Origin of the sequence: Accumulibacter sp. (genome assembly GCF_029255125.1) — a bacterium.
Classification (GTDB): Bacteria; Pseudomonadota; Gammaproteobacteria; order Burkholderiales; family Rhodocyclaceae; genus Accumulibacter.
The window spans coordinates 1-54671 of sequence record NZ_JAPUVR010000128.1; the positions used below are offsets into that span (position 1 = coordinate 1).

Genomic DNA, 54671 nt, shown 5'->3' on the forward strand with positions numbered 1-54671 from the left:
ACCGACGTGACCGGAGCGATCGCGATGCCGGAAGGCGTCGAAATGGTGATGCCGGGCGACAACGTGCAGATGACGGTCAAGCTGATTTCGCCGATCGCCATGGAAGAAGGTCTGCGTTTCGCGATTCGCGAAGGCGGCCGCACGGTCGGCGCCGGCGTCGTCGCCAAGATCATCGAGTAGTTACTGCCGAACAACCCGGGGTAATGGCGCGGCCTTACCCCATCGCTCTTTGGAAATCGACATGCAAAGCCAGAAAATCCGCATCCGTCTGAAGGCGTTCGACTATCGTTTGATCGATCAGTCGGCGCAGGAAATCGTTGACACTGCGAAGCGCACGGGGGCGGTCGTGCGCGGACCGGTACCATTGCCGACGCGCGTCCAGCGTTTCGACATCCTGCGTTCGCCGCACGTCGACAAGACGTCACGCGATCAGTTCGAGATGCGGACGCATTTGCGCCTGATGGACATCATCGATCCCACCGACAAAACCGTCGACGCGCTGATGAAGCTCGACCTGCCGGCCGGAGTTGACGTCGAAATTAAGTTGCAGTAAGGGTTTTCTTACGGCTATAATCGCCGGCTTTCGTCGGGCAGCACCTTGTTCGCAGGCTGCCCGTTCTTGTACTTGGCGCTCGCCGGCCAATCGTAGCCGGTCAGAGGAGAATAAACATGAGTCTAGGCCTTGTGGGGCGCAAGGTCGGCATGACGCGCATCTTTACCGACGAAGGCGTAAGCGTGCCGGTAACTGTGCTCGACGTGTCGAACAATCGCGTCACTCAAATCAAGACGCCTGAACGCGACGGCTATTCCGTCGTTCAGGTGACTTTCGGCAAGCGCCGTCCGTCGCGCGTCAACAAGCCGCTGGCCGGTCATCTGGCCAAGGCTGGGGTCGAGGCAGGGCACGTCCTGAAAGAGTTTCCGGTCTCTGCCGAGGAACTTGCCAGCTTGAAACCCGGCGATCACATTCAGGTGACGATCTTCTCAGTCGGTCAAAAGGTCGACGTTACCGGACACACCATCGGCAAGGGTTTTGCCGGACCGATCAAACGCCATAACTTCTCGTCGCAGGGCGATGCTCACGGCAATTCGGTGTCGCATCGTGCCCCCGGTTCAACCGGGCAGGCGCAGGACCCCGGGCGGGTCTTCCCGGGACAGAAGATGGCCGGTCACTTGGGAGCGGTCAAGCGTACCCAGCAGAATCTGCAGATCGTACGGGTCGATGTTGACCGCCAGTTGCTCCTGGTCAAGGGCGCCGTGCCCGGATCACGCGGAACGGACGTCGTCGTCCGTCCGGCAGTCAAGACGGGGGCGTAGATGGAACTTAAGCTGATCAATCAATCAGGCGAGGAAACCAGTCGCCTGCAGGCTTCTGACGTACTTTTTGGGCGCGACTACAACGAGGCTCTGGTGCACCAGGTGCTGGTCGCCTACCAGGCGAACGCACGCGGCGCCACCCGTGCCCAGCGCGACCGGCACGACGTCAGCCATACGACGAAAAAGCCATGGCGGCAAAAAGGCACGGGACGCGCTCGCGCAGGCATGTCGTCGTCACCGATTTGGCGTGGCGGCGGGCGCGTCTTCCCGAACTCGCCGGACGAAAACTACAGCCAGAAGTTGAACCGCAAGATGTATCGCGCCGGCATGGCGTCGATCTTCTCGCAACTCGCCCGTGAGGGCCGCTTGGCGGTCGTCGAGGGAATCTCGCTCGAGGCTCCGAAGACCCGGCTTTTCGCTGAGAAGATCAAGGCTATGGGCTACGATTCGGTGCTCGTCATCACGGATGCGCTGGACGAGAACCTCTATCTGGCAGCGCGCAATCTGCCGCGGGTGTTGGTAGTTGAGGCCCATCAGGCAGACCCGGTGTCTTTGGTGCGCTTTCCACAAGTGTTGCTGACCAAGGGCGCGCTCAGCAAGATCGAGGAGATGCTCGGATGAACCAAGAACGTCTAATGCAGGTTTTGCTGGCGCCGCAGATCTCCGAGAAGGCAACGTTCATTGCCGACAAGTACCAGCAAATCATCTTCCGGGTCGTCCCGGATGCAACGAAACCCGAAATCAAGAGCGCCGTTGAGCTGCTTTTCAAGGTGACGGTTGACTCCGTCAAGATTGCCAACGTGAAAGGCAAGAAGAAGCGCTTCGGGCGCATGATGGGCCACCGCAAAGGCTGGAAGAAGGCGTATGTCTGCCTCAAGGCCGGTCAGGAGATCAATTTCGTCGATGGAGGGGCTGTCTGATGGCGCTCGTCAAAGTCAAACCGACATCGCCCGGGCGGCGCGCGGTCATTCGGGTCGTCAGCCCAGGATTGCACAAGGGCAAGCCGCTTGCTGCGCTGCTCGAGCCGCAAGCCAAACGCGCCGGCCGCAACAACAACGGCCATATTACCACCCGCCATCAGGGGGGCGGGCACAAGCAGCATTACCGCCTGATCGACTTCAAGCGCAGTAAGGATGGCGTACCCGCGACCGTCGAGCGCCTGGAGTACGATCCCAACCGGACGGCCAACATTGCCTTGCTCTGCTACGCCGACGGTGAGCGTCGCTACATCGTGGCACCGAAAGGTCTGAGTGTCGGGCAGCAGGTGGTGAGTGGTTCGGAAGCGCCGATCAAGGTTGGCAATGCGTTGCCGATTCGCAACATCCCGGTCGGGACGACGATTCACTGTGTCGAGATGCTGCCCGGCAAAGGAGCGCAGTTGGCGCGCTCGGCTGGCACGTCGGCGCAGCTGCTCGCGCGCGAGGGGGGCTATGCGCAGCTTCGTCTGCGCTCGGGCGAGATTCGTCGCGTTCATGTCGAGTGCCGGGCGACGATCGGCGAGGTGGGCAACGAGGAACATAGCCTCCGTTCGATCGGCAAAGCCGGCGGTAATCGTTGGCGAGGAATTCGCCCGACGGTGCGGGGTGTCGCGATGAACCCGATCGACCATCCGCACGGTGGCGGTGAAGGAAAGACGGCATCGGGTATGCATCCGGTCAGCCCATGGGGAACGAAGACCAAGGGTTATCGTACGCGTCGCAATAAGCGCACGACTTCGATGATTGTGCAGCGCCGTCACAAACGCTAGGGGATAGAACAACCATGGGACGTTCCATTAAGAAAGGCCCGTTTGCCGACGCTCATCTGATGAAGAAAGTGAGCGCGGTTCGCGCGACGGGCGACAAACGACCAATCAAGACCTGGTCACGGCGGTCCACGGTGCTGCCGGATTTCGTCGGTTTGACCATCGCCGTACACAACGGCAAGCAGCACGTGCCGGTCTACGTGACGGAAAACATGGTCGGCCACAAGCTTGGTGAGTTCTCGCTGACGCGTACCTTCAAGGGCCACACCGCCGGCAAGAAGGCGAAGAAGTAAAGGATTGATTATGGAAACTCGTGCTGTTTTGCGCGGCGTAAGGTTGTCGAGTCAGAAAGGGCGCTTGGTGGCCGATCAGATTCGTGGCCTGGCAGTCGACAAGGCGCTCAACATTCTCGCTTTCAGCCCGAAAAAGGGCGCGGGAATCATCAGGAAAGTGCTGGAGTCGGCGATTGCAAATGCCGAACACAATGATGCTGCTGACGTTGACGAGCTGAAGGTGAAAACCATCTTTGTCGAGCAGGCTACGGTGCTCAGGCGTTTTTCAGCACGCGCCAAGGGGCGGGGCAACCGGATTGTCAAGCCGACCTGTCACGTCTTTCTGACTGTCGGCAACTGAGGAAGAAGAATGGGACAAAAGATTCACCCAGCCGGATTTCGTCTGGCACTCACCCGAGATTGGTCATCTCGCTGGTATGCGGGCGACAGGGACTTCGCCGGAATGCTGAACGAGGACATCAAGGTTCGCGAGTACCTCAAGAAGAAGCTCAAGCATGCGTCGGTTGGCCGCATCCTCATTGAACGTCCGGCGAAAAACGCCCGCGTGACCGTTTTCTCCGCGCGTCCCGGAGTAGTGATCGGCAAGAAGGGCGAGGAAATCGACCACCTGCGCGCGGCTTTGCAGAAGATCATGGGCGTCCCGGTGCATGTCAGCATCGAAGAGATTCGCAAGCCCGAACTCGATGCGCAGTTGATCGCCGATTCAATCACCCAGCAACTGGAAAAGCGGATCATGTTTCGGCGCGCGATGAAGCGTGCGATGCAGAATGCCACGCGCCTGGGAGCGCAGGGGATCAAGATCATGAGTTCAGGTCGCCTGAACGGAGCTGAGATCGCGCGTCGCGAGTGGTATCGGGAGGGGCGCGTACCATTACATACATTGCGCGCCGATATCGACTATGCGACCTCCGAGGCCTTGACCACCTACGGCTTGATCGGGGTCAAGGTTTGGGTGTTCAAGGGCGAGGTTCTCAATCGTAACGAACAGCCGGCAGCGGCGCCGGAGGCGCCGTCAGAAGAACAGCTTCGGCGGCCAAGGCGGATGACGCGTCCGCCCGGCGAAGGCGGCGATAAAGCGCGCGCCCGCGCCCGGACTGAGGGCTCAGAGGAAGCCCAGCGCGGCGAAGGGGCCGCGCCGACCGATGCCAAAGCAGCGGTAAAACGAGTAAGAAAGGCAGGTACGACAGATGCTGCAGCCAGCTAGAAGGAAATACCGCAAGGAGCAAAAGGGCCGCAACACCGGTCTGGCGACGCGTGGGGCGGACGTCAGTTTCGGCGAGTTCGGACTCAAGGCGGTCGGCCGCGGCCGCCTGACGGCACGCCAGATCGAAGCTGCGCGACGCGCGATGACGCGGCATATCAAACGCGGCGGCCGGATCTGGATTCGCGTCTTTCCGGACAAACCCATCTCCAAGAAGCCGGCCGAGGTCCGCATGGGGAGTGGCAAGGGAAGTCCGGAATACTATGTCGCCGAGATCAAGCCGGGCAAGGTGCTCTACGAGATGGATGGCGTCAATGAAGGGCTGGCTCGAGAAGCGTTCGCGCTGGCGGCTGCCAAGCTACCCTTTCAGACGGCTTTTGTAACGCGTATGGTGGGTTGAGCATGAAACTCAGTGAACTCAGAGCAAAGACTGTCGACGAGTTGCAGAAGGAACTCCTCGACCTGCTGAAGGCGCAATTTGGGTTGCGCATGCAACTGGCTACGCAGCAGTTGACCAACAACAGCCAGGTGGGCAAGGTGCGCCGGCAGATTGCTCGTGTGCGCACGCTTCTTCGTGAAAAGGCGGTTCAACAATGAGCGAGACGAGCAATAACAAGCGAACGCTGATCGGCCGCGTCGTCAGCGACCGCATGGACAAGACGGTCACCGTTCTGATCGAGCGTCGTGTCAAGCACGAGGTCTACAAGAAGATTATCGTTCGTTCGAGCAAGTACCACGCGCATAACGAAAACAACGAGGCAAAAGTAGGTGACCTGGTGGAGATCCAAGAGCATCGTCCGCTTTCGCGCACCAAGTCGTGGGTCGTGAGCAAGCTTTTGCAACGCGCGGTAGCGATCTAAACCTTGCGTTTTTCTGAGGTCTGCTTACAATAGCGAGTTTTCCTGCGCTCACGCCGAGTCGTTCGCTGGGCGATTCCATCCCCCTACGGGGTCCAAGACTGACCGCTGCTGCGGGCCAAGTTGGAGTATGAAATGATACAAGTACAAACAGTCCTGGATGTCGCTGACAACACCGGCGCCCGTTCGGTGATGTGCATCAAGGTGCTCGGTGGCTCGAAGCGCCGCTACGCTGGGGTCGGCGACATCATCAAGGTGAGCATCAAAGATGCCGCACCGCGCGGTCGGGTGAAAAAAGGTGACGTGTACAGCGCCGTGGTGGTCCGTACGGCGAAGGGAGTACGGCGCGTCGACGGTTCGCTGGTCAGATTTGATCACAACGCTGCGGTCCTTCTCAATAACAAGCTCGAGCCGATCGGCACGCGGATCTTTGGCCCGGTCACACGCGAGCTGCGTGGCGACCGCTTCATGAAGATCGTCTCTCTGGCGCCGGAAGTGCTGTAAGGACAACCATGGAAAGAATTCGCAAGGGCGATGATGTCGTGGTCATCGCCGGCAAAGACAAAGGCAAGCGCGGAACCGTCATTCGCCGCACGGATGCCGAGCATGTCGTCGTCGAGGGGCTGAATCGGGTTAAGAAGCACCTCAAGCCGAACCCGGTGAAGGGCGTCGTCGGGGGCATCGTCGAAAAGGAAATGCCGCTGCATGTTTCCAACGTCATGCTTTACAACCCGGCGACGAGGAAAGCCGATCGTGTCGGCTTCAGAACTCTTGAGGACGGCCGGAAGGTGCGCTACTTCAAGTCGAACGGTGAAGTGTTGGGGGCTTAAGGAACTGTCATGGCGCGTTTGCTGGATTACTACAAGACCAAAGTCATCGGCGATTTGACCCGCAAGTTCGGCTACAAGTCGCCGATGGAAGTGCCGCGGATAACCAAGGTCACGCTCAACATGGGCGTTGGCGAGGCGGTAGCCGACAAGAAGGTGCTGGAAAACGCGGTGAGCGACATGACCCGGATCGCCGGGCAGAAACCAGTCATCACCAAAGCCAAGAAATCGATTGCCGGATTCAAGATCCGGACCGGATATGCGGTGGGATGCATGGTTACTTTGCGTGGCCCGCGCATGTTCGAGTTCATCGACCGCCTGGTCACCGTGGCTTTGCCCCGGGTGCGGGATTTCCGCGGGATTTCCGGCAAGGGCTTCGATGGTCGAGGGAACTACAGCCTTGGGCTGAAAGAACAGATCATTTTCCCGGAAATCGAGTACGACAAGATCGACGCGCTGCGCGGCCTGAATATCAGCGTTACGACTACCGCGAAGACGGACGAAGAGGCGCGTGCCTTGCTTGGTGCGTTCAAATTTCCCTTCAGGAACTGAAACGAAATGGCGAAACTAGCTGTGATCAACCGCGGCGAAAAGCGGCGCAAGACGGTGCAACAGTATGCGAAGAAGCGCGGCGAGCTGTTGACGGTGATCGACGACGAGAGCCGTTCCCTTGAAGAACGTTTCGAAGCCCGCCTGAAGTTGCAGGCACTTCCGCGGAATGCAAGTCCGGTCAGATTGCGCAACCGCTGCACCCTCACGGGGCGGCCACGCGGTGTCTTCAGGAAGTTCGGCCTGGCTCGCGGCAAGCTGCGCGAGTTCGTGATGCAGGGCGGCGTTCCGGGAATGATCAAGGCAAGCTGGTAGGCAGGAGAAGACGATATGAGTATGAGCGATCCGATCAGCGACATGCTGACACGCATTCGGAATGCCCAGATGGCCAGCAAGGCGTCGGTCAGCATGCCATCATCGAAAGTCAAGGTCGCGATTGCCCGGGTGCTGAAAGACGAGGGCTACGTAGAAGACTTCACAGTCAGCGAGAACCTTGGGAAGCCGCTGTTGGAAATCGGCCTGAAATATTATGCCGGACGTCCGGTAATCGAGCGGATCGATCGGGTCTCACGTCCAGGCCTGCGCATTTACCGCGGAGCGGATGCGATCCAGCCGGTGATGAACGGACTCGGGGTGGCGATCGTGTCGACGCCGAAGGGAGTGATGACGGATCGCAAGGCGCGCGCCAGCCACGTCGGCGGCGAAGTGCTGTGCATAGTCGCTTAAGGGGACGAGATGTCGCGAGTTGCAAAAAATCCGATCGTTCTTCCGCAGGGGGTTACGGTCGACCTGAATGACGGCAGGATTTCCGTCAGAGGTCCGCTCGGCGCACTCGATATGGCGGCGAATCCGGCGGTCAGTGTTGAACAGCAGGCGGACAGCATCCTTTGCAAGCCGGTCCCCGGCGCGCCACAGGGCGATGCACTATCGGGAACTGTGCGTGCGGTTGTGGCCAACATGGTAACCGGTGTAAGCAAGGGATTCGAACGTCGACTGACCTTGGTCGGCGTTGGTTATCGAGCTCAGGCGCAGGGTGAGACGCTCAGTTTGAACCTTGGATTCTCTCACCCGGTTGCCTACAAGCTGCCGCAGGGCGTCAGGGCTGAAACGCCCACGCAGACGGAGATCGTGCTCAAGGGGGTGGACCGGCAACTGGTTGGCCAGGTGGCCGCCGAAGTTCGCGCGTATCGGAAGCCGGAGCCCTACAAGGGCAAAGGTGTTCGCCATGTGAACGAGGTAGTCGTTATCAAAGAAACCAAGAAGAAGAAGTAAGGGTACTTAGATGATTGACAAGAAAGAGGCGCGCCTGCGCCGCTCACGCAAGACGAGAGCCAAGATCGCCGAGCTGAAGGCAGTTCGCCTGTCGGTCCATCGCAGCAACTGCCATATCTACGCACAGGTGATTTCAGCCTGCGGATCGCGTGTGCTGGCCGCTGCATCTTCGCTCGAGCCCGCCGTCAGGCAGACCCTGCCCAACGGAGGCAATGTCGAGGCGGCGCGACGCATCGGTCAGTTGATCGCTGAACGGGCGAAGAGTGTCGGTGTGGCCGAAGTGGCGTTCGATCGGGCAGGTTTCCGCTACCACGGCCGGATCAAGGCGCTGGCCGACGCAGCGCGCGAAGCCGGTCTGAAGTTCTGAGGCACGAAAAGGGATTGGAGTAGTCGATGGCAAAACCGCAAAGCAGAAAGCCGCAGCCCGCCGAGAAGCCAGATGACGGCATGCGCGAGAAGATGATCTCGATCAACCGCGTCACCAAGGTCGTCAAGGGGGGAAGAATTCTCGGCTTCGCCGCGCTCACCGTGGTCGGCGACGGCGATGGCCGCATCGGCATGGGGAAAGGCAAGTCGCGGGAAGTTCCCGTCGCTGTTCAGAAGGCGATGGAAGAGGCGCGGCGCAGCATGATCAAGGTCAGCCTGAAAAACGGTACGCTACAACACACCGTTGTTGGCCGTCACGGCGCCTCGCGGGTAATGATGCAGCCGGCGCCAGAGGGTACGGGAATCATTGCCGGCGGTGCGATGCGCGCCGTATTCGATGTGATGGGCATGGCCAATGTCGTAGCGAAGGCGCACGGTTCGACGAACCCGTACAACATCGTTCGCGCGACGATCGACGGTTTGCGCTCGATGACCACGCCAGCCGAAGTTGCGGCCAAGCGCGGCAAGACGGTTGCCGAGATATTGGAGTAGGCGATGAGCGAAAAGAAGGTCAAGGTAACGCTGGTCAGAAGCCTGATCGGCACGAAAGCCACGCATAGGGCGACCGTGCGCGGTCTGGGCTTACGGCGGGTGAGCAGCAGTGCGCTGTTGGAAGATACCCCAGCCGTGCGCGGCATGATCAATAAGGTGGCGTATCTCCTGAAGTGCGAGGGCTAGGATGAAACTCAACACGGTGCAGCCCGCGGACGGCGCAAGGCACGAGCGCAAGCGCGTTGGTCGGGGAATCGGCTCAGGCTTTGGCAAGACCTGCGGGCGCGGGCATAAGGGGCAGAAGTCGCGTGCGGGTGGTTTGCACAAGGTCGGTTTTGAAGGCGGGCAGATGCCATTGCAGCGCCGGCTGCCAAAACGGGGCTTCAAGTCGTTGACCAACGCGCGCAATGTTGAAGTCAGGCTATCCGAAGTCGCTGGCCTGCCTGTCGACGAAGTCGATCTGTCGACGCTGATTCAGGCGAATCTCGTTCGGCGCGACGCGCTGTCCGCCAAAGTGGTTCTGTCGGGCGAGATTGCGCGCAAGGTCGTGCTTAAAGGGGTCGGCGCGAGCGCGGGGGCACGTGCGGCGATTGAAGCTGCCGGCGGAAGCATTGCCGAATAACTCACCCAGCGGAGCGAGCAGTCTTGGTTACTAGTCCGGGCAACGTCAGCAAAGGAGGGAAGTTTGGCGATTTGAAGCGCCGACTCTGGTTCCTGCTCGGCGCTCTGGTCGTCTATCGCGTCGGTTCGCACATTCCGGTTCCGGGAATCGACGCGCTAGTCCTTAGTGAGCTGTTCAACAAACAGCAGGGCGGTATCCTGGGCATGTTCAACATGTTCTCGGGAGGCGCCTTGTCGCGCTTCACGATCTTCGCTCTCGGCATCATGCCGTATATCTCGGCATCGATCATCATGCAGTTGATGACGCACGCCAGCCCTCAGCTCGAAGCGCTGAAGAAGGAAGGCGAGGCCGGGCGGCGAAAGATCACGCAATACACCCGCTACGGCACCGTTTTCCTGGCCCTGTTTCAGGGAGTCGGCATCGCCGTCGCCGTCGAGTCCCAACCCGGCTTGGTGCTCGAGCCTGGGTTGATGTTCCGCTTCCTTACAGTGACCACGCTGGTTACCGGGACGATGTTCCTGATGTGGCTGGGCGAGCAGGTGACCGAGCGGGGCCTGGGCAACGGGATCTCGATCATCATTTTTGCCGGAATCGCAGCCGGTCTACCGAACGCAATCGGGGGACTACTCGAGCTCGTCCGCACGGGCGCGATGCATCCGCTGACCGCCATCGTCATCAGCATACTGGTAGTCGTGGTTACCGCCTTTGTCGTTTTTGTTGAACGGGGGCAGCGCAAGATCCTGGTCAACTACGCCAAGCGCCAGGTAGGGAACAAGATCTACGGTGGACAAAGCTCACACCTGCCGCTCAAGCTCAACATGGCTGGCGTCATTCCGCCGATCTTTGCTTCGTCGATCATCCTCTTTCCGGCTACGATTGCCGGCTGGTTTGGCTCGGGCGAGTCGGTTCGCTGGCTGAAGGATATTGCCGCCGCACTTTCTCCCGGGCAGCCGATCTACGTCATGCTTTACGCTGCGGCAATCATATTCTTCTGCTTTTTCTACACAGCGCTGGTTTTCAACTCGCGCGAAACCGCCGACAATCTCAAGCGTAGCGGCGCATTCGTACCCGGCATACGCCCGGGCGAGCAAACCGCGCGCTACATCGACAAGGTGCTGATGCGGCTGACCCTGGTCGGTGCCGGCTATATCACGATCGTCTGCCTGTTGCCCGAGTTCCTGATCCTCAAATGGAATGTGCCGTTCTACTTCGGCGGTACGTCCTTGCTCATCATCGTAGTCGTGACAATGGATTTCATGACACAGGTTCAGGCTTACGCGATGTCGCATCAATACGAAAGTCTCTTGAAGAAGGCAAACTTCAAGGGGTCTGGGATCCCGGCGAAATAGAATGGCCAAAGAAGACTTGATCGAGATGCAGGGAGAGGTCATCGAGAACCTTCCAAACGCAACATTCCGGGTGAAGCTGGAGAACGGTCACATCGTGCTGGGATTCATTTCCGGAAAGATGAGGATGCACTATATCCGGATTCTCCCGGGTGACAAGGTCACCGTTCAATTGACGCCCTATGACCTGAGTCGCGCGCGCATCGTCTTTCGCGCGAAGTGACCTACCGCAGCCTAAAACACCGCGCCGGGCGCTCAGCTCGTGTGCGCTAGAATCAGGAGTTAATGATGAAAGTGCTCGCATCTGTAAAGCGGATTTGCCGCAAGTGCAAGATTATTCGGCGTCATGGAATCGTGCGTGTGATCTGTTCTGATCAGCGCCACAAGCAGCGCCAGGGCTGATCGCCGCGGCGCACGCTAGTGTGTTGACAAGCGATTGAAGGTATAATAGTAAGTTTTGATTATCTTGGGGTGAATCGATGGCCCGCATCGCAGGCGTAAACCTACCGAACCACCAGCACGCGGAAATCGCGCTCACCGCGATTTACGGAATCGGCCGTCCGCGTGCGCAGAAAATTTGCGACGCCGCTGGGGTCGCTCGTTCGACGAAGATGAAGGATCTCTCTGAGGCGGAGCTGGATCGCCTGCGCGACCAGGTCGGAAAGCATACCGTAGAGGGTGACCTGCGTCGTGAGGTCACGATGAGCATAAAGCGGCTGATGGATCTTGGCTGCTACCGGGGTTTGCGGCACCGCAAGGGTCTGCCGGCACGCGGGCAGCGTACGCGAACGAACGCGCGTACACGCAAGGGCCCGCGCAAACCGATCGCCGGCAAGAAATAACCAGACCTAGGACCAAGATATGGCCAAGACGACTGCAAAAGTTCGCAAGAAAGTCAAGATCAGGAAGAATGTCGCGGAGGGAGTCGCACACATCCACGCGTCGTTCAATAACACGATTATTACGATCACGGATCGCCAGGGCAACGCTTTGTCGTGGGCGACTTCCGGTGGGGCAGGTTTCAAGGGTTCGCGCAAGAGCACACCTTTCGCTGCGCAGGTGGCTGCCGAGGCGGCTGGGAAAGTGGCCGTCGAGTGTGGGGTTAAGAACCTTGAGGTTCGCATCAAGGGGCCCGGCCCCGGGCGAGAGTCGTCGGTGCGTGCGCTGAATGCGTTGGGCATGAAGATCACGGCAATTACCGACGTCACACCGATTCCGCACAACGGCTGTCGGCCGCCGAAGCGGCGCCGGATTTAAGGAGAACAAGAAAGTGGCCCGCAACCTCGATCCGAAATGTCGTCAGTGTCGCCGCGAAGGCGAAAAGCTGTTCCTCAAGGGTGAAAAGTGCTTCACCGACAAGTGCGCCATCGAACGTCGGTCGTATGCGCCGGGGCAGCATGGTCAGAAGTCCGGTCAGCGCTTGTCCGACTACGGCGTGCACTTGCGCGAGAAGCAGAAGATTCGGCGCATTTATGGCGTTCTTGAAGGTCAGTTCCGTAAGGTTTACCAGGAAGCTGACCGGCGTAAGGGGGTGACTGGCGAAGTTCTGCTGCAGTTGCTTGAGTCGCGCCTCGACAGCGTTGCCTATCGCATGGGGTTTGCCGCCTCACGGGCGGAATCGCGTCAGGTCGTCCGTCACAACGGCATTCTTGTCAATGGGCGCCGGGTCAATATTCCGTCGTACCAGGTACGTCCCGGCGATGTGATCGAGGTTGCCGACAAGACGAAAGCGCATCTGCGTGTCAAGGCTGCGCTCGCCGCGGCTGAAGCGCGGGGGTTCCCAGCTTGGCTCGAAGTGGATGCGAAAGCGGCCAAGGGGACTTACAAGGCGCACCCGGAGCGCACAGAACTGCCGCCGACGATCAACGAAAGCCTGGTCATCGAACTCTACTCGAAGTAGTAGGTGGGTGAAGCTACACGGATTCAGGCAAAGGACAGCACATGCAAAGCAGCGGACTTTTCAAACCTCGCATCATCGATGTGCAAAGCCTCTCCCCGGTGCATGCCAGAGTGGTCATGGAACCGTTCGAGCGGGGCTACGGCCATACCCTGGGCAATGCGCTGCGGCGGATCCTGCTGTCTTCGATGCCGGGTTATGCCCCGACTGAGGTCAGCATCGACGGCGTCCTGCACGAGTACTCGACGATCGACGGCGTCCAAGAGGATGTCGTTGATATTCTGCTCAATCTCAAGGGCGTCGTGTTCAAGCTGCATAACCGGGATGAAGTCGTTCTACACTTGAAGAAAGAGGGTAAGGGTGTCGTCCGGGCAGCCGACATCGAGGTTTCGCACGATGTCGAAATCATCAATCCCGAACATGTCATCGCCCACCTCTCGGCCGGTGGAAAACTGGCCATGGAACTGAAGGTCGAGAAGTCACGCGGCTACGTCGCCGGCAATCTGCGCGAGATCGGCGACGGTGGCAAGAGCATCGGTCGACTGGTGCTGGATGCATCGTTCAGCCCGGTGCGTCGGGTCAGTTATGCCGTGGAGAGCGCGCGCGTCGAGCAACGAACCGACCTCGACAAGCTGATCATGGACATCGAGACCAATGGCGCGATCGAGCCGGAAGAGGCAATCCGTACTGCCGCGCGAATCTTGATGGAGCAGTTGTCGGTTTTCGCCGACCTCGCGGGTACCGCGATGCCGGTTGAGTATCAGAAGACGGTTCAGGTGGACCCGCTGCTGCTGCGCCCGGTGGACGACCTTGAACTTACAGTGCGCTCGGCCAACTGTTTGAAGGCGGAGAACATTTACTATATCGGCGATCTGATCCAGCGAACCGAGAACGAGTTGCTCAAGACACCCAACCTCGGTCGGAAGTCACTCAATGAAATCAAGGAAGTGCTGGCTGCGCGCGGCCTGACACTGGGCATGAAGCTCGAGAACTGGCCACCGGCTGGACTCGAACGATAGGCGGCAGGACAAGAACAGGAAGGAATCGATATGCGTCACCGTTTGGGTCTCCGCAAACTGAACCGTACGAGCGCCCATCGCTTGGCGATGTTGCGCAACATGAGCGTCTCGCTGCTGCGTGAAGAAGCAATCAAGACGACATTGCCAAAGGCGAAGGAACTGCGGCGAGTGGTTGAACCGATCATCACGCTTGGCAAGAAGCCGAGTGTGGCGAATCGCCGGCTGGCGTTCAGCCGCCTGCGCGACCGCGATATGGTGGTCAAGGTATTCGACGAGTTGGGACCACGCTACGCTAGCCGTGAGGGCGGTTATCTGCGGATTTTGAAGTGTGGCTTCAGGGATGGCGATAATGCGCCAATGGCCTATGTCGAACTGCTCGACCGGCCGGATCTGGCGAGCGACGAGAGCGGCGCCGGGGGTAGCTGAGCGGGCTGCTGCGCCCGGCGAAGACGCACGCCAATCGACGCCAGGAGTTGTGCGTCGAGTCGGGAATGAACTGACCAAGACTGAAGGCAGGAAAGCCAGGCGCACCCTGGCTTTTTTGTCTGTGTAACTTCCTTCGTGTGCCGTGCCTGCCGGCCGCCGCCGCAGTCGGCGTGGCGAGCGGGCGCTACGCAGCTTATCGGCTGGCGCCGCTAATCAGGTATTCGGTTGCGCGACCGGCGGAGCGACCTTGAAAACTTCGGCGAGAGTGGTGATGCCCGCGGCAACCTTCATCGCGCCGGAAATGCGCAGGGGTTTCATTCCTTCGCGGAAAGCGAGGTCGCGCACTTTGGCCATCTCCTTGTGGTCGCTGATCGCGAGCTTGACGTCCGGCGAGAGGAGCAGAATCTCGTAAAGTCCAACGCGACCAAGGTAGCCCGTCATTCGGCAATCCAGGCAGCCCACTGGACGGTAGAGTTGCGTCGGCCGATTGGCCTTCCACGGCGCGACCAACTGATCCCACATGCTCGCGTCGACCGTGCTTGCCTCCTGCAGCACCTTGCAGTGCGGACAGAGAATTCGTACGAGACGCTGCGCCATCACACCGAGCACCGTGGCACTGAGCAGGTAAGCCGGTACGCCGAGATCGAGCATGCGCGTAATCGCTGAAGGTGCATCGTTGGTGTGCAGCGTGGACAGCACGAGGTGGCCGGTGAGTGCCGCCTGGATCGCCACCTCGGCGGTTGCCAGGTCGCGAATCTCGCCGATCATGATGATGTCCGGATCCTGACGCATCAGCGCACGCACACCCTGCGCGAAACCCAGATCGATCACGCTCTGCACCTGCATCTGGTTGAAAGCCGGTTCAACCATTTCGATCGGGTCTTCGATTGTGCATACGTTGACCTCGGGCGTGGCGAGCTGTTTGAGCGTCGAATAGAGCGTCGTCGTTTTGCCGGAACCGGTTGGTCCGGTAACCAGAATGATGCCGTCGGGCCGTTCTACCATCTGCTTCCAGCGCAGTTGATCGTCTTCGGTGAAGCCCAGGTCGGTGAAGTTGCGCACCAGTACCTCCGGGTCGAAGATGCGCATCACGAGCTTCTCGCCAAAGGCGGTCGGCAGCGTCGATAGGCGCAGTTCAGCCTCCTGACCATCCGCTGTCCGCGTTTTTATCCGGCCATCCTGCGGGCGGCGCTTTTCGACCACATCCATTCGGCCCAGGATCTTGATGCGGTTGACCATTGCCGCCATGACGCTGGTCGGAATCTGATAGACCTGGTGCAGGATACCGTCGATGCGGAAACGCACGATGCCGAGCTCGCGCCGGGGTTCGATGTGGATGTCGCTTGCCCGCTGATCGAAGGCGTACTGCCACAGCCAGTCGACGATGTTGACGATGTGTTGATCGTTGGCGTCGAACTGCCGGTTGGTGCGGCCGAGTTCAACGAGTTGCTCGAACGATGACAGGTTGCCGCTCGGCCCGCCAAGTTGCGCCGCTCTCTTGACCGAGCGTGCCAGGTTGTAGAATTCGATCAGGTAGCGGGCGACATCGACCGGGTTGGCCAGCACCCGGCGGATCTCCTTGCGCGCGATTGCCTTGATCTCCTTTTCCCAGTCGCGAAGGAAGGGTTGCGTGGTCGCGATGACCACCTCACGCATCGTCACCTGAATGGGCAAGATACCGAAACGTGTTGCGTAGGCGCTCGACATGACTTCAGTGACCGCCGAAAAGTCGACCTTCAGCGGGTCGATGTGTACGTAGTCAAGTCCGACTCGCTGCGCCATCCACCCGCCGAGTTCCTCCAGCGTCAGGGGGCGGAAAGGCTCACGCAGCGATTTCCATTGCTGGTCAGCGATAACCACCAACGGGTGCGCCGAAATTCGCTGCAGACGGCTTTCCTTGAGCAGCGAGTCCGAGTCCTTGGCGGCAACCAGTCGGTCATCGACGAGCCAGCCGAGAACCTCGGCAAGCGTCAGGCGATGTTCGAAAGTGTTAGCGACCGCCGCTTCGCGCACCTAGCAACTCGTGGCCAGGGAGAGGTTTAGAGACGTTATTGACCGTGCCTTCGCGCAAGAACACTCAGGCGGGCAGAGGTTCTGGATTACCCAGCGCCGTTGTGTTCAATCCGCCATCGACGTACATGATTTCGCCGGTAATTCCACTCGCCAGATCGGAGAGCAGGAAGGCTGCGGCGTTGCCCACCTCATCGATCGTGATGTTGCGCCGCAGCGGCGCGTTGTGCGCGTTGTACGCCAAGAGACGCGAGAAGTTGCCAATTCCCGAAGCGGCGAGCGTCTTGATCGGGCCCGCCGAAATGGCGTTCGCGCGGATTCCTTGCGGACCGAGGCAAAAGGCGAGGTAGCGGGTGGCTGCTTCGAGACTTGCCTTGGCCAGTCCCATCGTATTGTAGTTCGGCAGCGTGCGCTCGGCGCCCAGGTAGGATAGCGCCAGAAGGGCGGGCTGCCGCCCCTTGAGGAGCAGCGGGCGAGCCGCTTTGGCGAGCGCTGGGTAGCTGTAGGACGAGATGTCGTGTGCGATGCGGAAGGCGTCGCGCGTGATGCCATCGAGAAAGTCGCCTTCGATCGCTTCGCCCGGGGCGTAGGCGATTGAATGAACGAGTCCGTCGAGGCCATCCCACTGGCTGGCAAGGTCGGTAAAGAGCTGCGCAATTTCCGCATCATCCGAAACATCGCAGCGATAAATGAGCGTGCTGTCGAATTCGCGGGCGAATTTGGCAAGGCGGTCCTGAAAGCGTTCGTTCTGGAAGGTAAACGCCAACTGCCCGCCTTCGCGGTGGCAGGCGCGAGCGATACCGTAGGCGATCGAGTGTTTTGACAGCACGCCCGTGATCAGGATGCGCTTCCCGGCAAGGAATCCCATTGCATCTCCCATAACGAAAATTTTGCAGGGTTTGTCGTTCCTGCGCAAATCTGCTTGACTCGCGCATTATAAAGGAACTGCCCGCCGACACCGACCATTGTCCCTTGCTCGCCCGCCAGGCGCGCCAAGGCTTGCGGTGCAGCCAAGATCTGCCGGTTCGCGCTACACTTGTCGCATGTCTTTCGTGCGTATCGTTTGTCTGTTCCTGTGCCTTCTGATTCCTGCCTGCAGCAGCGAGCAGAACGATCCGTATCCGGCGAGCGAGCGAGGATTGAACATCCTGTACTCGGCGTTCACCGAGCGGCCGAAGCATCTTGATCCGGCGCAGTCGTACACCGAGGATGAGATCACGTTTACCGCGCAGATCTACGAGCCGCCGCTGCAGTACCACTACCTGAAGCGCCCGTATACCCTGATTCCGGCGACCAGCACGAGCGTACCTGTTGCGCGTTATACCGACGCGCAGGGCAGGGATCTGCCAGCCGATGCAGCGCCCGACAGGATTGCCTACAGCATCTACGAGGTGCGCATTCGGCCGGGGATTCGCTACCAGCCGCATCCTGCTTTTGCGCTCGATGCGGCCGGGCAGCCAGTGTACGGTACCGTGGACGGCGAGCGCTTGCGCGCCATCGAGACGCTCGCCGATTTTCCGAGTGTTTCCACGCGGGAACTGGTCGCCGATGATTACATCTATCAGATCAAGCGCTTGGCGCACCCTCGACTGCACTCGCCGATTTTCGGGATGATGGCCGAACGCATCGTTGGCCTGCGCGAACTGGGTAAGGTGCTGCAGGACGAGGCCAGCCGCCTGCCCGCCGCCGCCTGGCTGGACCTTGATCGCTTTGCGCTGCCAGGAGTAACCCGCCTTGACCGCTACTCGTATCGAATCACGCTGCGTGGCAAGTATCCACAGTTCGTGTACTGGTTGGCGATGCCCTTTTTTGCGCCGGTCCCGCGTGAGGTCGACCGCTTCTACGCGCAACCGGGGATGGCCGAAAAGAACCTCACTCTGGACTGGTACCCGGTGGGCACCGGCCCGTTCATGTTGACCGAGAACAACCCGAACAGTCGCATGGTTCTCCAACGGAATCCGAATTTTCACGGCGAGACCTATCCCTGCGACGGCGAAGCTGCCGACCGTGCAGCCGGCCTGCTGGCCGATTGCGGCCAGCCGCTGCCCTTCATCGAACGCGCGGTCTTTTCCCGCGAGAAGGAAAGCATTCCGTATTGGAACAAGTTTCTCCAGGGCTACTACGACGCGTCGAGCATTTCGTCCGACAGCTTCGATCAGGCGGTGCGACTCGGCGTTGGCGGCGATATCGAACTGAGCGACGAGATGCGCGGCAAGGGGATTAGGTTGCTGACCAGCGTGCGCGCGTCGATCTTCTATCTCGGCTTCAACATGCTCGACCCGATTGTCGGCGGCCTGAGCGAACAGACGACCAGGTTGCGCCAGGCATTGTCGATTGCCATTGATCAGGAGGAGTTCATCTCGATCTTCATGAACGGGCGCGGAATCGCTGCGAGCAGCCCACTGCCGCCGGGAATCTTCGGCTACCTCGAAGGCGAGGAGGGAAGCAATCCGGTCGTTTATGACTGGGTGCACGGACAGGCGCGGCGAAAGCCATTGAGCGCTGCCCGCAAGCTGTTGGCGGAGGCTGGCTGGCCGAACGGACGGCACGCGACGACCGGTGAGCCGCTCGTTCTGAACCTCGACACGACGACCGGTGGCATGGGCGAGAAGTCACGTCTCGACTGGCTCACCCGTCAGTTCGCCAAACTGGAGATCCAGCTCGTCGTTCGCTCGACCGATTTCAATCGCTTTCAGGACAAGGTGCGCAAGGGCGCCGTCCAACTCTACTATCTCGGCTGGAACGCCGACTATCCGGATCCCGAGAACTTTCTCTTCCTGCTGGCCGGTCCCGAAGGAAAGGTCGCAAGAGGAGGTGAAAACGCGTCAAACTACGCCAATCCCGAGTACGATCGCCTGTTTGAACAGATGAAGAACATGGAAAGTGATGGGCCGCGCGCTGCCGAGCGCTTGCGGATCATTCGGCAGGCGGTGGCCGTGCTGCAGCACGACGCGCCGTGGATCTACGGCTTCCATCCGAAGAGCTACACCCTCGGCCACGCCTGGCTGCACAATCGCAAGCCCAGCGATGTCGGCAACAACATTCTGAAGTATCAGCGGATCGATGGCGGCGAGCGGGCACGTCTGCGGCAGGCATGGAATCGTCCGGTGCTCTGGCCGTTGTTCGCCATCGCGTTGCTCTTGGTCGGTCTGTTGTTGCCTGCTGTTCTGGCCTATCGCCGGCGCGAGCGCGGGACGGCATGCTGATGCGGCGTACGATAGTCTGCGCGCGGCGCGCTACCGCCCGAGTTTGACAAGCGGGTCTAGCGCATGCTTGCCTACATCGTCCGCCGTCTGCTTTACGCGCTGCCCATTCTGATCGGTGTCAACCTGATCACGTTCGCGCTTTTCTTCGTCGTCAATACGCCCGACGACATGGCGCGCATGCAGTTGGGGGTCAAACGCGTGACACCCGAGGCTATCGCCAAGTGGAAAGCCGAGCGCGGCTACGATCGGCCGCTGTTCATCAACGCCGAAGCGGCTGGCACCGGTGTGGTCACCGAGACGATTTTTTTTGCCAAGTCGGTACGCATGTTCGCTGGCGACTTCGGGCGCGCCGAGGACGGCCGCGACATTGCTCGTGAAATCCGCTTGCGGATGGAGCCCTCGCTGGCGATTGCCGTGCCGACCTTCATTCTCGGTTTGCTGGTCAGCGTCTCGTTCGCTTTGCTGTTGACCTTCTTCCGGGCCGGATCGCTCGATTTCTGGGGCGTCTTCGTCTGCGTCGCGATGATGTCGATCTCGGGCTTGTTCTACATCATCGGTGGTCAGTATCTAGTCAGCAAGCTGTGGCGGCTGGTGCCCATTTCGGGCTACGCCGGCGGCTTCGACGCCTGGAAGTTTCTGATTCTGCCGGTGGTGATCGGTGTTGTTTCCGGTATCGGCGCATCGACTCGCTGGTATCGGACGATGTTCCTTGAAGAGATCGCCAAGGACTACGTGCGCACGGCGCGCGCCAAAGGCTTGTCGGAAGTTGTCGTGCTCTTCCGACATGTCTTGCGCAATGCGCTGATTCCGATCCTTACCGGCGTCGTCGTCGTCATCCCGCTGTTGTTCATGGGATCGCTGCTCAGTGAATCGTTCTTCGGCATTCCCGGACTCGGCAGCTACACGATAGACGCGATCAATGCCCAGGACTTTGCCGTCGTGCGCGCAATGGTCTTCATCGGATCGCTCCTCTACATCATCGGCCTCATCCTGACCGATCTGTCGTACACGCTTGTCGACCCGCGGATACGCTTCGTTTAATGGACTTTCTTCCCGTCCTTCTCTGGTCCGATCTGCTCATCTGGGCGCTCGTCGCTGTCGCGGCTGCGAGTGGCTGGCTTTCCGCCCGCAGTCCGTTGCTGCGCGCGGCGTGGCGGCGCGTCGGCAGCCACCGGACCGGCATGGGCTCCGCCACCGTGCTGGTTGTTTTTGGAGTGATCGGGCTACTGGACTCGCTGCATTATCGGCCGGCCCTCGTCGCGCCTACCGGTGAGCCGATGGCTGCCGCCAGTCGTCAGGGAACGGCGTACTCGGTCGAGGTCCTTTCGCTGCTCGACCGGCTGCTGGCCTCGCTGCGCGCGCGCAGCGAAAAAACCTATTCCGAGCCGCTGGCGACGCGCGCCTACGCCAAGGAGGCGATCGACCTGCGCGATGCCGACGGTCGTCTTCGGCAAATCCGCGACTATCCGCGCCTGAAGTACGGTGGCGCCCACCTGGGCGACGACGAAGCGCGACGGTACGCCGACATCGTGCAGCGCCTGCTGCAGGCGTTGGCGCTCGCGGCGGCCATCTGGTGCACGCTCGCTGGCGTCACGGTCGCTGTCCTGGCGCGCGCGGGCGACTGCACGCTGCGCGCCGCCTGGCGCCGCATCTGGCGCAACCAAACCGATTTCGCCTGGAATGCGGTGCTGATTGTGCTGGCTTGCCTGTTGGCCTGTGCCTTGCCCTTGGCTGGCCTGGCAGACGACTATCATGTCTTCGGGACCGACAAGGTAGGGCAGGATGTGCTCTACCAGATTCTCAAGAGCGTACGCACTGCCCTCGTCATCGGGCTGGTAACGACACTCGTCATGTTGCCGCTGGCCGTCGTACTCGGCGTCATGGCCGGCTACTTTCGCGGCTGGGTCGACGACGTGATCCAGTACCTGTACACGACGCTCAGTTCGATTCCCGGCGTCCTGCTGATTGCCGCGGCGGTGCTGATGATGCAGGTCCTGATCGATACGCATCCGCAGTGGTTTGCCACGGCGGCTGAACGCGCTGACCTGCGCCTGCTTGCCTTGTGCCTGATCCTGGGCCTGACCAGTTGGACCGGTCTTTGCCGCCTGCTGCGTGGCGAAACACTGAAGCTGCGCGAACTCGAGTTTATCCAGGCAGCACAGGCTTTCGGCGTTCCCGACCTGCGCATCATCGCCCGCCATATCGTGCCGAACCTGATGCACATCGTGATCATTGCGCTGGTCATGGACTTTTCCAGCCTGGTCCTGGCGGAGGCGGTGCTTTCGTACGTTGGTATTGGTGTAGACCCGACGATGATCAGCTTTGGCACGATGATCAACAACGCGCGCATGGAACTGGCTCGTGAGCCGATGGTGTGGTGGTCGCTGAGCGCGGCATTCAGCTTCATGTTGGCGCTGGTTTTGGCGGCGAACCTGCTCGCCGATGCGGTACGCGAGGCGTTCGATCCACGATTGGCAGGCGCCATATGAGCGGAGCGGAAAAACGCCAGGTGCGTACCATCGACGGCGAGGTGTTACTCGAGGTGCGTCGTCTGCGCGTGGCGTTTGCCGCACAGAACGCACTCCTGGCGGCGGTCGATGGAGTCGATTTCCGCGTCGCTGCCGGCGAGACGCTGGCTCTCCTTGGCGAGTCGGGCTGCGGCAAGTCGGCGGTCGCCCTCGCCACCTTGCGCCTGCTGCCGCCAGCCGGTCGAATCCCGAGCGGTGAGGTGAGTTTTGCCGGGCGCAGTCTGCTCGACTTGCCCGAGTCGGAGATGCGTGGCGTGCGTGGCGGTGGCATCGCGATCATCTTCCAGGAACCGGCGACCAGCCTCAACCCGGTGTTGACGGTCGGCCGGCAACTCGCTGAAGTCCTTGCGCGCCATCTCGGCTTGACCGGGCAGGCGGGCCAGGCGCGTGCGCGGGAGTTGCTGGAAGCGGTAGGAATCGCTGACGCACCGCGCCGCCTGAGCGAGTACCCATTTCAGCTCTCGGGCGGGATGAAACAGCGGGTAATGATCGCGATGGCGCTGGCCGGCGAGCCACGCCTGTTGATAGCCGACGAACCAACGACTGCACTGGACGTCACGATTCAGGCGCAAATCCTTGATCTACTGCGCGACATCCAGCGCCAGCGCGGCATGGGCGTGCTCCTGATCACGCACGATCTTGGCGTCGTCGCCCGTATGGCAAGTCGCGTCGCGGTCATGTATGCCGGTGAAATCGTCGAGGAAGCGCCGCGCCAGGCGTTCTTTTCGTCGCCTCGGCACCCCTATACCCAGAGGTTGTTTGCCGCCTTGCCCGATCTCGCCCGGCGTGGCGGCCGTCTGGCGACGATCCCGGGTCAGGTGCCGCCGCTCGCCGCGATGCCTGCCGGTTGTCGTTTTGCCGAGCGCTGCGCGCACGCCTGGGCGCTCTGTCGGGCTGAATCGCCGGGCTGGACCGCAGTTGGCGCTGACCATCGTGTGCGCTGTCACCTCGCCAGTTCGGCTGACCTGCCAAACCAGGAGGGCGCTGTCGCTGGTGAGCCCGGCGCGCGTAGGGGTGGCCCGGACAAGCTGCTTGATCCCGCTGCTCCATTGCTCGTGGTGCAGGACCTGTGCGTCCATTTTCCGATCCGGCGCGGCATCCTGCAGCGTACCGTTGGCCACGTGCGTGCGGTCGACGGCGTCTCGCTCCGCCTGCAGCGTGGGCGGACACTGGCGCTCGTCGGTGAGTCGGGTTGCGGCAAGACGACGGTGGGCAAGGCCATCCTGCAGCTCGTCGCGCCGACGCGCGGCACGGTTCAATTGGCCGGGCACGACTTGTGTGGGCTATCGCGTGGCGCGCTGCGACCGTTTCGCCGTCGCCTGCAAATGATTTTCCAGGACCCGTTTGCCTCGCTTGATCCGCGCGCATCGATTGGCGAGATCATCGGCGAAGGACTGCATGCGCTCGCCGCATCTGCCGCTCGCGCGGGTGGCGAAGCGGCGATCGTCCGGGTTCTGCAACAGGTTGGACTTGATCCGGCGGTCATCCACCGCTATCCCCACGAATTCTCCGGTGGTCAGCGGCAACGCATCGCGATTGCACGCGCGTTGGCGGTCGAGCCGAACCTGGTGATTTGCGACGAACCGACTTCAGCGCTCGACGTGTCGGTCCAGGCGCAGGTGCTCAATCTACTGGCAAAACTGCAGGCCGAACTGGGTTTGGCCTACCTCTTCATTACCCACAACCTGGCCGTCGTCGACCATCTGGCGCACGAGGTTGCCGTCATGTACCTCGGCCGTATCGTCGAAAGCGGCACGGTGGACGATGTGCTCCGTTCGCCGCAGCATCCCTACACGCGCGCCTTGCTGTCGGCCGTGCTCAGTCCGCGCTTGGGTGAGGAGCGGGAAGTGATCCGCCTGGAGGGGGAACTTCCTTCGCCGGCCAAACCACCGGCAGGCTGCCATTTCCATCCGCGTTGCCCGCAAGCAAGCGCGTCATGCCGCGAGCGGTATCCAGCAACCCTTGCCTTGAGTGCGACGCACGCGGTCAGCTGTCATCTCTACGACACGAACTGAGGCGCCATTTCTGCACCTCGCATCATGCTCGCCGGGCAGGCGAGCAGCGTCGGCTGCGCATCTGCCGCGAGTAGCGCGCCGACCTTGGTGGCTAGAGCGTGTTCTGTACGAGCTGAATGGTCAGCGTCTGGCCGGCTTTGATCGAGCGTGCTGGCAGGCGGTTCCAGCGCAACAGGTCGTCAGCGTCAACCCTGAACTGGCGCGCGATTGAAGCCAGGGTATCGCCACGGCGAATGGTGTACTGCGCAAGCCGGGCCGGCTTCTTGGCAGCGGCATGCGCCGACGCGGCGGGCGTATCGGCGAACCGCCGGTTGGTCTTCGCATCGGTCTTGCTGTCGGCCTTCGGGTTGTCCGCCTTGGCCAGCGTCAGGCGAGAATCGGCAGTCCGCGCACGCCGGTTGTCGCTCTCCGCAAGGTCGGCTGACGGGTGCGCCGAGCCGCTACCGCTCGGCGTGACGATGGCCAGCTTCGTACCGGGTACGACATGGTCGTGGCGAATCTTATTGATCTGTTTCAACTCGCTCAGGCTGATTCCATAGCGCTGCGCGACTTTGAGCAAGGTTTCGCCTTTGCTCACCGTGTGCGTTCTGCGCGTTTCAGCCGCGGCGGCGGTCGTGCCGCGCGCGACCGGCGCTCTATTCTCAAGCTCGCCCGCGGCGACGCGTTGCGGCTCCCGGCTGGCAAGCTTGCTGCTCGGAACCGGACCGGCGACCGCCAGCCGCGTCCCCGGAGTCACCTTGTCGGCGCGCAGCTTGTTGTTTTGCTTCAACTCAGCGATAGTCATGCCGTACTGCTGGGCGACCTTGAACAGCGTCTCACCCTTGCGCACGACGTGTACGCGTGGCGTCACTGGCGGCGTCTGGACGTTGATGGGCTCGGGCTGACGCGGCTGGACGAGCGGACGCGGCGGCGGCTCGCTGCTGGCCGCGGCAAGGGCTGGCGGTTCTGGCAGACCAGCCAGATCAGCGACCTCTGCGCCCTCCTGACGAGCGACCAGCAGCGGCTGCCCGGCCGCCACCCTGGCCTTGCCGTTGATCCCGTTAACCGCCTTGAGGGTGGCTACCGTCATGCCGAAGCGCGCGGCGACCTGTTCGAGCGTCTCGCCTGGGCGTAGCGTATAGGCCTGCCAGGAAGCGAGCGGCTGCTCGCTTTCCTCATGCGCCTCAAGGTTGTTGATGAAGCGGTCGACCTTGTCGGCCGGGATGACCATCGGCGTTTCCGACTTGATCACCGGGCGGTTGTGCGCGGGATTCAACGCGACGAACTCCTGCACCGGCATTTCGGCCAACCTGGCGGCCAACTTGACATCGATGTTTGCCGTCTTGGTGACCGTGGCGAAGTAAGGCCGGTTGGGGACGCCGCGGATATTCAGGTTGGCCAGGACTCTCGGATTGCTGAAGATATTCTTCAGCGCCTGCAGTTTCGGCACGTACTGCCTGGTTTCGTCGGGCATGCTCAGACTGAGATAATCGGTCGGCAGGCCCTGTGCCTTGTTCTTGTTGATGGCGCGGCCGACGGCACCTTCACCCCAGTTATACGAGGCGAGCGCCAAGTGCCAGTCGCCGTGCAATTCGTAGATATATTGCAGGTAGTCAAGCGCCGCTGCGGTCGACGCAATGATGTCGCGGCGCGCGTCCAGCCACCAGTTCTGTTCGAGCTTGTACTGTTTGCCGGTCGCTGGAATGAACTGCCAGAGACCGGACGCGCGGCTGCGCGAGTAGGCTGTCGGGTTGTAAGCGCTCTCGACCATCGGGAGCAAGGCAAGCTCCGTCGGCATGCCGCGCTTTTCGATCTCCTCGACGATGTGATGCAGGTAGCGACTACTGCGCTCGACCATGCGACGCAGCGAGTCCGGATGGTTCAGATACCATTGCTGGTGATGGAGGACCGAAGATGTGTTGATGTTCGGCATCGAAAAGCCCTGCCGAATTCGCTGGTAGAGTTCCTCGGGTTCGACGGTCAGATCAATCGTTTCGGTTAGCGGTGGCGGAGCAACGATCTCGATCACCGGCAAGGCGCCCGCGGTTCCGGTCTGCAAGGCAGATTCGGTGCTTGTCACGCCTGGCGAGCGAAGATTGGGCAGTGTCTGCAAGGGGTCGGCAACGCGCTCGGTAGCTGTTTCCGCTGCGGATGCCGTATTCCACACCAGAGCAAGAGCAAGTGCGATAGCGATTCGTGGCGTCATCCGTGGTTCCTGTTCTCGATTGCGCGAAGCTGCCACGTCATCCCGCTCGTGCGGGTGAGTCCGGGCAAGCGTGGTGGACTGCAACCGAATGATTATAGAACAAAGTGGAACGGCTGATAGTAAGTTTTGTGTAAGCGATTGCCGCCGCCAGGTGCCTGCTCTGCGGCGTCCGATTCGGCGCCGGCCTTGCCGTGCGTCGCCGGCGCGCGGCAAGATGGTATGGCGAAACACAAAGGCCCAGCACGCAGGCTGGGCCTAAAAACTCGGGTGTTGGCGGAGTGGACGGGGCTCGAACCCGCGACCCCCGGCGTGACAGGCCGGTATTCTAACCAACTGAACTACCACTCCATTACCTGCAGGCACTCGCTCTTGCACGATCCAGCCACGCTAACAGTGCGAGGCCGCCGAGCTTTCTCGGTGATCGTCCGGGCAAGCGAGCCAGCATTATAGCGCTTTTCGTGGCCCGATCAAGTCAACAACGAATGGGTTCAGTGGGCTGTCAGCCCGTCGCTAGCAACGACCCTGTCGTCGACCCCGGCCAATCGGCCTTGACCCAGCGAGTTGGCCAGGGGCTGTTTACAGCCCTGTCGCTTCGTCTTGCGGCCGTTTTTCTTGAACCTCCGGCGCCTTCCCCCGCTACGGCGCAAGTGCCGCCTCAAGCTGCAGCGTCCTGACGCAGGAGTCGCCGACACGCTTCGCGCGGAACTCCTGGGTCTCACATAAGATTCATGCAATTGCCCTACGAAGTGGCCAGCCAAGAGGCGGAACCGACGCACGGCGTGCTAAAATTCGACGCTTGATCTGGACGCCGACGCTCCGCCGGAAGTCGCGTCGGAAGCGGAACGACGATGGAAGCCTTCGCCAAAGAAACCCTGCCCGTCAGCCTCGAAGACGAGATGCGCCGATCGTATCTCGACTACGCGATGAGCGTCATTGTCGGGCGCGCCTTGCCCGATGCGCGCGATGGCCTGAAGCCGGTACACCGGCGCGTGCTGTTTGCGATGCACGAACTGTCGAACGACTGGAACAAACCGTACAAGAAATCGGCGCGCATCGTCGGTGACGTCATCGGTAAGTACCATCCGCACGGCGATACCGCGGTCTATGACACGATCGTGCGCATGGCGCAGAGCTTTTCGCTGCGCTACATGCTGATCGACGGTCAGGGCAACTTCGGCTCGGTGGACGGCGACAACGCCGCCGCGATGCGCTACACGGAAGTGCGCATGGCGCGCATTGGGCACGAGCTGCTCGCCGACATCGACAAGGAAACGGTGGACTTCGGGCCGAACTACGACGGTTCGGAGGAGGAACCGCTGGTCCTTCCGGCGCGCATCCCGAATCTGCTGATCAATGGCTCTTCCGGCATCGCAGTCGGCATGGCGACCAACATCCCGCCGCACAACCTGAGCGAGGTGGTCGATGCCTGCCTCTTGCTGCTCGGCAACGCGGAGGTGACGATCGACGAACTGATCGATGTCCTGCCGGCGCCCGACTTTCCGACCGCCGGGATCATCTACGGTGTCGCCGGCGTGCGTGAGGGTTATCGCACCGGGCGCGGGCGCGTCGTCATGCGTGCGCGCACGCATTGCGAAGACATCGACCGGGGCAATCGGCAGGCGATCATCGTCGATGAACTGCCTTACCAGGTCAACAAGCGGACGCTGCTCGAGAAGATCGGCGAGCTGGTCAACGAGAAACGCATCGAAGGAATCTCCGACCTGCGCGACGAGTCCGACAAGTCGGGTATGCGCGTCGTCATCGAACTGAAGCGCGGCGAAGTCGCCGATGTGGTCCTCAACTGTCTGTACAAGCAGACGCAACTGCAGGACACCTTCGGCATGAACATGGTAGCGCTGGTCGACGGACAGCCGCGCCTGTTGAACCTCAAGCAGATGATCGAGTGTTTTCTCCGTCATCGGCGCGAGGTGCTCACGCGGCGTACCGTTTTCGAACTGCGCAAGGCGCGCGAGCGGGCGCACATTCAGGAAGGACTGGCCGTTGCGCTCGACAATGTCGATGAAATCATTGCGCTGATCAAGGCGTCGCCAACGCCGGCCGATGCCCGGCGCGGCCTGATGGCGCGGCTTTGGCAGTCGCCGACGGTGGCCGAGATGCTGCAGCGCGCGGCGCTCGACGCAACACGTCCGGAAGGGCTGGGACTCGAGTACGGGCTGTCGCGCAGCGGTTACCTGCTTTCCGAAGCGCAGGCGCAGGCGATTCTTGATCTGCGTCTGCAGCGCCTGACCGGGCTCGAGCGCGAGAAGATCGTGGCCGATTTCAGCGAGTTGCTCGCACGCATTGCCGACCTGATGGACATCCTCGCCCGTCCCGAGCGAATTACCGAGATGATCGGCAACGAGCTGACGGCAGTACGCGCCCAGTTCGGCGACAAGCGGCGTTCGGAAATCGTGACCCATACGCAGGATCTGGGGATCGAGGACTTCATCACGCCGGTCGACATGGTCGTCACGCTGTCGCATACCGGCTACGTCAAGGCGCAGCCGCTCGCCGATTACCGTTCGCAAAGGCGCGGCGGGCGCGGCAAGCAGGCGGCGGCGATGAAGGAGGACGATTTCGTCGATCATCTGTTCGTCGCCAATACGCACGATTTCATTCTCTGCTTCACCAACCGCGGGCGGGTCTACTGGCTCAAGGTCTACGAAGTTCCGCAGGGAACGCGGACGAGCCGCGGCAAGCCGATCATCAACCTTTTTCCTTTCGAAGAAGGCGAGAAGATCGGTGCGATCCTGCCGGTCAAGGAGTTTGCCGAAGACCGCTACGTGTTCATGTGTACGGCGCAGGGGACGGTCAAGAAGACGCCGCTGTCCGACTTTTCTAATCCGCGCAAGAGCGGCATCATCGCCGTCGCGCTGGACGAAGGCGATGTCCTGATCGGCGCTGAAATCACTAACGGCCGGCAGGACGTGGTGCTCGTCTCGGATGCTGGCAAGGCAGTCTGGTTCGACGAGGAAGACGTGCGACCGATGGGCCGGACGGCGCGCGGTGTACGCGGCATGAAGCTGGCTGAACAGCAGCAGGTGCTGTCGCTGCTGGTCGCCGACAGCGAGCAGCAGACGGTTCTCGTGGCGACCGAAAACGGTTTCGGCAAGCGCACCGCGCTGGCCGATTTCCGCCATTCCGGGCGGGCGACGCAGGGCGTCATCGCGATCGCGGCGAGCGAACGTAACGGCAAGGTGGTCGCCGCTCGCCTGGTGTGCGACGAAGACGAGATCATGCTGATCACCACCGGCGGCGTCCTGATCCGCACGCGCGTGCGCGAGATTCGCGAACTCGGGCGGGCGACGCAGGGCGTGACGCTGATCGCCCTCGATCCGGGCGAAAAGCTCGCCGGGCTGGAGAAGGTGGTCGAAAGCGAGGACGATCCCGAACTGGCCGCGGCGGCGGCGGCCGTGAACCCGGTGCCGGGTGACGATCAGGAGCCGGCATGAAGTGCAATTCGTCTGGCGCACCCGGCGAAGCTGCGGCGTGTGCCGTGAACGCTCGATGAACGAAGGCCCGATGAACGAAAAGCTGGCGGGTGAACTGGCAGCCGTCCGCCAGCAGATCGACGCACTCGACGCGCAGCTTCTTGCGTTGCTCAATCAGCGCGCGCGGTATGCGCAGGAGGTCGGCGCGATCAAGCAGCGGCATGGTGAGGGCGGCGTCATCTATCGACCAGAGCGCGAGGCGCAGGTTCTGCAGCGAATTCAGGCGATGAACCCTGGCCCGCTGCCGAACGAGAGCGTCACCTGGTTTTTTCGCGAAGTGATGTCGGCCTGCCTGTCGCTCGAACAACCGCTCGGCATCGCCTTCCTTGGCCCTTTCGGTACTTTCTCGGAAAGCGCCGTCACCAAGCACTTCGGGCACGCGGCCAGACTGATGCCGCAGCTTTCGATCGACGACGTCTTTCGCGAGGTGGAAGCGCTGCACGCGGACTACGCGGTGGTGCCGATCGAGAACTCGACCGAAGGCGCGATCGGGCGGACGCTCGACCTCTTGCTCAACACGCCGTTGAAGATTTGCGGTGAGGTCGTCCTGCGCATCCACCAACACCTGCTGTCGAATGCGCGGGCGCTCGACGAGGTGACGAAAGTGTACTCGCACGCGCAGTCGCTGGCGCAGTGTCACGACTGGCTGAACCGCTCGCTGCCGAAGGCGCAGCGCATTCCGGTCGGGAGCAATGCACAGGCCGCCCAGCTTGCCGGTAGCGAGCCCGGCGCGGCAGCGATTGCCGGTCAGGCGGCGGCCGAACGCTATCAACTGCCGCAACTGGCGAGCAACATCGAGGACGAGCCGAACAACACGACGCGCTTCGTCGTGATCGGCCGGCAGGATGCCGGCCCGTGTGGGCGCGACAAGACTTCGCTGATCATGTCGGCGCAGAACCAGACCGGCGCGCTCAGCCGTCTGCTGGCGCCTTTTTCGGACGCTGGCGTTTCGCTGACGCGCCTGGAATCGCGGCCGGCGCGTCACACGCTGTGGGAGTATGTCTTCTTCGTCGATCTCGAAGGTCACCGCGCCGACGCCGCCGTGCATTCGGCGCTGACCGAACTTGCTCGCCGCGCACCTTACCTCAAGCTGCTCGGCTCGTATCCGATGGCTGCCTACTGAGCACAACCTGCGAAGGACCTGCGATGACCCTGTTCGCCCAGTCGCTTCCCTACGTTCGCGCCATTTCGCCTTACCAGCCGGGGAAGCCGATCACCGAGCTGGCGCGCGAAATGGGTCTGGCGGTCGATCAGATCGTCAAGCTGGCGTCCAACGAAAATCCACTGGGCATGAGCCCGAAGGCGCGTGCGGCGCTGGTCGCGGCGCTCGATACGATCGAGCGCTATCCGGACGATTTCGTTCTCAAAAGCGCTGTCGCCGAGCGCTACGGGCTGGGCATGGAGCGCGTCGTTCTCGGTAACGGATCGAACGATGTGCTCGACCTGGCAGCGCGCGTCTTCCTCGCGCCGGGTCGTTCGGCGGTTTTCGCGCAATACGCCTTTGCCGTCTATCCGCTCGCCACGCTGTCCGCCGGAGGCGAGCCGATCGCCGTTCCGGCGCGCGACTATGGGCACGACCTGACGGCGATGCGGGCAGCGATCCGGCCCGATACGCGACTCGTCTGGATCGCCAATCCGAACAATCCGACTGGCACCTTCGTCCCCTGCGCGCAGCTCGAGGCATTCATTGCGTCGCTGCCGGATGACGTTCTGGTCGTTCTCGACGAAGCCTACAACGAGTACCTGCCGCCCGCCGAGCGCGTCGACACGACGGCCTGGCTGGCCCGCTGGCCGAACCTGGTGATCACTCGGACCTTCTCCAAGATCTACGGCCTGGCCGGTCTGCGTGTCGGCTACGCGCTGGCTTCGGCGGAGGTTGCCGACCTGATGAACCGCGTCCGCCAGCCGTTCAACTGCAACAATCTGGCGCTGGCGGCGGCGGCCGCGGCGCTTACAGACGAAGAGTTCGTCGCGCGCAGTCAGGCGCTGAACAGCGCCGGAATGCAGCAGATCGTCGCCGGGCTGGAGTCGCTCGGTTTTGCCTACATTCCTTCGCGCGGCAATTTCGTCAGCTTCCGCGCTGGCGACACGGCCGCGATCAACCAGCGCCTGCTGCGCCAGGGTGTCATCGTCCGCCCATTGGCCGGCTATGCGATGCCCGAGTGGCTGCGTGTGACGATCGGCCGGCGCGAGGAGAATGATCGCTTCCTGGCAGCGCTGGAGGCGGCGCGATGACCCGCGCGGGCTTGGTGAGACCGATCACGGTCGACCGCGCCGGGGCAGCAGGGGGCGGGCGGTGAGCAGCGCTCCGCAGTTTGCCAAGGTCGTCGTTTTCGGCGTCGGTCTGATCGGCGGCTCGTTCGCCCTGGCGCTCAAGGCGGCCGGGCAGGTCGGCGAAGTGGTCGGCTTCGGGCGCACGCTCGGCTCGCTGACGCAGGCGCTCGAACTCGGCCTGCTCGACCGCATCGGTTTCAATGTTGGTCAGGAAGTCTGCAATGCCGACCTGGTGTTGATCGCCGCGCCGGTCGGTCGCAGCGGCGAGATCATGGCGCGCCTTGCCCCGTTTATCGGGGCGCAGACGGTGGTGACTGATGCCGGCAGCACGAAGCAGGATGTGGTCGCCGCGGCGCGCGAGCATTTCGCCGAACGACTCGGGCAGTTCGTTCCGGCGCACCCGATCGCCGGCGCCGAAAACAGCGGTGCGGCCGCCGCACGCGCCGACCTTTACCGGCAGAAGCAGGTGGTCATCACGCCGCTGGCGGAAAACCCGCCAGCCTTCGTCGAGCGTGTGCGCGCTGCCTGGGCGTGCTGCGGGGCGCTGGTGCGCGAGTTGAGCCCGGCCGAGCACGATCATGTGTTTGCCGCGGTCAGCCACCTGCCGCACCTCCTGTCGTTTGCGCTCGTCCATGAGTTGGCGCTCCGCAGTAACCACGAACTGCTCTTTGCCTACGCCGCCAGCGGTTTTCGCGACTTTACGCGGATTGCCGCCAGCCATCCGGAGATGTGGCGCGACATCTGCCTGGCCAATCGCAGCGCGTTGCTCGCCGAGCTCGACGGCTATCGGGCACAGCTCGAAGGTTTGCGCGAGGCCTTGGCGGCGGGCGACGGGGCGCGCCTGGAAGCGGTCTTCGAGCTTGCCCGGGAGGCCCGCCGTGCCTGGGCGGACAGAAAGGCCAGCGAATGAGCGGCACCTTCCTCGATCTGCCGCAGATGCTGGGCGCTGCCGGCACGGTTCGCCTGCCCGGCTCGAAGAGCATTTCCAACCGTGTGCTGCTGCTTGCGGCGCTCGCCAGCGGTGAGACCGAACTGCGCGATGTCCTGCTTTCCGACGACACCGAACGTATGCTCGAGGCGCTGCGCGCGCTCGGCGTCGACGTCGTCCAGCAGTCCGCGACGGTTTTCCGCGTCGTCGGAAGCGGTGGGCGCTTTCCGGTCAGGCAAGCCGACCTCTTTCTCGGCAACGCGGGGACGGCGTTTCGCCCGTTGACCGCAGTGCTCGCGGTGGCTGGCGGAGACTACCGCCTGACGGGCGTTGCGCGCATGCACGAGCGGCCGATCGGCGATCTGGTCGAGGCACTGCGCCAACTCGGCGCCGACCTGCGCTACGCCGGAAGCGAGGGCTTTCCGCCTTTGCTGATCGGATCGCCGGTGGCCGACGGCAGCGACCTGGTGACCTTGCGCGGCGAAGTTTCCAGCCAGTTTCTGACCGGCCTGCTGATCGCCTTGCCGCTGCGCCGCGGGCGCACGACCTGCGTCGAAGTGCTCGGTGAACTGATCTCCAAACCCTACGTCGACATGACGCTGCAGATGATGGCGCGTTTCGGTGTCGAGGTCGTACGCGAGGGCTGGCAGCGCTTCACCGTCGTGGCGGGCAGCGCCTACCGTTCGCCGGGGGTGGTCGAGGTCGAGGGCGACGCCTCGTCGGCGTCGTATTTTCTCGCCCTCGGCGCGCTTGGCGGCGGTCCCCTGCGCGTCGAAGGTCTGGGCGCCGATTCGATACAGGGCGATGTGCGTTTTGCCGACGCGCTGGCGATGATGGGCGCCCAGGTGAGCAGCGGCAGCAACTGGTTGGCCGCCGCAGCACCGGCGACGAGCAGCGGACACGCCCGCTTGCGCGGCATCGACCTGGACTGCAATGCGATTCCGGACGCGGCGATGACGCTGGCGACGCTGGCGCTGTTTGCCGACGGACCGACGACGCTGCGCAACATCGCCAGTTGGCGGGTCAAGGAAACCGATCGGATCAGCGCCATGGCGTGCGAGTTGCGCCGCTTCGGCGCACGCGTCGAAGAAGGCGCCGACTTCATCCGCGTCTTCCCGCCGACGCCTGCACCGGCGCTGCTGCCGGCAGTCGTCGACACCTACGACGACCACCGGATGGCGATGGCCTTTTCGCTCGCGGCGCTCGGCGTGCCCTTGCGCATCAAGCAGCCGGAAGTCGTTGCCAAGACTTTTCCGGAGTACTTCGCGCGCTTTGCCGAGGTGACGCAGCCGGTGCCGGTGCTGGCGATCGACGGCACTTCGGCTTCCGGCAAGGGAACGATTGCGCAGCGCGTGGCACAGGCGCTCGGCTGGCATTATCTCGATTCGGGCGCGCTTTATCGGCTGACCGCACTGGCGGCGGAGCGCGCCGGGGTCGCCTGCGACGATGCCGGCCGGATGGCGACAATTGCCGCCGAGCTCGACGTCAGCTTCAGCAGCGGGGCGATCCTGCTCGCCGGTGACGCAGTCGACGAAGCGATCCGCAGCGAGGAAATATCGCGCGCAGCGTCTCGCGTCGCCGCCCTGCCCGAGGTGCGCGCTGCGCTGCTTTTCCGCCAGCGCGCTTTTCGGCGGCCGCCCGGGCTGGTCGCCGACGGGCGCGACATGGCCTCGGTCGTCTTCCCGGATGCGGTGTGCAAGGTGTTTCTCAGCGCGAGCCTGGAAATGCGTGCGAAGAGGCGGCTTAAGCAGTTGATCGAAAAAGGAATCGCTGCTAATATGTCAGACCTCTTGCAGGATCTGCGCGAACGTGACGAAAGGGACAGTCAACGCAGCGTCGCGCCGATGCAGCAATGTGCGGATGCCGAACTGCTCGACACGACGGATCTGACCATCGAAACAGCGGTGGCGCAGGTTCTCGCCTGGGTCAGCAAGCTTCCGAATAAGGGCTAGGGCGGCTCACCGCTCGCCCGCAGTGTCATCCGTCCGGCCCGCCGTCCGGCCGGCGCGGTCACTCCCCGGCCCCGTACTGCCGGGCAGGGCCGCTGCCTGCCGCCGGCGTTGCTTTTCTTGGTCCGGGTGGATGGTTTTTTCTCAACTCAACCCGCAGCGCTGCGGACAGGTCATTCAACTCAACTCATATGTCAACCAACCCAACCATGCAGGAAAGCTTTGCCGAGCTTTTCGAAGAGAGCCTGGGTCGCCAGGAAATGCGTCCAGGAGAAGTCATCACCGCCGAAGTCGTTCGCATCGATCAGAACTTCGTCGTCGTCAACGCCGGCCTCAAGTCGGAAAGCTACATCGAACTCGAGGAATTCCTCAACGATCAGGGCGCGGTCGAGGTCAAGATCGGCGACTTCGTTCAGGTTGCCATCGAACAGCTCGAGAACGGTTTTGGCGAAACACGTCTGTCGCGTGACCGCGCTAAGCGGGTCGCCGCCTGGAACGCGCTGGAACAGGCGCTGAACGACGGAACGCTGGTCGTCGGAACGATTACCGGTAAGGTCAAGGGCGGGTTGACGGTGATGACCAACGGCGTCCGCGCTTTCCTGCCGGGATCGCTGGTCGACATGCGGCCGGTCAAGGACACTACGCCCTACGAGGGCAAGACCTACGAGTTCAAGGTCATCAAACTTGACCGCAAGCGCAACAACGTCGTCGTTTCGCGCCGCGCGGTGCTCGAAGCCAGTGTGGGCGAGGAACGCGACGCGCTGCTTGCGGCGCTCAAGGAAGGCAGCGTGGTCAAGGGTGTGGTGAAGAACATCACCGACTATGGCGCCTTCGTCGACCTCGGCGGCATCGATGGTTTGCTGCATATCACCGATCTGGCCTGGCGCCGCGTGCGCCATCCGTCGGAAGTGCTGGCTGTCGGCGACGAGGTGCAAGCGAAGATTCTCAAGTTCGACCAGGAAAAGAACCGCGTTTCGCTCGGCCTGAAGCAGTTGGGTGAAGACCCATGGGTAGGGATTTCGCGCCGCTATCCGCCGACCACGCGTCTCTTCGGCCGAGTGACCAACCTGACCGACTACGGCGCCTTCGTCGAGATCGAACAGGGCATCGAAGGCCTCGTGCACGTTTCCGAAATGGACTGGACGAACAAGAACGTCCATCCGTCGAAGGTGGTGCAACTGGGCGACGAAGTCGAGGTGATGATTCTCGAGATCGACGAGGACCGCCGCCGCATTTCGCTCGGCATGAAGCAGTGCGCGGCCAATCCGTGGGACGAGTTCTCCATGAATTACAAGAAGGGCGACCGGGTGCGCGGCGCGATCAAGTCGATCACCGACTTCGGCGTCTTCATCGGCTTGCCGGGCGGTATCGACGGCCTCGTCCATCTTTCCGACCTGTCGTGGTCGCTGCCGGGTGAGGAGGCAATCCGCAACTTCAAGAAAGGCGACGAGGTCGAAGCCGTGGTGCTTGCCATCGATACCGACAAGGAGCGGATTTCCCTCGGCATCAAGCAGCTCGACGGTGATCCCTACACCAGCTACATTGCCACGCACGACAAGAACAGCATCGTTTCGGGTGTGGTCAAGTCGGTTGACGCGCGCGGCGCGGTGGTCATTCTCGACGGCGACATCGAAGCCTACCTGCGTGCTTCTGAAGTCTCGCGCGAGCGCATAGACGACCTCAGCAAGGTGTACAAGGAAGGCGACAAGATCGAGGCGATGATCATCAACATCGATCGCAAGACGCGTTCGATCAGTCTGTCGATCAAGGCCAAGGATCAGGCCGAGCAGCACGAGGCGATGCAGAAGTTCTCGGCCGACAGCAGTGCCAGTTCGGCGACGACCAACCTTGGCGCTTTGCTCAAGGCCAAGCTCAACACCCCTCAGTAGGATGACGGATGACCAAGTCGGATCTTATCGCTCAACTGGCGGCGCGTTTTTCCCAACTCGTGACCAAGGATGCTGACCTTTCGGTCAAGATGATCCTCGAGGCGATGGCCGAAGCGCTGGCCAGGGGTGACCGCATCGAGATTCGCGGCTTCGGAAGTTTTTCGCTGAACTACCGGCCGCCACGCACCGGCCGGAATCCGAAGTCGGGTGAAAAGGTCGATGTCCCGGAAAAGTGGGTACCGCACTTCAAGGCCGGTAAGGAATTGCGGGAACGCGTCGACGGCTCGCAGGAACCGGTGGTCTGAGTGGTCGCTTAGTCGTAGCATGCGGGCGGCGCGAGCCGCCCGTTTCTCGCCGGGAAGTGAGTGATGCGTACGCTGCTCTGGCTGTCGCGGATTCTGCTTTTTCTCTTCCTCTTTGCGTTTGCCGTGCGCAACACCGATCCGGTCGCCGTGCGCTTCTTCTTCGACCTGGCTTGGCACGCGCCCTTGGTGATCGTTCTCCTGAGTTTCTTTATTGGCGGGGCCATTCTCGCCGTGTTGTCGCTGATGGCGACCATCTTTCATATGCGTCGTGAGCTGGCTGGGCTCAGGCGGGAGCTCGAACAGGCACGTTTGCCACGATCTGGCGAGCGCGAACAGCGCGTGTGATCGGGTCGGGGGAAGACGCTGCGGGCGCTGCACAGGGAGAAGGTTGATCGGGCATGATTGAGTTCGAATACTGGCAGTTGCTGCTCTTCCCGCTTTTCTTCGGCCTTGGCTGGGCGGCGGCGCGAATCGACATCCGGCACCTGGTGCGCGAGTCGCGCAGCCTGCCGCGCTCCTACTTCCAGGGGCTCAACTTTCTCCTCAACCAGCAACCCGACCGGGCGATCGAGGCTTTTGTCGAGGCGGTTCGGGTTGATCCGCAGACGATAGAACTGCACTTTGCCCTGGGCAGCCTGTTCCGCCGGCGTGGCGAAACCGAGCGGGCGATTCGCATGCACCAGAATCTGATCGAACGCGAAGACCTGAAGCAGGAGCTGAAACTGCAGGCGCTATCGGAGCTCGGTCAGGATTACCTGAAAGCCGGGCTGCTCGACCGGGCCGAAGAGGTTTTCGACCGTTTGCGCGACTCGGCGCTGGCGGAAGACGCCAAGCGCAACCTGCTGGAAATCTATCAGCTCGAAAAGGACTGGGAGAAGGCGATCGCGATTGCCTCGGAGCTGCCCGACTACGCCTCGCACAAAGAGATTGCCGAGTATTTCTGCGAACTGGCAGCCGCAGAGATGATTCGTTCGCGGCACGATCTGGCGGCTGGCTACCTGCAGACCGCGCTCGAACGCAATCGCAAGTGCGTGCGCGCCAGTCTGCTGCAGGGCGACATCCACCTGCAGCAGGAGCAGCCGGGAGCAGCCATCGAATCCTGGCAACGGATAGAGCAGCAGGACCCGACGTATCTTGCCCTGGTCGCACAGCGCCTGCTCGAAGCTTTCCGCAAGCTCGAGCGGCGCGAGGAGGGTCTGCGCTTGCTGAACGGCTATCTCGAACAATATCCGTCGCTCGACCTGCTCGACGTCGTTTTTCAGCTTGTCCTCGAAGCCGACGGGCCGGAAGCGGCGTACAAGTTGGTGCGCGATGAACTCAAGCGCAATCCGACGCTGCTCGGCTTCGACAAGCTGCTCGAAGCGCGGCTGCTGGTTGCTGCGCCGGATGTGCGCCCCGATCTCGAACTGGCCAAGGGAATCGTGCACGGGTACACGCGCCGATTGGCGCGTTATCGATGCGATAATTGCGGCTTCAAGGCGCGCCAGTTCTATTGGCGCTGCCCGGCGTGCGGCGGCTGGGAAACCTACTCGCCCAAGCGCAGCGAAGAATTCGATCTTGCTCCCTAGCTTGCAACCTTGCTGCCGCCGCTTGCTCGGCGCAGCTTCAATGTACTTGCCGATGACCCGCCTGTTCGTCCGCTTATGTCAGGCCCTGTCCGCCGATTCGCTGGATCTGGGCGGATGGCTGCAGTACGACGCCCGTCCGGGTATTGGCCGGTGGTCGCGGCCAGCGCGGTCGGCGCTTGCCGGCAACACGCTTCTTCCTGCCGGGCAGAGCCGTCATGCACATCCCTGATCAGGCGACGGCGCGCGTTCTCGTCGTCGGCGATGTCATGCTCGACCGCTACTGGTTTGGCGATGTGGCGCGCATCTCGCCGGAAGCGCCGGTGCCGGTGGTCAAGGTCGAGCGGAGCGAAGAACGGCCGGGTGGCGCGGCAAACGTGGCGCGCAATGTGGCGGCACTCGGTGCGCAGGTCGGCCTGCTCTCGGTCGTCGGTGACGACGAAGCCGGGCAGAGCCTGCAGCGCCTGCTGTCGGCGAGCGGTATCGCGGTCAGCCTGCACGTCGATCGCGCAATCAGCACGACGGTCAAACTGCGCGTCATCGGGCGCCAGCAGCAATTGCTGCGCATCGATTTCGAGACGACGCCATCGCACGAGGTGCTGCGCGCCAAGCTCGCCGAGTTCGCCGCGCGTCTGGCCGACTGCGATGCGGTGATTCTCTCCGACTACGGCAAGGGGGGGCTGGCGCACATCGCCGAAATGATCCGGCTGGCGCGTGCAGCCGGGAAGCGCGTCCTCGTTGATCCCAAAGGCGATGACTTTGCCAGGTACGCCGGCGCGACGGTGGTCACGCCGAACCGGGCCGAACTGCGCGCGGTCGTTGGACGCTGGCAAGATGAAGAGGAACTGGTGCGCAAGGCCGAGAATTTGCGCAGTGCGCTCGATCTCGAGGCGCTGCTGGTTACGCGTAGCGAGGAAGGAATGTCGCTCGTCCGAGCGGGCGGCGCTGTGCACGAAAAAGCGCTGGCGCGCGAAGTCTTCGACGTTTCGGGCGCCGGTGATACGGTGATCGCGACGCTTTCCGTCATGCTGGCCGGGGGTGCTGGATGGGCCGACGCAGTGCGCGCCGCCAACGTGGCGGCGGGAATCGTCGTCGGCAAGCTGGGAACGGCGGTGGTCAGTCGCCGCGAGCTCGATTCTGCGCTCAATTGAGGTGAGGAGGTTCAATGTACACGATTGTTACCGGAGCGGCTGGTTTCATTGGTTCCAATCTGGTCAAGGCACTCAACGACCGTGGATTGCGCAAGATCATCGCGGTCGACAACCTGACGCGGGCAGTCAAGTTCCGCAATCTGGTCGATTGTGAGGTTGCCGACTACATCGACAAGGATGATTTTCTCGAACGACTGGCAGAAGGCGACTTCGATGGTGACGTCGAGGCGGTTGTTCATCTCGGCGCGTGCTCGGATACGCTGGGGAGCGACGGTCGCTACATGATGGAAAACAACTACCGCTATTCGCTGTCCTTGCTCGACTGGTGCCTGGATCAGGAAGTTCAGTTTCTCTACGCCTCGAGTGCAGCAACTTACGGTGGCGGCAGGGTATTTCGCGAGGAGCGCGCGTGCGAATCACCGTTGAACGTCTATGGCTATTCGAAGTTCCTGTTCGATCAGGTCGTTCGCCGCCGCCTCAGCGAGGTCGGTTCATTCGCTTCGCAGGTCGTCGGCCTGCGCTATTTCAATGTCTATGGACCGCGCGAAGCGCATAAGGCGCGCATGGCGTCGGTTGCCTTCCATCACTATCGACAGTTCCGCAGCGAAGGCCGCGTCAAGCTCTTCGCCGGCAGCCACGGCTATGCCGACGGCGAGCAGCAGCGCGATTTCGTCTATGTCGGCGATGTGAGCAGCGTCAATCTCTTCTTTCTCGATCACCCCGACAAGTCGGGTATTTTCAATGTCGGTACCGGCCGCGCGCAGAGCTTCAACGAATTGGCAGCGGCCACGGTCAACGGTTGCCGTGCGCTCGCCGGAGAAGCGGAACTGGAGCTGTCCGAGCTGGTGCAGCGCGGCCTGCTCGAGTACATTCCGTTTCCCGCCGATCTGGCGGGAAAATATCAGAGTTACACGCAGGCGGACATCTCGAGACTGCGCAAGGTCGGCTACGAACTGCCCTTCGCGACCGTCCAGGAAGGCGTTGCGCGCTACGTCGAGTGGCTTGACCAACATGCATAGAACGCTCGAAGACTATGTGGGTGAAACGCCGTTGGTGCGCCTGCAGCGCCTGCCTGGGGCGGTGGGCGATGCGCGCGGCAATCTCCTGCTGGCGAAGCTCGAAGGGAACAATCCGGCGGGCTCGGTCAAGGACCGGCCGGCCGTGTCGATGATCGTCCGCGCCGAAGAGCGCGGCGACATACGGCCTGGCGACACGCTGATCGAAGCCACTTCGGGGAACACAGGAATCGCGCTGGCGATGGCCGCCGCGTTGCGCGGCTACCGGATGATTCTCGTCATGCCCGAGAATCAGAGCGTCGAAAGGCGGCAGACGATGCGCGCCTTCGGCGCCGAACTGGTGCTGACGCCGCGTGATGGCGGGATGGAACTGGCGCGCGATGTCGCCGAAGGCATGCGCAACGATGGGCGTGGCATCATCCTGGATCAGTTCGCCAATCCGGACAACCCTTTGGCGCACTTTGCCGGAACCGGTCCAGAAATCTGGCGGCAGACGTCCGGCGGTGTGACGCACTTTGTCAGCAGCATGGGGACGACCGGAACGATCATGGGCGTGTCGCGCTACCTGAAGGCGCGTAATCCGCAGGTCCGCATCGTTGGCTGCCAGCCGGAGGAGGGTTCGCAGATTCCGGGCATTCGCAAGTGGCCGGCTGCCTACCTGCCGAAAATCTACGATCCGGCGCTGGTCGACCGCATCGAGTTCGTATCGCAGGGCGAAGCCGAGCACATGACGCGTCGTCTGGCCTGCGAGGAGGGAATCTTTGCCGGGATTTCTTCCGGCGGTGCCTTGGCCGTTGCGCTGCGCCTGGCCAGCGAGCTCGAAAACGCGACGATCGTCAGCATCGTTTGCGATCGCGGCGATCGCTACCTGTCGACCGGAGTGTTTCCTGCCTGATCGGATGATGAAGCCGGTTCTCGTCTTCGATCTGGAGACCATTCCCGATGTCGGCGGGCTGCGTCGGGTGCATGGTCTGGCTTCCGACCTGTCCGACAGCGAAGTTGCCGAACTGGCTTTCCAGCAGCGTCGGGCGGCGCACGGGCACGACTTTCTCCCCCTGCACCTGCAGCGCGTCGTCGTCATTTCGTGCTTGCTGCGCGCCGGCAAGGACCTGCGCATCTGGTCGCTGGCCGCCCCTGAGCAGAGCGAAGGCGAGATCATTCAGCGCTTCTTCGACGGGATCGAGAAGTTCACCCCACAACTCGTCTCGTGGAACGGCGGTGGTTTCGACCTGCCGGTCCTGCATTACCGGGGATTACTGCACGGCGTTGTCGCGCCGCGCTACTGGGATCTGGGCGACGCCGATTATGCCGACAGCCGCGACTTCAAGTGGAACAACTACATCGGGCGCTATCACACGCGCCATCTCGATCTGATGGACTTGCTGGCGCTCTATCAGGCGCGCGCCGCCGTGCCGCTCGACGAGTTGGCCAAGCTGATCGGTTTCCCGGGCAAGCTCGGCATGGACGGCGGCAAGGTCTGGCAGGCATGGCTTGCCGGGGAAACCGCGACGATCCGGAACTACTGCGAGACCGATGTGCTCAACACCTATCTGGTGTCGATACGCTTTCGCCTGATGCGCGGCGAACTGGGGCTTGCCGAGTATGCCGAAGAGATCGCGTTCGTGCGCCGCGAAATCGAGAAGACCGGCCGCGCGCATTGGCTGGAATTTCTCGCCGCCTGGCGCTAGCCGGGGTTGCCGACGCCAGGCGTGCATGTGATCGCTCGCCGCTTCCCGGGAGGAAATGGATAAACATGATGAGGAGGAAAAACCGTATGAGGCTCTCCCGCTGGTGTGCGCTGGTTTCCGTCAGCCTGCTGTCGCTGCTCGCCCTGCCCGCACTGGCGGCGGGTACGCTGGACAGGATACGCGCGTCGAAGAGCATCAGCTTCGGCTATCGCGAGAGCTCGATTCCTTTTTCATTTACCGGGGAGGACAATCAGCCGTGGGGCTACTCGGTCGATCTCTGCCTGCGCATTGCTGCGGCCGTCGTCAAGCAGCTCGAGCTGGACGAACTGCAGTTGCATTGGGTGGCGGTGACGCCGGCCAATCGGATCAGTAAACTCCGGTCCGGGCAAATCGATGTCGAGTGTGGCTCGACGACGAGTTCACTCGCGCGCATGGCGGAGGTGGATTTCAGCCTGCCGATCTTTGCGGACGGCGCCAGCTACCTGTACCGCCGCACTGCCGGAATTCGTCGCGTCGACGATCTGGCGGGGAAAAGAATAGCCGTCGCCGCGGCGACGACCAATCAGCGCACGCTCGCCGAAATTCTTGCCCGAGACAAACTGGCCGCCGAGGTGGTCGAGGTTGGCGATCACACGCAAGGACTGGCTGCCTTGCTCGGCGGAAGGGTGGATGCGTACTTTGCCGACCGCTCGTTGCTTATCGGACTGGCACTCGACGCCGGCAAGCAGACCGACTGGTCGCTCGGACCGGAGACTTTCTCGTATGAGCCGTATGCGCTGATGCTGCGTCGCAACGACGCCGATTTTCGCCTGCTGATCAATCGCGAGCTCGCCCGCCTCTATCGCAGCCGGGAAATCCTCAGCATCCACGATCGCTGGTTCGGCTTCCTGGGCAAACCGGGCAGCCAACTGGAAAGCCTCTACCAGCTTAACGCGCTGCCCGAGTAGCCTCGATCGGGAGTCCGGTCACCAGCGCTCAGCTTGCGGTGGTGGACGGCGCGTCCTCTTCGACGACCAGATCGCGGTAGGCGTGCCAGGTCGCGTGCCCGACCAGCGGAATCGTTACGATCAGGCCGAGAAAGAGCGTGGCAAAGCCGATCGCGCCAAGAAGCGCGATGCATGCTGCCCAGAGCAGCATCGGCAGCGGATTGCGGCCGCAGGCAAACAGGCTGGCGATCGCGGCGGTGATCGCGTCGGTCTTGCGGTCGAGCATCAGCGGCATGGCGATGACGCTGATCATGAAGACGAAGATGGCGAAGAAGCCGCCGACGCCAAAGTACGCGATCGCGAAGTCGGCTTGCTCGAAGGTCAGGACGGTACGCACCACGTCGGCGAAAGTCGGCAGGCCGCCGGTGAAGAAGAGCGCGAAGACGACGATCGAGGCGCGTGCCCAGACGAGCAGGACGACCGCCAGGACGGCGGCGAAGAGGCCGACGTTGGCCAGGTTCGGTCGCCAGGCGGCGAGCGTCGGCCCGAGGTGGGGCGGCTGCTCGCCGCGTTCGATGCGCCGGCTGAGATCGGACACGCCGAGCGTCAGGAAGGGTCCGAGGAGCAGAAAGCCGGTCGTCAGACCAGCGAACAGGGCGTAGGCGTGTGAAAAAACGGCGTGCATCAGCCAGCCGCAGGCGGCGTAGGCAGCGCCATAGAAAAGACTGGCTGGACTGGACTGGCAGAAATCGCGCCAAGCGGCACGCAGCCAGCGCGGAATGGCGCTGACTTCGATGCGGCGAATCTGCGGGAAGCGGCTGGCGGCCGCAGTGCTGCTTGCTGCATTCTCTTCGCTCATCCCTGTCTACCCTCCGTCTTTGAAATTGTAATGGAATGGATCAGCAATCAATCGTAACATGCCGGTCAAGCGGCAAACACTTGGCGCCGCCGGTCCCGTAGCGGGACGACCTACTTCTTTGGGGGAATCGAATGGAAGGCCTTCTGCTGTTGTTGGGGCGAGCTGCTGGCGTGCTCGGGCTGCTCGTCTGTGTCGTCGCCGGTGCGGTGCGGCTGTCCGGCAGCTTCTACCTCGCCGGTTTTCAGGTAGGGACTCTGCTGCAGACCGGTATCGGGCTGGTCGTTGTCGCTTGCTTCCTGTTGCTGCTGGTTGCGACCGGCTCCGGTCGGAGCAATGGCGCAGGGCGTTGGCGCGGCTGATCGACCGGTGGGCGGGGGAAGGCGGGCGGAACACGGTCGAATGCAGCGGCCGACGCCCGCCAAGTCGGCGCGAGGCCCCCGTCCACGCACTCAGTCGGCCACCCTCGGCCTCATTCGGCGTCGGCTTGCCTGGCTGGCGCTGCTTGCTGGAACGCGGGCAACTGCTCGCAGGCCTCGACGATGCGGCGTATGGTCGGCAGCGCCTCGAGCGGGCAGTCGAAGCGGCGCGCATTGAATACCTGCGGGACCAGGCAGCAGTCGGCCAGGGTTGGCGTTTCGCCATGACAGAAGGTGCCGGTTGCCGCATGTCCGGCGAGCAATCGCTCGACCGCCGCCAGTCCCTGGCTCACCCAGTGCCGATACCAGGCGTTTTTCTGCTGCTGGCTGGCAGCGAAGTGGTCGCCAAGGTAGTTCAATACGCGCAGGTTGTTGATCGGGTGAATGTCGCAAGCGATGGTTTGGGCGATCGCGCGCACCCGCGCGCGCTCCCAGGCGGATGAGGGGAGGAGTGGCGGTAGCGGCTGCGTCTCGTCGAGGTACTCGATGATCGCCAGCGACTGGCTGAGCACGCCGGCCTCGCTTTCCAGCACCGGCACCGTGCCCAGCGGGCTCTTCAGGCGGTAAGCTGCCTGGTTCTGTTCGCCGCCGGCGCGCAACAGATGGATCGGTACCGCTTCCCACGCCAGACCCTTCAAGTTGAGCGCACAGCGCACACGGTAGGCGGCCGAGCTACGGAAGTAGGTGTAGAGCTTGAGCATGGCTTATCCGGAAATCATCGTTGCGCCGAGTACGCATTATCGCCTGAGTGGTGGGCACGATCTACGCAGCCAGTAGGTCGTTCGACGACCGGCAGTCCTGCGCGGGGCAGACGCCTGAGGCGACGAACTTCATAGGCCTCGCGTCGGCCAGGCGAGCCGCGGCGTAAGGCATGGTAAAGAGGCTCGGGCGATTCGTCGGCGCTGCGCCGGCGCGAACTGGCCGGGCTCCTTTTGTCGAAGAGCGTTGGCTGTCCGAACAAGCCGGGCCGGCTTTGCCGATCACTGGCGCGATGTGGCGATCGACTTGAAGTTGCGCTACATTGCGTCATCTCCGTTCGGTGGCGGCAGCCGCCAGTCCCGCGCGGACAGCGTTTGCCGCAGCCCGCCGGAACGTCCGTAGCGGTGTCGGACAGTGCCAGCGGCGCGCCCCCAAGATCGCCAGAGTGTCAGGAGGAAAGCTCGTGGAAGGAATGCTCTCGAGGATGTTGGCGTACTTCTGGCTGTCCGAAACGAAGTTCGTCATTGCGTTCTTTGTCATCGTGACGCTTCTTTCCTTGCGCTTCCTGCCCAACGAAAAGAAGCGTATCGGGAAGACGGTGGCGATCTTCCTGATCTGTGTCGGTGGACAGGTCGGCGCTGCCTTGCTCGAAGCGCTCGACTATTCGCGCATGGCGCTGATGGCGCACCAGTTTTTCATCATCGGTTCGGGAATGGCTTTCTTCAGCCTGGTCGCGCGCTTCCTGTACCGGGTGGTGTTGCCACGCGCCGGGCTTGTCCTGCCGCGGATCGCCGAGGACATCATCCTGCTCGTCATCTATGGCGCGTTCATCATGGCCCGTCTGCACCTGATTGGCCTCGATCCGGCAAGTCTGTTGACGACCTCGGCGGTGATTACCGCCGTGCTGGCCTTTTCGATGCAGGATACCCTGGGCAACATTCTCTCCGGGGTTGCGCTGCAACTCGACAACTCGCTGCAGACGGGTGACTGGATACGCCTTGACGACCTGAGTGGCCAGGTGACGCAGATTCGCTGGCGGCAGACGACGATCCGCACGCGCAACGGTGAACTGGTTGTCGTTCCGAACAGTCAGTTGATGAAGGGGCGCTTCGTCGTCTTTGGCCGTGTCGATCGGAAGGACTGGCCCTGGCGCCGTTGGGTGTGGTTCAACGTCACCTACGATTCGCCGCCAGCGCAGGTCATTCGCAACGTCGAAAAGACGATCGGTACGGCCGAGATTCCCAATGTCGCGCGCGACCCGGCACCGACCTGTGTGCTGATGGACTTTGGTGCGGGCTACGCGCGCTATGCGCTGCGTTACTGGATGCTTGATCCGCAACCCGATGATCCGACCGATTCGGCGGTACGTGTGCATGTGCTTGCCGCCCTGCAACGCGCCGGCATGCAGTTGGCGGTGCCCGGCCAGTCGGTACATGTGACCAAGGAGAACGATGCCTATCGGCAATCCGTGCGCCGACGCGACATTGAGCGGCGCGTGCTTGACCTGCGCAAGGTCGAGCTGTTTGCGCGCCTGCAGGAAGAGGAACTGCGTACGGTGAGCGAGCATCTGGTCGATGCGCCATTCGCTGCCGGCGACATCATCTACCATCAGGGCGATGCAGCGCACTGGCTGTACCTCCTGGCGAGCGGCGAGGCCGAGGTGTGGATCGACTTTCCCGGTCAGCCGCGACAACTCTTCCGGACGATCCAGGCGGGCCAGACGTTCGGCGAGCGCGGTGTGCTGACCGGTGAGGCGCGTCGCGACACGGTCGTTGCCAAGACCGACGTCTTCTGCTACCGCCTCGACCAGGCGACGCTGGAGGAGTTGATCCGCTCGCGGCCGCAGATTGCCGAAGCGATCGCCGAGATCCTCTGGCGGCGCGAGCTTGCCATCGACAGCTTTACCAGCCAGTTTCTCGACGCGCCGCTGGCGGACGCACCCGCCCCGAAGTCCGGGATGCTCGACAAGATCAAGGATTTTCTCGGTTTGTGAGGGGGTGCTTGCAATGCGCCTGACGAATCCGGTGCGCAGCGCAGTGATGCCGCTGGCGGGCAGTGCTTCTGGCCCGGCGAGTCGCGGCCCGTTGTGCGCAGTTTTGGCCAGGGTCGGTCAACCGGGCGGATCAGGCTGGCGTTGTCTTCTTTTCGCTTGACCGTTTGTCCACCTGTTCGCCGGAAAACCCCTATGAAACCTCTGCTTGCTCTCGGCTTTGCCGGCCTGAGCGTACTATCCTCGTCAGCCCTGGCGGCAGACCTAAGCGTCAGCATCCCGGGCGTTCGTATTCAAAGCGGTGGCACAACGATCAGCATCGGTGAGCGCGACCGGCGCGGCTATTACTGGGACGGCAGAACCTGGCGCGACCCCGTCTATTGGGAGAAGAATCACGGCAAGGCGCAGCCACCCGCGGGGCAAGGACCGGCGCAGGGACGCGGCCACCACTGCCCACCCGGTCAGGCGAAGAAGGGCAATTGCTGAGCCCCGGTCGCCCGGGCTGCGCTGATCAGAGTTGCAGATGGCCGGCGTAGCCGGTCATTTCCAGGTAGCCGCGGCCGTTGAAGCTGCCTTCCAGCTTGACCAGTCCTTCCCAGTAGGTCAGCGGAGTCGGGCGGCTGGTCGATAGTTCCTGATCGTCGAGAAGTGGCAGCGTGCGCAGCACGTGCGCACCGAGACGGATCTCCAGCTCGACCGGATAGCGCGCCGCACTGCGCGGCGACGACCAGAAGCGGCGCGGCGTGAAGCTCAGCGATCGGTCGTCGAAACGGTGCACCAGGCCATCCGCTTGGCGCCAGGCGGCGTGTGCGAAGACGGTCGATCCTTGCCGATCACGCAGGCGGAAAGCCATCAGAGCGCCACCGTCGGCCAGGTTGATACCGACCCAATCCCAGCCGACGGCAGCGCCGCCGAGGATGGCGGTTGACCACTCGTGATCAAACCAGGCGCGTCCGCTTGCCGCGTGCCGGCGGCCGTCGAGGATCAGCGTTCCCGTGGTCTGCAATTGCGGCCAGCTCACGTAGTAGCTGGCCAGGCCAGGTACGTGTCCCTTGCGCGAGTAGCCGTCGTCGCCCTGCAGCATTGGCGGCTGCGTCGGCTCCAGGATGAGTTCGTACGCGAAGTTTGCACTGTGCATGCGCAGACGGAAGATCTCGCCGCTGCTGCGCCCTTCGCGCGCAAGTTGCCAGGCGCCGATGTGCACGTCGCAATCGCTGGTTGAAAAGCCAGCGCCGAGATTGGCCCGCGCGCTGCGTTCGCTATGCCGCAGGCGGTCACCGGGCAGGCTGAGGGCGGCGTGCGCGAAAAGGATCTGGCTCGGCGCGAGCGGTGAGTGCAAGTTTTCGGCGATTCCCGGGCGGCTGCGAAAGAACGTCAACTGAAAGCCGATGTCGGCGCGTGGAGTATCGAGCGCGCCAGTCACGTACCACCATTCGGTACGAAACTCGGGGTGAGCGCCGTGGTCGCGCGGGAAAATCAGCCGATGCCCGGGGACGACCGCAGGGTAGGGCGAAACCGTCGTCGGGCTGGCGGCGCGCGCCAGCGCAGGTAGCAGAAGGGCGCAGCGCAGGAAGTTTCGGCGGGACAAGGCGGCCTGTCTTTCGGCTATTGGGCGTCGGCCAGGATCTGCGCCAACGGCAATCGCGTCGCTTGGCGGGCGGCGTAGCGACTGGCGACGGTGGCGGCGGCGAGGGTCAGCGCAGCGCCGGCGAGGGCGCTTGGCCAGGGCACGCTGAGCGTCATACGCCAATGAAAAGCCTGTGGATTGATGACGTAGGTCAGCACTGCACCAATCGCGATCCCGCAGGCAAGACCGATCAGCAAGCCGACGAGCGCGATCAGCACACCCTCGAGAATGACCGCCTGGCTGAGCATATGGCGGTCGAAGCCAAGTGCGCCGAGCGTTGCCAGTTCGCGCGCGCGCAGCCAGACATTGGCGGCGAGCGTGACCGCCAGGCCGAACAGGCCGATCAGCATGGCAGCCGCCTCGAGCGCATGCGTCACGGCAAAGCTCTGGTCAAAGATCGACAGGCTCAACTGACGGATTTCGCCGGCATCGGCTACCTCGCAACCAAACCTGGCGGCGAGCGGCGCCAGCCAGGCAGCGGCCGTGGCGCTGTGCCCGGCTTGCGGCCAGAGCGCCAGGTCGCTCGCCGCGAAGCGGCCGCCCAAACGCTCGTAGTCGCTGCGGCTGATGACGATGGCACCGAACTGGCGCACGTAATCGCGCCAGACACCGCCAATGAAAACCTCGATCTCGCGTCCGAGGAGCGGCAGGCGCACGCGCTGACCGCTGTGCAGCCGGTAGAGCTCCTGCGTGGCTTCGCTGATCCAGACGACCGGCTGCGTCGGTGGCGGTTGGCTGACGGCTCCGGTAAAAGGCAAGCGAGCTTCGGGCTGGTCACGATCAATCTCGCGCACGATCAAGGCGACGTTCGGCCGCTGCACGTCGAGCGCTAGCGCGGCGTGCATCGTTTGCTCGAAGCGGGCGAACGGCGAATCAGGCTGGCGCAGTGCGGCGAGCAGCTCATCCGGCAACGGGGTTGCCTTGCCGCGGAGATAGAGCGGTGCCGGCAGCACCTCGTCCAGCCAACGGTCGACAGCGAGGCGAAAGCTGGAAACCATGGTGACCATGCTGATCGTCAGGGCGAAGCTGACGATCAGGCCGCTCGCCGCGACCTGGGCGAGCAGCGGTGCTTGCGCGACGTTCTGCAAGGCGATGCGCTGGTGCGCGGCGAGCGGCAGTTCGGCGCCGGCGGCGAAAACCCGCTGCGTCAGCCAGGGTGCCGCGGTAATTCCCATCACAAGAAGCAGGGCAATCGACGCATAGCCGGCGAGCGGCAGATCGCCGACAGGCGGCAACTGCGCCAGACCATATGCCAGCACGCCGAGGACCGTGGGCAGCCACAGGTGTCGCGCACTGCTGCTTGCCGTTTCCTCGGCGAAGCCGCTTTTCAGCGCTTGCGCCAGATCCTGCTGGCGATTCAGCCAGGCCGGATAAGCTGCGCCGGCCAGACTGGCGGCGCAGCCTAGCGCCAGGAAGCCGAGCGCAGGAAGCGGGCGAGCGATAATCGTCGGTGCGCTGCCGGAAAAGTAGCCACCGCCGAGGTCGCCGCCCAGCGTCTGGGTGAACGCGGTGGCCAGCGCATGGCCCAGTGCCAGTCCGAGCAGTGCGCCGGGCAGGCCGATCGCCAGCGCCTCGCCGAGGATCTGCAGCATCAGTCGGCGCGGTGACAGTCCGAGTACGCCGAGCAGGGCGAACTGGCTCGCCCGCTGGGCGACCGCCGTCAGTTGGTTTGCGAAGACGAGGAAGGCGCCAGTCAGCAGCGCGACGAGGGCAAGTACGTTGAGATTCACCCGGTAGGCGCGTGACAGGTTGGAAACACGCGCGCTGTCATCGTCGTCGCTGCGGATCAGCAGGTCGCTCGGCAGTCGCTCGGCCAGCGCCTGGCGCCAACGCGTGGCATCGACGCCAGGGGCAAGGCGGATACGTGCTTCGCCGACCCCGGCCGGCGGGCCGAAATGCGCTTGCACCCAGGCGATGTCGGCGACCAGGAGCAAGTCGCCCGGGCGGCTGCCTGGTAGTTGGCCGGCGAGTACTGCCGGCCAGCGCGAATTGCCCCGCCACAGGCTCAGGTGATCGCCCGGGGCGAGCGCCAGTTTGGCAAGCAGCGCCGGTGAGGCATAGACGCCGCCATCCAGAATGGCGCGGCTGGCCTGGGCCTCGCGTCCTTCCGGCAGGAGCGCCGGCATCACCGCAGGTGCGCTGAACACATCGAGGCCGATCAGGCGGACGGGCAGCGCGTGCTGGTCGACCCGGACGCGTACTTCGATGACCGGTGCGACGACGAGTACAGCCGGATCGCGGGTCAGTTCTTCGACGAGTGCGAGCCCGACGCTGCCGGTCGTGTCGCGTGGCGCAACAATGGCATCGGGCTCGCCCTGCACGCTGCGCATCGCCTGGCGAAAGTCGGCCAACGCGGTGTCGTTGATCAGGTGGATGGCGTAGCCAAGCGCGACGCCAAGCGCGATGGCGAGCAGCGAGAGCAGGCTGGTGGTGCGCCGGCGGGCGAACTGCGCGGCGATCAGCCAAGCGGCCAACGTGTTCACCGCAGACCCTCGGCGGTCAGCGTCAGAATGCGGTCGCAGCGCATGGCAAGCGGCTGCGAGTGGGTGACGATCAGCGCGGCCGCCTGCTCTGCACGCACCTGCGCGAGCAGCAGCGAGAGGATTTCGCCAGCGGTGCGCGGGTCGAGATTGCCGGTCGGCTCATCGGCAAGAATCAGGCCCGGCTTATGCACCAGCGCACGGGCGATGGCTACGCGCTGCAATTCCCCGCCGGAAAGCGTTGCCGGCCGTCGGAGCGCGAAGCCGCTCAGGCCGACGCGGGCGAGCAGCGCTTCGATGCGCTGCGCGCGTTCGTTCGCCGCGACGCCGCCAAGCAGCAGCGGCACCGCGATGTTCTGTTCGACGCTGAGCGTCGGCAGGATGTGAAATGCTTGGAAGACGAAGCCAATCTGACGCGCGCGTAGCGCGGCACGCCCTGCCGGGTCAAGGCGGACGATGTCGGTTTGCGCGCGGCCGATGCGTATCGCGCCCGTTTCCGGGGTGTCGAGGCCGGCAATGCAGTTGAGCAACGTACTCTTGCCGATTCCCGATTCGCCGACCAGGGCAACGATTTCGCCGGCTGCGACGGCAAAGGAGAGACTGCTGAACACCGGGCGAGCAGCGCCGGAATGGCGTTTGGCGAGATCGGCAACGCTCAGCACTGCGCGCTCGCTTGGCGGCTGGCCAGATCTTGGTCGGAGGCGAGCGCGTCGTCGGTCATCCGGTCGGTTAAAGCCGCGGCGCGCCGCGGGTTTTCAGGCCCGGTTGAGCGTGGCGCGGGGCAGCAGGGGAACACGCCCATCGCCGCTGGGCTTGCGGTCCTCAGCGGCCAGCGTTGCGCGGGCGCAGCGCGGCGAGCAACTTCTGCCCGGCGCGCCCATTGACCGGCAGGCCGAGCGACCTTTGCTCGGCTTCAATGGCGCGCCGCGAGTTGGCACCGAGCATGCCGTCGATTTCGCCGATCTCGTGGCCGCGGGCAGCCAGCAGTGTTTGCAACTCACGGCGCTCGCGGCGCGACAGGCCAGGATCGTCGGTTGGCCAGGCGGCAACAAACGGCTTGCCACCTTGCAGGCGATCAGCCAGGTGGGCGATTGCCAAAGCATAGCTCTCCGCCGCGTTGTAGCCGTAGATCACATCGAAATTGCGCAGGACAAGAAAAGCCGGACCCTGTGGTCCGGCGGGCAGAAGAAGTCCGGCGGCCGCGTCACCGGGGGTGAGCGCCTGACCGTCGGCGCGGCGCACACCCAGCGTCTTCCATTCGGCCAGCGCTCGCTTGTTGCGTCGCCCGGCGTTGCTGGTGTCGAGACCGGGTGGCAGGACGACTTCGTAACCCCAGGGCTCACCCGAACGCCAGCCGGCGCGATGCAGGAAGTTGGCGGTCGAGGCCAAAGCATCGGGAATGCTGTCGATCAGGTCGCGGCGGCCGTCGCCATCACCGTCGACGGCCAGGCGGAGAAACGTTGACGGCATGAACTGCGTGTGGCCGAAAGCGCCGGCCCACGAGCCGACCAGGCGCTCGGGCGCAATGTCGCCGGCGGCGAGGATCTTCAGCGTACTGAAAAATTCGCCGCGGAAGTAGGTTTGGCGACGCCCGAAGCAGGCGAGCGTGGCGAGCGAGGTGAGCAGCGGCCGTTTGCCGAAGTTGCGCCCATAGTTGCTTTCGACTCCCCAGACGGCGACGACGGTCGCCGCATCGACCTGATAGCGCTCGGCCGCAGCGGCCAGCGTGCTGGCCCACTTTTCGCGCAACGCGATTCCGTCGTTGATTCTTTCCTCATCGACCAGTCCGGCCAGATAGTCCCAGATCGGCGTGCGAAACTCCGGCTGATAGTCGAGAAACTCCAGCACGCTCATGTCCGGCGACAAGCCCTGCGTCAGGCGGTCGAAGGCAGGCAGCGAAACGCCGCGCGCCGGCGCGTCGCCGCGCAGCGCCGCCAGACATGACGAGAAACCCTGATTCTGCGCCCGCGCGACCGGCGCCGCGGAGAGGCTGGCGGCCGCCAGGACGAGGGGCAGCAGGAGGCGTGCCGACAGCCTCATCGCCGCTTCGCCAGGCGGTTCAGCGGTGGTCCAGGCGAGGCGTCGCTTCGCTTGCCGGGGTATCGTATTCGGCAGCGAGGACTTCGCCTTCAATGACCAGACCACTGACATTGGGATCGCCCGCGCCGGCGTGCTGCGCGTGCGCCGCTTGCTGCTCGCGCAAATGCTTGCGCAGATGGCGCGTCCGCCACTTCACGTAGAGAAAGAGCAGCAGGCCGGTGACGAGTACGATGCCGACGGCGAGCAAAGAGAACATCAGACCGACGACGAGCAGGGCAGCGCCGGCAAGCATCGTCAGCACCCGGCTGATCACGCCAAGCGCCGAGCCGCCCGCGGGCTGGCGCAAGAAGAAGCTCGCTTGTGAGGGTCCCATCGGCCTGCTGTCTCCTTTCCTGTTTCCTGCGTTCTTGTCCGGACGACAAGCGCCGCGTATTGTAATGCCCGGTCGCTCGCCGTGCCATCGCCGCGTAACTGGCCTTTTTTCGCCCGGCGGCCGACGCCGGGCGAAAAAAGGCCCGCTCAGAGGGAGAGGACTGGGCGGGCCGGTGCTGCTGTCGCCGTGACGATCCGGGGGAGGGGGGAGGGGAGGAGGAGCGCCCCGGCGACAGTTCGAATGCTACCGATCGAGCCGCTATTCGTCTGTATGTTCTGCGTTCCGTTGTGTGACGGCGTGTACGAAGTGCTTGCCCGGAGCTTGTGAACACGTCGCCATGGCGCGACACGACTTCTGCGCCGGCGAGCGGCGGGCTGGCCCTCTCGCCGCCTGCACGCGCAGCCCATCGCGCTGTCGCGTCGTTGGCGGGCGCTGGAGGATCCTTGCTTGCTACCGGTTCAGAGCGCGAACGGTTCTCCAGCATTGGCGAACAGTTTGCCGAGCAGCGTCTTTTCCTTGGACTCGATCGAGTCGAGGAATTCGTCCGCCGCACCCATGCCGCGAAACGCCCGAAAACCGCGGTCAAGAAACTCGTGCAAGTCGGCGAGTCCGGCCAGTTGCGCCGGTGCGTGCATCAGCTTGAGCAGACCGGCAAGCAGCGGTTTTCTCGCCAACCGGTCGAGCGCTTCGCCGGTCTGGCGAATGAGCACGATCTGGCGCTCGCGTTCGGGCCGACGGCCGACAGCGCGGTAGGCCGTCGCATACGCGTCGTCGTC

The 54671-nt window shown here is 63.0% G+C and carries 61 protein-coding genes, 1 tRNA gene and 1 pseudogene (1 of these 63 running past the window's edge); 51 read left to right on the forward strand and 12 right to left on the reverse strand.

Translation table 11 applies throughout. From position 1 onward, the window contains the following. From tuf to rplQ, 30 genes and pseudogenes are all read left to right on the forward strand, one after another. Positions 1-180 (forward strand): annotated as a pseudogene (gene tuf / locus Q1L59_RS13410) (elongation factor Tu); the annotation flags it as partial. A 61-nt stretch (positions 181-241) separates the two neighbouring features. After that, on the forward strand, positions 242-553 hold the full coding sequence (gene rpsJ, locus Q1L59_RS13415; protein ID WP_300333025.1) for a 30S ribosomal protein S10: 312 nt from the start codon (positions 242-244) through the stop codon (positions 551-553). A gap of 116 nt (positions 554-669) precedes the next feature. Beyond that, entirely contained in the window at positions 670-1314 is a 645-nt protein-coding gene (gene rplC / locus Q1L59_RS13420; protein ID WP_300333027.1) for a 50S ribosomal protein L3, read from the forward strand. Next, entirely contained in the window at positions 1315-1935 is a 621-nt protein-coding gene (gene rplD, locus Q1L59_RS13425) for a 50S ribosomal protein L4 (RefSeq protein WP_300333029.1), read from the forward strand. After that, positions 1932-2234: a 50S ribosomal protein L23 gene (rplW, locus tag Q1L59_RS13430; RefSeq protein ID WP_300333031.1), complete on the forward strand. Its 303-nt coding sequence runs from the start codon at positions 1932-1934 to the stop codon at positions 2232-2234. The genes rplD and rplW overlap by 4 nt, the downstream gene beginning before the upstream one ends. Further along, positions 2234-3061, forward strand: coding sequence for a 50S ribosomal protein L2 (rplB, locus tag Q1L59_RS13435; RefSeq protein WP_300333033.1), 828 nt, complete (start codon positions 2234-2236; stop codon positions 3059-3061). The genes rplW and rplB overlap by 1 nt, the downstream gene beginning before the upstream one ends. A 14-nt stretch (positions 3062-3075) precedes the next feature. Then, the gene (rpsS, locus tag Q1L59_RS13440) at positions 3076-3351 is read left to right on the forward strand and encodes a 30S ribosomal protein S19 (protein WP_300333034.1); all 276 of its coding nucleotides are present in this window, start codon (positions 3076-3078) and stop codon (positions 3349-3351) included. A gap of 7 nt (positions 3352-3358) precedes the next feature. Continuing rightward, positions 3359-3691: a 50S ribosomal protein L22 gene (gene rplV, locus Q1L59_RS13445; protein ID WP_300333157.1), complete on the forward strand. Its 333-nt coding sequence runs from the start codon at positions 3359-3361 to the stop codon at positions 3689-3691. A 9-nt stretch (positions 3692-3700) separates the two neighbouring features. Further along, positions 3701-4555 (forward strand): 30S ribosomal protein S3, encoded by an 855-nt coding sequence (gene rpsC, locus Q1L59_RS13450; protein WP_300333036.1) that lies wholly within the window; start codon positions 3701-3703, stop codon positions 4553-4555. After that, positions 4539-4952 (forward strand): 50S ribosomal protein L16, encoded by a 414-nt coding sequence (rplP, locus tag Q1L59_RS13455; RefSeq protein WP_300333038.1) that lies wholly within the window; start codon positions 4539-4541, stop codon positions 4950-4952. Before rpsC ends, rplP begins: the two co-directional genes overlap by 17 nt. 2 nt (positions 4953-4954) lie before the next feature. Beyond that, positions 4955-5149, forward strand: coding sequence for a 50S ribosomal protein L29 (rpmC, locus tag Q1L59_RS13460; protein ID WP_300333041.1), 195 nt, complete (start codon positions 4955-4957; stop codon positions 5147-5149). Further along, complete coding sequence (gene rpsQ / locus Q1L59_RS13465) at positions 5146-5412, forward strand: 30S ribosomal protein S17 (protein ID WP_300333042.1); 267 nt, start codon at positions 5146-5148, stop codon at positions 5410-5412. The genes rpmC and rpsQ overlap by 4 nt, the downstream gene beginning before the upstream one ends. 132 nt (positions 5413-5544) lie before the next feature. Beyond that, the gene (rplN, locus tag Q1L59_RS13470; RefSeq protein ID WP_300333045.1) at positions 5545-5913 is read left to right on the forward strand and encodes a 50S ribosomal protein L14; all 369 of its coding nucleotides are present in this window, start codon (positions 5545-5547) and stop codon (positions 5911-5913) included. A gap of 8 nt (positions 5914-5921) precedes the next feature. After that, positions 5922-6239: a 50S ribosomal protein L24 gene (rplX, locus tag Q1L59_RS13475; RefSeq protein WP_300333047.1), complete on the forward strand. Its 318-nt coding sequence runs from the start codon at positions 5922-5924 to the stop codon at positions 6237-6239. A gap of 9 nt (positions 6240-6248) precedes the next feature. After that, a complete protein-coding gene (gene rplE / locus Q1L59_RS13480) occupies positions 6249-6788 on the forward strand; it encodes a 50S ribosomal protein L5 (protein ID WP_300333049.1) in 540 nt (179 codons plus the stop codon). A gap of 6 nt (positions 6789-6794) precedes the next feature. Continuing rightward, on the forward strand, positions 6795-7100 hold the full coding sequence (rpsN, locus tag Q1L59_RS13485) for a 30S ribosomal protein S14 (RefSeq protein WP_300333051.1): 306 nt from the start codon (positions 6795-6797) through the stop codon (positions 7098-7100). Between the two features lie 15 nt (positions 7101-7115). Next, positions 7116-7511, forward strand: a complete 396-nt coding sequence (rpsH, locus tag Q1L59_RS13490) for a 30S ribosomal protein S8 (RefSeq protein ID WP_300333053.1) — start codon at positions 7116-7118, stop codon at positions 7509-7511. Between the two features lie 9 nt (positions 7512-7520). Beyond that, positions 7521-8057, forward strand: a complete 537-nt coding sequence (gene rplF, locus Q1L59_RS13495) for a 50S ribosomal protein L6 (RefSeq protein ID WP_300333055.1) — start codon at positions 7521-7523, stop codon at positions 8055-8057. A gap of 13 nt (positions 8058-8070) precedes the next feature. Beyond that, the gene (gene rplR, locus Q1L59_RS13500) at positions 8071-8424 is read left to right on the forward strand and encodes a 50S ribosomal protein L18 (protein ID WP_300333159.1); all 354 of its coding nucleotides are present in this window, start codon (positions 8071-8073) and stop codon (positions 8422-8424) included. Positions 8425-8450: 26 nt separating this feature from the next. Next, positions 8451-8975 (forward strand): 30S ribosomal protein S5, encoded by a 525-nt coding sequence (gene rpsE, locus Q1L59_RS13505; protein ID WP_300333057.1) that lies wholly within the window; start codon positions 8451-8453, stop codon positions 8973-8975. A gap of 3 nt (positions 8976-8978) precedes the next feature. Further along, positions 8979-9161 (forward strand): 50S ribosomal protein L30, encoded by a 183-nt coding sequence (gene rpmD, locus Q1L59_RS13510; RefSeq protein ID WP_300333059.1) that lies wholly within the window; start codon positions 8979-8981, stop codon positions 9159-9161. Position 9162: 1 nt separating this feature from the next. After that, on the forward strand, positions 9163-9597 hold the full coding sequence (gene rplO / locus Q1L59_RS13515; protein WP_300333061.1) for a 50S ribosomal protein L15: 435 nt from the start codon (positions 9163-9165) through the stop codon (positions 9595-9597). 23 nt (positions 9598-9620) lie between these two features. After that, on the forward strand, positions 9621-10946 hold the full coding sequence (gene secY / locus Q1L59_RS13520) for a preprotein translocase subunit SecY (RefSeq protein WP_300333062.1): 1326 nt from the start codon (positions 9621-9623) through the stop codon (positions 10944-10946). A gap of 1 nt (position 10947) precedes the next feature. Then, positions 10948-11166, forward strand: coding sequence for a translation initiation factor IF-1 (infA, locus tag Q1L59_RS13525; RefSeq protein WP_287635448.1), 219 nt, complete (start codon positions 10948-10950; stop codon positions 11164-11166). A gap of 65 nt (positions 11167-11231) precedes the next feature. Then, a complete protein-coding gene (rpmJ, locus tag Q1L59_RS13530) occupies positions 11232-11345 on the forward strand; it encodes a 50S ribosomal protein L36 (RefSeq protein ID WP_287460219.1) in 114 nt (37 codons plus the stop codon). Between the two features lie 77 nt (positions 11346-11422). Beyond that, positions 11423-11785, forward strand: a complete 363-nt coding sequence (gene rpsM / locus Q1L59_RS13535) for a 30S ribosomal protein S13 (RefSeq protein WP_300333068.1) — start codon at positions 11423-11425, stop codon at positions 11783-11785. A 19-nt stretch (positions 11786-11804) separates the two neighbouring features. Further along, positions 11805-12200 carry a 30S ribosomal protein S11 gene (gene rpsK / locus Q1L59_RS13540; RefSeq protein WP_300333070.1) on the forward strand — a complete coding sequence of 132 codons (396 nt, stop codon included), beginning with the start codon at positions 11805-11807 and terminating at the stop codon, positions 12198-12200. A 13-nt stretch (positions 12201-12213) separates the two neighbouring features. Beyond that, positions 12214-12843, forward strand: coding sequence for a 30S ribosomal protein S4 (gene rpsD, locus Q1L59_RS13545; protein WP_300333071.1), 630 nt, complete (start codon positions 12214-12216; stop codon positions 12841-12843). 41 nt (positions 12844-12884) lie between these two features. Next, entirely contained in the window at positions 12885-13859 is a 975-nt protein-coding gene (gene rpoA / locus Q1L59_RS13550; RefSeq protein WP_300333072.1) for a DNA-directed RNA polymerase subunit alpha, read from the forward strand. Between the two features lie 30 nt (positions 13860-13889). Further along, complete coding sequence (rplQ, locus tag Q1L59_RS13555; protein WP_300333073.1) at positions 13890-14285, forward strand: 50S ribosomal protein L17; 396 nt, start codon at positions 13890-13892, stop codon at positions 14283-14285. 213 nt (positions 14286-14498) lie between these two features. Here rplQ and Q1L59_RS13560 read toward each other — a convergent pair whose 3' ends face one another. Beyond that, positions 14499-16298, reverse strand: coding sequence for a GspE/PulE family protein (locus tag Q1L59_RS13560; RefSeq protein ID WP_300333074.1), 1800 nt, complete (start codon positions 16296-16298; stop codon positions 14499-14501). Between the two features lie 64 nt (positions 16299-16362). Continuing rightward, positions 16363-17163 carry an enoyl-ACP reductase FabI gene (fabI, locus tag Q1L59_RS13565; protein ID WP_300333075.1) on the reverse strand — a complete coding sequence of 267 codons (801 nt, stop codon included), beginning with the start codon at positions 17161-17163 and terminating at the stop codon, positions 16363-16365. A gap of 175 nt (positions 17164-17338) precedes the next feature. Between fabI and Q1L59_RS13570 the strand changes: the two genes are divergently transcribed. From Q1L59_RS13570 to Q1L59_RS13585, 4 genes are all read left to right on the forward strand, one after another. Next, complete coding sequence (locus Q1L59_RS13570) at positions 17339-19501, forward strand: ABC transporter substrate-binding protein (protein WP_300333077.1); 2163 nt, start codon at positions 17339-17341, stop codon at positions 19499-19501. Positions 19502-19564: 63 nt separating this feature from the next. Then, entirely contained in the window at positions 19565-20542 is a 978-nt protein-coding gene (locus tag Q1L59_RS13575) for an ABC transporter permease (RefSeq protein WP_300333079.1), read from the forward strand. Further along, positions 20542-21990 carry an ABC transporter permease gene (locus Q1L59_RS13580; RefSeq protein ID WP_300333080.1) on the forward strand — a complete coding sequence of 483 codons (1449 nt, stop codon included), beginning with the start codon at positions 20542-20544 and terminating at the stop codon, positions 21988-21990. Before Q1L59_RS13575 ends, Q1L59_RS13580 begins: the two co-directional genes overlap by 1 nt. Continuing rightward, positions 21987-24044, forward strand: coding sequence for a dipeptide ABC transporter ATP-binding protein (locus tag Q1L59_RS13585; protein ID WP_300333082.1), 2058 nt, complete (start codon positions 21987-21989; stop codon positions 24042-24044). The genes Q1L59_RS13580 and Q1L59_RS13585 overlap by 4 nt, the downstream gene beginning before the upstream one ends. A gap of 91 nt (positions 24045-24135) precedes the next feature. On the opposite strand, the gene Q1L59_RS13590 is transcribed toward Q1L59_RS13585, so the two are convergent. Then, the gene (locus tag Q1L59_RS13590) at positions 24136-26229 is read right to left on the reverse strand and encodes a LysM peptidoglycan-binding domain-containing protein (RefSeq protein ID WP_300333084.1); all 2094 of its coding nucleotides are present in this window, start codon (positions 26227-26229) and stop codon (positions 24136-24138) included. A gap of 271 nt (positions 26230-26500) precedes the next feature. Then, positions 26501-26577 (reverse strand) — tRNA-Asp (locus tag Q1L59_RS13595). Positions 26578-27077: 500 nt separating this feature from the next. Here Q1L59_RS13595 and gyrA point away from each other — a divergent pair. The 14 genes from gyrA (at position 27078) to Q1L59_RS13665 (ending at position 43432) form a co-directional block, all read left to right on the forward strand. Beyond that, positions 27078-29681: a DNA gyrase subunit A gene (gene gyrA / locus Q1L59_RS13600; protein ID WP_300333085.1), complete on the forward strand. Its 2604-nt coding sequence runs from the start codon at positions 27078-27080 to the stop codon at positions 29679-29681. 70 nt (positions 29682-29751) lie between these two features. Then, a complete protein-coding gene (gene pheA / locus Q1L59_RS13605; protein WP_300333161.1) occupies positions 29752-30843 on the forward strand; it encodes a prephenate dehydratase in 1092 nt (363 codons plus the stop codon). Positions 30844-30866: 23 nt separating this feature from the next. Further along, on the forward strand, positions 30867-31955 hold the full coding sequence (gene hisC, locus Q1L59_RS13610; RefSeq protein ID WP_300333087.1) for a histidinol-phosphate transaminase: 1089 nt from the start codon (positions 30867-30869) through the stop codon (positions 31953-31955). Positions 31956-32016: 61 nt separating this feature from the next. Further along, positions 32017-32904 carry a prephenate dehydrogenase/arogenate dehydrogenase family protein gene (locus tag Q1L59_RS13615; RefSeq protein ID WP_300333090.1) on the forward strand — a complete coding sequence of 296 codons (888 nt, stop codon included), beginning with the start codon at positions 32017-32019 and terminating at the stop codon, positions 32902-32904. After that, a complete protein-coding gene (locus Q1L59_RS13620; protein ID WP_300333093.1) occupies positions 32901-34874 on the forward strand; it encodes a bifunctional 3-phosphoshikimate 1-carboxyvinyltransferase/cytidylate kinase in 1974 nt (657 codons plus the stop codon). The genes Q1L59_RS13615 and Q1L59_RS13620 overlap by 4 nt, the downstream gene beginning before the upstream one ends. A gap of 188 nt (positions 34875-35062) precedes the next feature. Next, positions 35063-36760, forward strand: a complete 1698-nt coding sequence (gene rpsA, locus Q1L59_RS13625; protein ID WP_300333095.1) for a 30S ribosomal protein S1 — start codon at positions 35063-35065, stop codon at positions 36758-36760. A gap of 8 nt (positions 36761-36768) precedes the next feature. Continuing rightward, positions 36769-37065, forward strand: a complete 297-nt coding sequence (locus tag Q1L59_RS13630) for an integration host factor subunit beta (RefSeq protein ID WP_300333098.1) — start codon at positions 36769-36771, stop codon at positions 37063-37065. Between the two features lie 63 nt (positions 37066-37128). Further along, positions 37129-37410 carry a lipopolysaccharide assembly LapA domain-containing protein gene (locus tag Q1L59_RS13635; protein ID WP_300333101.1) on the forward strand — a complete coding sequence of 94 codons (282 nt, stop codon included), beginning with the start codon at positions 37129-37131 and terminating at the stop codon, positions 37408-37410. Positions 37411-37463: 53 nt separating this feature from the next. Next, complete coding sequence (gene lapB / locus Q1L59_RS13640) at positions 37464-38633, forward strand: lipopolysaccharide assembly protein LapB (protein ID WP_300333103.1); 1170 nt, start codon at positions 37464-37466, stop codon at positions 38631-38633. A gap of 215 nt (positions 38634-38848) precedes the next feature. Continuing rightward, positions 38849-39781, forward strand: coding sequence for a D-glycero-beta-D-manno-heptose-7-phosphate kinase (rfaE1, locus tag Q1L59_RS13645; protein ID WP_300333106.1), 933 nt, complete (start codon positions 38849-38851; stop codon positions 39779-39781). Between the two features lie 14 nt (positions 39782-39795). Beyond that, entirely contained in the window at positions 39796-40800 is a 1005-nt protein-coding gene (rfaD, locus tag Q1L59_RS13650; protein ID WP_300333108.1) for an ADP-glyceromanno-heptose 6-epimerase, read from the forward strand. Then, positions 40793-41692 carry a cysteine synthase CysM gene (cysM, locus tag Q1L59_RS13655; protein ID WP_300333109.1) on the forward strand — a complete coding sequence of 300 codons (900 nt, stop codon included), beginning with the start codon at positions 40793-40795 and terminating at the stop codon, positions 41690-41692. Before rfaD ends, cysM begins: the two co-directional genes overlap by 8 nt. A 7-nt stretch (positions 41693-41699) precedes the next feature. Continuing rightward, the gene (locus Q1L59_RS13660) at positions 41700-42485 is read left to right on the forward strand and encodes a 3'-5' exonuclease (protein ID WP_300333112.1); all 786 of its coding nucleotides are present in this window, start codon (positions 41700-41702) and stop codon (positions 42483-42485) included. 86 nt (positions 42486-42571) lie between these two features. Beyond that, the gene (locus Q1L59_RS13665; protein WP_300333115.1) at positions 42572-43432 is read left to right on the forward strand and encodes an amino acid ABC transporter substrate-binding protein; all 861 of its coding nucleotides are present in this window, start codon (positions 42572-42574) and stop codon (positions 43430-43432) included. Between the two features lie 28 nt (positions 43433-43460). On the opposite strand, the gene Q1L59_RS13670 is transcribed toward Q1L59_RS13665, so the two are convergent. Beyond that, a complete protein-coding gene (locus tag Q1L59_RS13670) occupies positions 43461-44270 on the reverse strand; it encodes a DUF2189 domain-containing protein (protein ID WP_300333117.1) in 810 nt (269 codons plus the stop codon). A gap of 131 nt (positions 44271-44401) precedes the next feature. On the opposite strand from Q1L59_RS13670, the gene Q1L59_RS13675 reads away from it, so the two are divergent. Then, positions 44402-44629: a hypothetical protein gene (locus Q1L59_RS13675; protein WP_300333120.1), complete on the forward strand. Its 228-nt coding sequence runs from the start codon at positions 44402-44404 to the stop codon at positions 44627-44629. A gap of 110 nt (positions 44630-44739) precedes the next feature. Here the strand turns inward: Q1L59_RS13675 and maiA are convergent, their stop codons facing one another. Then, positions 44740-45387, reverse strand: coding sequence for a maleylacetoacetate isomerase (gene maiA, locus Q1L59_RS13680; protein ID WP_300333122.1), 648 nt, complete (start codon positions 45385-45387; stop codon positions 44740-44742). A gap of 482 nt (positions 45388-45869) precedes the next feature. On the opposite strand from maiA, the gene Q1L59_RS13685 reads away from it, so the two are divergent. Both Q1L59_RS13685 and Q1L59_RS13690 read left to right on the forward strand, forming a co-directional pair. Further along, complete coding sequence (locus tag Q1L59_RS13685; RefSeq protein WP_300333124.1) at positions 45870-47378, forward strand: cyclic nucleotide-binding domain-containing protein; 1509 nt, start codon at positions 45870-45872, stop codon at positions 47376-47378. Positions 47379-47570: 192 nt separating this feature from the next. After that, positions 47571-47861: a DUF2502 domain-containing protein gene (locus Q1L59_RS13690; RefSeq protein WP_300333126.1), complete on the forward strand. Its 291-nt coding sequence runs from the start codon at positions 47571-47573 to the stop codon at positions 47859-47861. A 25-nt stretch (positions 47862-47886) separates the two neighbouring features. On the opposite strand, the gene Q1L59_RS13695 is transcribed toward Q1L59_RS13690, so the two are convergent. From Q1L59_RS13695 to Q1L59_RS13720, 6 genes are all read right to left on the reverse strand, one after another. Beyond that, entirely contained in the window at positions 47887-48963 is a 1077-nt protein-coding gene (locus Q1L59_RS13695; RefSeq protein ID WP_300333129.1) for a lipocalin-like domain-containing protein, read from the reverse strand. A 17-nt stretch (positions 48964-48980) separates the two neighbouring features. After that, on the reverse strand, positions 48981-51485 hold the full coding sequence (locus Q1L59_RS13700; protein WP_300333132.1) for an ABC transporter permease: 2505 nt from the start codon (positions 51483-51485) through the stop codon (positions 48981-48983). After that, positions 51482-52144 (reverse strand): ABC transporter ATP-binding protein, encoded by a 663-nt coding sequence (locus Q1L59_RS13705; RefSeq protein ID WP_300333133.1) that lies wholly within the window; start codon positions 52142-52144, stop codon positions 51482-51484. Before Q1L59_RS13705 ends, Q1L59_RS13700 begins: the two co-directional genes overlap by 4 nt. Before the next feature lie 160 nt (positions 52145-52304). Continuing rightward, the gene (locus tag Q1L59_RS13710) at positions 52305-53522 is read right to left on the reverse strand and encodes a lytic murein transglycosylase (protein WP_300333136.1); all 1218 of its coding nucleotides are present in this window, start codon (positions 53520-53522) and stop codon (positions 52305-52307) included. 19 nt (positions 53523-53541) lie between these two features. Then, on the reverse strand, positions 53542-53895 hold the full coding sequence (locus Q1L59_RS13715) for a hypothetical protein (RefSeq protein ID WP_300333138.1): 354 nt from the start codon (positions 53893-53895) through the stop codon (positions 53542-53544). Between the two features lie 458 nt (positions 53896-54353). Then, a protein-coding gene (locus tag Q1L59_RS13720) for a hypothetical protein (protein ID WP_300333140.1) crosses the window boundary here: on the reverse strand, positions 54354-54671 show its end. 420 nt of this gene lie beyond the right edge of the window; 318 of the gene's 738 nt are visible here — the last part of the coding sequence; the start codon falls outside the window, past its right edge; it ends in the stop codon at positions 54354-54356.

Excerpts from the sequence above, each read along its gene's own strand:
- Q1L59_RS13635 (WP_300333101.1), top strand. The coding sequence starts at position 37,129 with ATGCGTACGCTGCTCTGGCTGTCGCGGATTCTGCTTTTTCTCTTCCTC.
- rpsC (WP_300333036.1), top strand. The coding sequence starts at position 3,701 with ATGGGACAAAAGATTCACCCAGCCGGATTTCGTCTGGCACTCACCCGA.
- rpsN (WP_300333051.1), top strand. The coding sequence starts at position 6,795 with ATGGCGAAACTAGCTGTGATCAACCGCGGCGAAAAGCGGCGCAAGACG.
- rpmJ (WP_287460219.1), top strand. The coding sequence starts at position 11,232 with ATGAAAGTGCTCGCATCTGTAAAGCGGATTTGCCGCAAGTGCAAGATT.
- Q1L59_RS13570 (WP_300333077.1), top strand. The coding sequence starts at position 17,339 with ATGTCTTTCGTGCGTATCGTTTGTCTGTTCCTGTGCCTTCTGATTCCT.
- lapB (WP_300333103.1), top strand. The coding sequence starts at position 37,464 with ATGATTGAGTTCGAATACTGGCAGTTGCTGCTCTTCCCGCTTTTCTTC.
- pheA (WP_300333161.1), top strand. The coding sequence starts at position 29,752 with ATGAACGAAAAGCTGGCGGGTGAACTGGCAGCCGTCCGCCAGCAGATC.
- rplP (WP_300333038.1), top strand. The coding sequence starts at position 4,539 with ATGCTGCAGCCAGCTAGAAGGAAATACCGCAAGGAGCAAAAGGGCCGC.
- rpsE (WP_300333057.1), top strand. The coding sequence starts at position 8,451 with ATGGCAAAACCGCAAAGCAGAAAGCCGCAGCCCGCCGAGAAGCCAGAT.
- rplF (WP_300333055.1), top strand. The coding sequence starts at position 7,521 with ATGTCGCGAGTTGCAAAAAATCCGATCGTTCTTCCGCAGGGGGTTACG.
- rpmC (WP_300333041.1), top strand. The coding sequence starts at position 4,955 with ATGAAACTCAGTGAACTCAGAGCAAAGACTGTCGACGAGTTGCAGAAG.
- rplQ (WP_300333073.1), top strand. The coding sequence starts at position 13,890 with ATGCGTCACCGTTTGGGTCTCCGCAAACTGAACCGTACGAGCGCCCAT.
- rpoA (WP_300333072.1), top strand. The coding sequence starts at position 12,885 with ATGCAAAGCAGCGGACTTTTCAAACCTCGCATCATCGATGTGCAAAGC.
- Q1L59_RS13715 (WP_300333138.1), bottom strand. The coding sequence starts at position 53,895 with ATGGGACCCTCACAAGCGAGCTTCTTCTTGCGCCAGCCCGCGGGCGGC.
- rfaD (WP_300333108.1), top strand. The coding sequence starts at position 39,796 with ATGTACACGATTGTTACCGGAGCGGCTGGTTTCATTGGTTCCAATCTG.
- Q1L59_RS13685 (WP_300333124.1), top strand. The coding sequence starts at position 45,870 with ATGTTGGCGTACTTCTGGCTGTCCGAAACGAAGTTCGTCATTGCGTTC.
- Q1L59_RS13580 (WP_300333080.1), top strand. The coding sequence starts at position 20,542 with ATGGACTTTCTTCCCGTCCTTCTCTGGTCCGATCTGCTCATCTGGGCG.
- rplB (WP_300333033.1), top strand. The coding sequence starts at position 2,234 with ATGGCGCTCGTCAAAGTCAAACCGACATCGCCCGGGCGGCGCGCGGTC.
- Q1L59_RS13710 (WP_300333136.1), bottom strand. The coding sequence starts at position 53,522 with ATGAGGCTGTCGGCACGCCTCCTGCTGCCCCTCGTCCTGGCGGCCGCC.
- Q1L59_RS13590 (WP_300333084.1), bottom strand. The coding sequence starts at position 26,229 with ATGACGCCACGAATCGCTATCGCACTTGCTCTTGCTCTGGTGTGGAAT.
- Q1L59_RS13620 (WP_300333093.1), top strand. The coding sequence starts at position 32,901 with ATGAGCGGCACCTTCCTCGATCTGCCGCAGATGCTGGGCGCTGCCGGC.
- fabI (WP_300333075.1), bottom strand. The coding sequence starts at position 17,163 with ATGGGATTCCTTGCCGGGAAGCGCATCCTGATCACGGGCGTGCTGTCA.
- hisC (WP_300333087.1), top strand. The coding sequence starts at position 30,867 with ATGACCCTGTTCGCCCAGTCGCTTCCCTACGTTCGCGCCATTTCGCCT.
- rplW (WP_300333031.1), top strand. The coding sequence starts at position 1,932 with ATGAACCAAGAACGTCTAATGCAGGTTTTGCTGGCGCCGCAGATCTCC.
- rpsH (WP_300333053.1), top strand. The coding sequence starts at position 7,116 with ATGAGTATGAGCGATCCGATCAGCGACATGCTGACACGCATTCGGAAT.
- Q1L59_RS13675 (WP_300333120.1), top strand. The coding sequence starts at position 44,402 with ATGGAAGGCCTTCTGCTGTTGTTGGGGCGAGCTGCTGGCGTGCTCGGG.
- Q1L59_RS13575 (WP_300333079.1), top strand. The coding sequence starts at position 19,565 with ATGCTTGCCTACATCGTCCGCCGTCTGCTTTACGCGCTGCCCATTCTG.
- rpsA (WP_300333095.1), top strand. The coding sequence starts at position 35,063 with ATGTCAACCAACCCAACCATGCAGGAAAGCTTTGCCGAGCTTTTCGAA.
- infA (WP_287635448.1), top strand. The coding sequence starts at position 10,948 with ATGGCCAAAGAAGACTTGATCGAGATGCAGGGAGAGGTCATCGAGAAC.
- rplO (WP_300333061.1), top strand. The coding sequence starts at position 9,163 with ATGAAACTCAACACGGTGCAGCCCGCGGACGGCGCAAGGCACGAGCGC.
- rplN (WP_300333045.1), top strand. The coding sequence starts at position 5,545 with ATGATACAAGTACAAACAGTCCTGGATGTCGCTGACAACACCGGCGCC.
- rfaE1 (WP_300333106.1), top strand. The coding sequence starts at position 38,849 with ATGCACATCCCTGATCAGGCGACGGCGCGCGTTCTCGTCGTCGGCGAT.
- Q1L59_RS13690 (WP_300333126.1), top strand. The coding sequence starts at position 47,571 with ATGAAACCTCTGCTTGCTCTCGGCTTTGCCGGCCTGAGCGTACTATCC.
- rpsJ (WP_300333025.1), top strand. The coding sequence starts at position 242 with ATGCAAAGCCAGAAAATCCGCATCCGTCTGAAGGCGTTCGACTATCGT.
- rpsS (WP_300333034.1), top strand. The coding sequence starts at position 3,076 with ATGGGACGTTCCATTAAGAAAGGCCCGTTTGCCGACGCTCATCTGATG.
- Q1L59_RS13670 (WP_300333117.1), bottom strand. The coding sequence starts at position 44,270 with ATGAGCGAAGAGAATGCAGCAAGCAGCACTGCGGCCGCCAGCCGCTTC.
- Q1L59_RS13660 (WP_300333112.1), top strand. The coding sequence starts at position 41,700 with ATGAAGCCGGTTCTCGTCTTCGATCTGGAGACCATTCCCGATGTCGGC.
- Q1L59_RS13630 (WP_300333098.1), top strand. The coding sequence starts at position 36,769 with ATGACCAAGTCGGATCTTATCGCTCAACTGGCGGCGCGTTTTTCCCAA.
- Q1L59_RS13665 (WP_300333115.1), top strand. The coding sequence starts at position 42,572 with ATGAGGCTCTCCCGCTGGTGTGCGCTGGTTTCCGTCAGCCTGCTGTCG.
- rpmD (WP_300333059.1), top strand. The coding sequence starts at position 8,979 with ATGAGCGAAAAGAAGGTCAAGGTAACGCTGGTCAGAAGCCTGATCGGC.
- rpsQ (WP_300333042.1), top strand. The coding sequence starts at position 5,146 with ATGAGCGAGACGAGCAATAACAAGCGAACGCTGATCGGCCGCGTCGTC.
- Q1L59_RS13585 (WP_300333082.1), top strand. The coding sequence starts at position 21,987 with ATGAGCGGAGCGGAAAAACGCCAGGTGCGTACCATCGACGGCGAGGTG.
- rplE (WP_300333049.1), top strand. The coding sequence starts at position 6,249 with ATGGCGCGTTTGCTGGATTACTACAAGACCAAAGTCATCGGCGATTTG.
- gyrA (WP_300333085.1), top strand. The coding sequence starts at position 27,078 with ATGGAAGCCTTCGCCAAAGAAACCCTGCCCGTCAGCCTCGAAGACGAG.
- maiA (WP_300333122.1), bottom strand. The coding sequence starts at position 45,387 with ATGCTCAAGCTCTACACCTACTTCCGTAGCTCGGCCGCCTACCGTGTG.
- cysM (WP_300333109.1), top strand. The coding sequence starts at position 40,793 with ATGCATAGAACGCTCGAAGACTATGTGGGTGAAACGCCGTTGGTGCGC.
- rplD (WP_300333029.1), top strand. The coding sequence starts at position 1,315 with ATGGAACTTAAGCTGATCAATCAATCAGGCGAGGAAACCAGTCGCCTG.
- rpsM (WP_300333068.1), top strand. The coding sequence starts at position 11,423 with ATGGCCCGCATCGCAGGCGTAAACCTACCGAACCACCAGCACGCGGAA.
- rpsK (WP_300333070.1), top strand. The coding sequence starts at position 11,805 with ATGGCCAAGACGACTGCAAAAGTTCGCAAGAAAGTCAAGATCAGGAAG.
- rplX (WP_300333047.1), top strand. The coding sequence starts at position 5,922 with ATGGAAAGAATTCGCAAGGGCGATGATGTCGTGGTCATCGCCGGCAAA.
- rplC (WP_300333027.1), top strand. The coding sequence starts at position 670 with ATGAGTCTAGGCCTTGTGGGGCGCAAGGTCGGCATGACGCGCATCTTT.